We start from the raw sequence: 56163 nt of genomic DNA, 5'->3' as shown, positions 1-56163 counted from the left end.
CGAATGCCGCGAGGCCGGTTCCAGCCTGTTGTTTGTCAGTCATGACCAGAGCCTGGCGCCGCTGTTCGATCGTCACCTGTCGCTGGCCGAACTCAATCGCGCCGCCACGCCCGCAGAGGTCTAAGATGTATTTGCTCCGTCTAGCCATGGCCAGCCTGGCTAATCGCCGTTTTACCGCCCTGCTCACCGCCCTCGCCATCGCTCTGTCAGTGTGCCTGTTGCTGGCTGTGGAACGGGTACGCACCGAAGCCCGCGCCAGTTTCGCCAGCACCATCAGTGGCACCGACCTGATCGTCGGCGCGCGCTCGGGTTCGGTGAATCTGCTGCTGTACTCGGTGTTTCGTATCGGCAATGCCACCAACAACATTCGCTGGGACAGCTTCGAGCACTTTGCCAACAATCCGAAAGTGAAATGGGCGATCCCGATTTCCCTCGGCGACTCCCATCGCGGCTACCGGGTGATGGGCACCACCGACGCTTATTTCCAGCACTACCAGTACGGTCGTCAGCAACACCTGCAACTGGAAAGCGGTCGAGCCTTCGCCAGCGATCCGTTCGAGGTGGTGCTGGGTGCCGAAGTGGCTGATGCCCTGCATTACAAGCTCGGCGACAAACTGGTACTAGCCCACGGCGTGGCGGTGATCAGCCTGGTCAAGCACGACGACAAACCCTTCACTGTGGTCGGCATCCTCAAACGCACCGGGACCCCGGTCGACCGCACGTTGCATATCAGCCTCGGCGGCATGGAGGCGATCCATATCGACTGGCACAACGGTGCTCCTGCCCGGGGTGACGGCCGGGTCAGTGCCGACCAGGCGCGCAACATGGACCTCACGCCGCAAGCCATTACTGCATTCATGCTCGGTCTCAACAGCAAGATCGCGACCTTTTCGCTGCAGCGCGAGATCAACGAATTCCGTGGCGAACCGATGCTGGCGATTCTCCCGGGGGTGGCCCTGCAGGAGCTCTGGAGCCTGATGGGCACCGCCGAAAAAGCCCTGTTTGTGGTCTCACTGTTCGTGGTGCTAACCGGTCTGATCGGCATGCTCACGGCGATCCTCACCAGTCTCAACGAACGGCGGCGGGAAATGGCGATCCTGCGTTCGGTCGGTGCCAGGCCCTGGCATATCGCCACGCTGCTGGTGCTGGAAGCCTTTGCCCTGGCGTTGTCCGGAGTGATCGCCGGTCTCGCCCTGCTCTACCTGGGTATTGCCCTGGCGCAAGGTTACGTGCAGTCCAACTACGGATTATTTCTGCCGCTGTCGTGGCCCAGCGAGTATGAATGGACGCTGCTCGGTGGCATCCTGCTGGCCGCGCTGCTGATGGGCAGCGTGCCCGCCTGGCGCGCCTACCGGCAGTCGCTGGCCGATGGTCTGTCGATCCGTTTATGAGGATGTTGAAAATGCCCCGCGCCCTCCTGGCGTTGTTGATGCTGGTCGCTCTGCCACTGTGGGCGGCCGAACCCCGGGACCTGACCTGGTCGGAAATGATCCCGCCGGATGCTCCCACCGAAGTGCCGAACATGAAGCCGCTGCACGACCTGTCGCAGATGAGTGACGCGCTGGCGGCCGAGTCGGCACCGGCGGCCAAGCAGGACTTGCCCAATGCGCCGGTGGTGCAGAGCCTCGACGGCCAGGCCATCCGCCTGCCCGGCTACATCGTGCCGCTGGAGGTCAACGAAGAGGGCCGCACCACCGAGTTTTTGCTGGTGCCGTATTTCGGCGCCTGCATCCACGTGCCGCCACCACCGTCGAACCAGATCGTCCATGTGCGCAGTGAACTCGGAGTCAAGCTCGAGGAGTTGTATCAGCCGTACTGGATCGAGGGCGCACTGCAGGTCAAGGCCTCCACCAGCGAACTGGCAGATGCTGGCTACCAGATGGATGCGCAAAAGATCTACGTGTATGAGTTGCCGCAATAGCGCAATAGACGATCTTGATCGCCATCAAGGTTTTCTTTGAGCTGTGTCAATTCGTCATCGGCGGGGCTTCATAAAATGGGACATAAATTTTGAATTGTTCCCTGGAGCCCCCATGCACAAGTCTTTGCTCAGCGCTTCCCTCATTGCACTCGCGCTTGCAGTCCCGTCCGTCCAGGCCCACGAAGCCGGCGACATTATCGTTCGGGCCGGCGCCATCACCGTCAATCCGGATGCTGACAGCTCCAGCGTAAAGGTCGATCGCGGCCCGCTGGCAGGTGCCGACCTGGGTGGCAAGGCGACCATGAGCAGTGACACTCAGTTGGGTCTGAACTTTGCGTACATGATCACCAACAATCTTGCGGTCGAGTTGCTCGCAGCGACCCCGTTCGAGCACGACGTGAAACTCAAGAACACCGCCCTGGCTCCGGCCAACGGCAAGCTCGGCACCCTCAAGCACCTGCCGCCGACCCTGAGCCTGGTGTACTACCCACTGGATCACAAATCGGTGTTCCAACCCTATGTCGGTGCAGGCATCAACTACACCTACATCTACGACGAACACGTCGGCAGCCAGGCCAGCGCCGCTGGTTTCGACAACTTCAGCGCGAAGAACTCCTGGGGGATGGCTTGGCAGGTCGGCGCCGACTACATGCTGACCGACAACATCATGATCAACGGCCAGATCCGCTACATCGACATCGACACCACCGCCTATGTCGACAACAACAGCGTCGCACCCGGCACTCGGGCCAAGGTTGACGTCGACGTAGATCCGTTTGTCTACATGATCGGCCTGGGCTACAAGTTCTAAGTCGCATCCGCAAAAAACAAAGGCGCCTCGAAAGGCGCCTTTTTTCATGCTCGGGAAATGCTCAACGCCCCAGTAACCGGGCGAGACCGGCGCGCAGCGGAGTTTGCTCGGGCAGTGTGAAGCGCTGCAGCAGGCGCTGATTGTTGGCCCGTGAATGACGGATATCGCCAGAACGTGCCGGACCGTAGGTAATCGGTGGCAACTCACCGACCACTTCCTTCAAGGCCTCAAGCATTTGTTTCAGGCTGGTGGCCTGGTTCCAGCCGACGTTGACCGCGCCCACTTCCAGCGTCGGCGCTTCGATGGCTTGCACCAGCAGGTCGACCAGATCTTCGACGTAGAGAAAATCCCGGGTCTGCTCGCCATCGCCGAATACGGTGATCGGCAGGCCCTTGACCGCGCGCTCGCTGAAAATGCTGATCACCCCGGAATACGGCGATGACGGATCCTGGCGTGGGCCGAAGATGTTGAAGAAGCGGAAAATCGCCGGCTCCAGACCATGCTGGCGGCGGTAGAAATCCAGGTAATACTCGCCCGCCAGTTTGTCCGAGGCGTAGGGTGTCAGCGGCGCCTTGGCGGTCTCTTCATCAATCGACTCGCCTTCGCCATTGTTGCCATAGATCGCCGCGCTCGAGGCGAACAGCACGCGCTTGACCCCAGCCTGGCGCATCGCTTCGCAGACATTCAGGGTACCGATGAAGTTGCTCTGGTGGGTGCGCACCGGGTCTTCCACCGACGCTTGCACCGAGGCCACGGCCGCCAGGTGCGCCACCGCGCTGCAGCCTTGCATCACCCGCGCCACCAGCGCGGCATCGGCGACGTCGCCTTCGATCAGTTCGATCAGCGGGTTATCCAGAGGCAGGTTGCCCGGCTTGCCGGTCGACAGGTCGTCGAGGATGCGAACCGAATGCCCTTTGGCCAGCAGGCCATCAGCGAGGTGCGAGCCGATGAAACCAGCACCGCCGGTGATTAATACAGGGCCTTTAGCCATGACGATAAAACCTATCCAGTAAGCCCGGGAGCGCGGCACGCCAGGCGCGCGGCTTGATCCCGAAAGTGTGCAGAATTTTCTTGCAGGCCAGCACCGCATGTTGCGGCTCTTCGGCGGCATCCGGACGCGCGGCATGGGCCTGGGCGGTCGGCGCCTCAATGGCCAGCGGGTGCAGGTTGCGGGCCTCGGTGAGAATCGCCTGGCCCAGCGCCAGCGCCGTGGTCGCCTCATGCCCGGCGTAGTGGTAAGTGCCCCACAGCGGCGCGGCGCAATCGAGTTGTTTGAGCACCGAAATGATCACTCGCGCAGCGTCATCCACCGGGGTCGGGTTGCCTCGACGGTCATCGGCCAGCAGCAGCTCTCCGGGCTCTTCGGCACGCGCCAGGAAGCGTCCCAGGGAGCCCTCGGCACTGTCGTCGAGCAACCAACCAAAACGCAGCATCACGTGTTGTGGACAGGTCGCACGCACGCTTTGCTCGATGCGCCACAACGCTTGGCCGCGCAGGCCCAGAGGCACCGGTTCATCTTTTTCGCTGTACGCGGTTGCCCGCGAGCCATCGAACACGCGATAGCTGGAAGGCTGGATCAGCACAATGTTGTGGTGCTGGCATAGTTCGGCCAGGCGTTCCACCGCGCGTTCTTGCCCGGCCAGGCGTGCCTCGGGCACTTGCTCGGCCTGGAACCAGTCGAAGTAGTAGGCGAGATTGATCAACGCGTCCGGACGCGTGTCGTCGAGCAGTTGCGTGAGGCTCGCGGCGTCCCAGCCGTCTTGCGGGGGACGGGGGGCGAGGAAACCGATGTCTTCCTCCGCACCGAGGCGAATCAGCGCCTGCCCAAGGGCATTTCCGCCACCCAGTAACATAAGGCGCATTCGCATAGAGTCAGCAGGCCCAGTCTGTTGGAAACGATGAGTGTAGCGACAGCGCCCACAGGCTATGCCGCTGAGAGATGCCAGAATCGTGACATTTTGCGGGTTTAATACGCAACCGTCACCCGCAAAGTATAGAACGCGCGGGTAACGGCCCAAGTCACGGCAGTTATAAGGCCCTGCCACTTGCAACTTGGCGCGGGCGGTCGCATAACTTGACCCATGAATCTCCCCGCAGCCACGCCGCCCGTGCTCGACGGTTTTCATCCTGCCGTCAGCGCTTGGTTCACCCGCACGTTCCCTTCGGTCACCGCCGCCCAGGCGCGCGCCTGGCCGTTGATTCGCCAGCGCCGCTCGACGCTGATCGCCGCGCCCACCGGCTCCGGAAAAACCCTCACCGCGTTTCTCGCGGTGATCGACGATCTGGTCCGCCAAGGCCTGGCGCTGGGCGGCGAGCTGCCCGACGCCACGCTGGTGGTCTACGTCTCGCCCCTCAAGGCGCTGTCCAACGACATCCAGATCAACCTGCAAAATCCGCTGGCCGGCATCAGTGAACAGTTGCTCTCCCAGGGCTATCCCGAGTTGCGCATCAGCACGGCGGTGCGCACTGGCGATACGCCGCAGAAAGACCGTTCGGCGATGCGCAAAAGCGCGCCGCACATTCTGGTGACCACCCCGGAATCGTTGTACGTGCTGCTCGGCTCCGACTCCGGCCGGCGCATGCTCGCCAGTACGCGGACGGTGATCGTCGACGAAATCCACGCCATCGCCGCGAGCAAGCGCGGCAGCCATCTGGCCCTGAGCCTGGAGCGCTTGCAGGCGCTGTGCGACGAGCCGTTGATGCGCATCGGCCTGTCTGCCACGCAAAAGCCCATTGAAGCGGTATCGCGGTTTCTGGTGGGCGCCGGCCGTCCCTGCGAGATTGTCGACATAGGCCACGCTCGCCCCCGGGACCTCGCCATCGAAGTGCCTCCGGTGCCGTTGTCGGCGGTGATGGCCAATGACGTCTGGGGACTGGTCTACGATCGCATCGCCGTACTCGCCCGCGAACACCGCACCACGCTGATTTTCGTCAACACCCGACGCCTGGCCGAGCGCTTGAGCCGGCACCTCAGCGAGCGTTTGGGCAAGGATGCCGTTGCGGCGCACCATGGCAGCCTGGCCAAGGAGTTTCGCCTGGACGCCGAACAGCGGCTTAAGCGCGGCGAGTTGCAGGTGTTGATCGCCACCGCATCGCTGGAACTGGGAATCGACATTGGTGATGTCGACCTGGTCTGCCAGATTGCCTCACCGCGCTCGATTGCCGGCTTCCTGCAGCGGGTCGGGCGCTCCGGGCACCAGGTTGGCGGCACGCCCAAGGGTCGATTGTTCGCCACCACCCGTGACGACCTGATCGAGTGCGCCGCGCTGCTTGATTGCGTACGTCGCGGCGAACTCGACAACCTGCTGATTCCCGTGGCGCCGCTGGATGTCCTCGCCCAACAAATCATCGCCGAGGTCAGTTGTCAGGAATGGCAAGAGCAGGCGCTGCTCGCCGTCCTGCGGCGCGCTTCACCCTATGCCGCGCTGGATGAGGACCACTATCAGGCCCTGCTGAAGATGCTTGCCGAGGGCTACAACGGCCGCCAGGGTATTCGCAGCGCCTACCTGCATCGCGATGCCGTCAGCGGCAATCTGCGTGGCCGGCGCGGTGCCAGGCTGACGGCGGTGACCAGTGGCGGGACCATCCCCGACAATGCCGACTACGCCGTGCTGCTGGAACCTCAAGGGCTGAACATTGGCAGCGTCAACGAAGATTTCGCCGTGGAAAGCATCGCCGGCGACGTGTTTCAGTTGGGCAATACGTCTTACCGAATCCTGCGGGTCGAAACCGGCAAGGTCCGAGTCGAAGACGCCCAGGGCCAGCCGCCGACCATTCCCTTCTGGCTCGGAGAAGCGCCGGGGCGCAGCGCCGAGTTGTCGTTCGCCGTGGCACGCCTGCATGGACAGCTCGACGAACTGCTGGGCGCCAGCCCTGGTGATTGGCAACCGAGCATGGACTGGCTGACCGACACCCTCGGCCTGGACCTGGCGAGCGCTGAGCAGATCGTTGAATACCTGGCCCCGGCGCGCCTGACGTTGGGTGCCCTGCCGTCTCAGGACACGCTGCTGATGGAACGCTTTTTCGACGAGTCCGGCGGCACCCAATTGATCATCCACACGCCTTTCGGCAGTCGCATCAACCGCGCCTGGGGCCTGGCACTGCGCAAGCGTTTCTGCCGCACCTTTAACTTCGAGTTGCAGGCCGCCGCCAGCGAAGACGCGATCGTGTTGTCGTTGTCCACCAGCCACAGCTTCGAGCTCGACGAGATCTGGCGTTACCTGCACAGCAACAGCGCCGAGCAGGTGTTGATCCAGGCGTTGCTGGATGCGCCGCTGTTCGGTGTGCGCTGGCGCTGGAATGCCGGTGTAGCCTTGGCGCTGCCGCGCTACAGCGGCGGGCGCAAGGTGCCGCCGCAAATCCAGCGGATGAAAAGTGAAGACCTGATCGCCAGCGTGTTCCCCGACCAGATCGCCTGCCTGGAAAACCTCGCCGGCGAACGGGAAATTCCCGAGCACCCACTGGTCGAGCAAACCCTCGACGACTGCTTGCACGAAGCAATGGATTGCGAGGGCTGGCTCAAACTTCTAAGACGTATGGAACAGGGTGAGCTGCGCCTGATCAGTCGCGACTTGCCGGCGCCTTCGCCGCTGGCGGCGGAGATCCTCAGCGCCCGCCCCTACACCTTCCTTGACGACGCGCCGCTGGAAGAACGGCGCACCCAGGCGGTGCTTAACCGCCGCTGGAGCGACCCACAATCCACCGATGACCTCGGTGCCCTCGACCCGCAAGCCATCGAGGTGGTCCGCGAAGAAGCCTGGCCGCAACCGACCCGCGTCGATGAAATGCACGAGGCGCTGATGAGCCTCGGCGCCATCTGCGATGCCGAGGCGGCGCTGGACGAGCGCTGGTCAGGATGGCTGCAACAACTCGCCGAATCGGGCCGCGCCAGCCGCGTGCAGATCGCTGCGGACCACGGTCTGTGGCTGGCGCTGGAACGGCTTACCTGCCTGCAGGCAATCTATCCCCAGGCGCCCCTGCAACCACCTCTTATCGCTCTGCCGGGGTTTGACGAAAACTGGGACAGCGACGAGGCCTGTGTCGAGTTGATCCGCGCCCGCCTCAGCGGCTTTGGCCCGCTGGAGGTCAGTGCGATCGGCGACCCGCTTGGCCTGCCCACCACGCGGGTCGAACACACCTTGGCGCAACTGGAGCGTGAGGGCTACGTGCTGCGCGGACGCTTCAGCCCAGGCGCCACCACGGATCAATGGTGCGAGCGGCATTTGCTGGCACGCATTCACCGTTACACCGTGAAGCGCCTGCGCCGGGAAATCGAGCCGGTGGCCTTGCAGGACTTCATGCGTTTTCTCTTCGACTGGCAGCACCTGACCCCGACCACCCAAGGTCAGGGCAGCGCCATATTGCCGGTGATCGTCGCGCAATTCGAAGGCTACCCGGCGGCGGCCTCGGCCTGGGACAGCGACCTGCTGCCCGCGCGACTCAAGGGTTATTCATCCGCCTGGCTGGATGACCTGTGCCGCAGCGGCAAACTGGTCTGGACTCGCTTGAGTGCCCGCCACAAAGCCGCCAGCGTGGCCCTGCGCAGCACGCCGATCCTGCTGTTGCCGCGCGCCCAGGCGCCGCTCTGGAGCAGCCTGACTGAGCAAGCGCAAGTCAGCGAGCTGTCGCCGAAGACGCAAAAGGTTCATCAGGCCCTGAGCCAGCACGGCGCACTGTTTTTTGATGAACTGCTGCATGAGGCCCATCTGCTGCGCAGCGAGCTGGAGATCGCCTTGCAGGAGTTGGTCGGCGCCGGGTTGGTCAATGCCGACAGCTTCGCCGGCCTGCGCGCGCTGATCACCCCGGCGAGCAAACGCCAGACGCGTAGTGCCCGTCGCGGGCGCGGGGCGCTGATTGGCGGGATGGACGATGCCGGGCGTTGGGCGTTGTTGCGGCGCAACAGAACACCGGCACCTGATGCTTCGCCAACGCGTCAACCCAGCGTACCCGCCGACACCCTCGAACACATCGCCATGACCCTGTTGCGGCGCTACGGCGTGGTGTTCTGGCGCTTGCTGGAACGCGAGGCGGAATGGCTGCCGAGCTGGCGTGAATTGCTGCGCACCTTTCATCGCCTGGAGGCCCGTGGCGAGATTCGTGGCGGGCGTTTTGTCAGCGGCCTGGCCGGCGAGCAATTCGCCCTGCCGGAAGCGATTCCCTTGCTGCGTGAAGTGCGACGTCGGCCCCACGATGGCAGCCTGGTGAGTGTCTGTGGCGTCGATCCGCTGAACCTGGTCGGCACCGTGCTGCCGGGCCAGAAAGTCCCAGCCCTGGCAAGCAATCGCCTGGTGTACCGCGATGGCTTGCCGGCCGCGGCGCAGATTGCCGGAGTGCAGCATGTCTGGCTGCAACTGGAACAGCCGCAGAGCCTCGAACTGCAGCGCACATTGACCCAATACCGCGTCATCCACGCGGCCGACTAAGCCGTCGGGCAGCTTAGGTGTGCAGCGGCGATTTCGGCATCACCAGCACTGAATCGTCCTTACTGCCGTCGTCCTGCTGCGCAACGTCCTCGGGTTTGTCCGCATGCCGCTCATGCATCAGCACCTGCTGTGGATAAGTCTGCGCGAAATGCACCCACGGGCTGTTATCCACAAGCTTCTTCAGGCACAGGTTGAAGGCGCGATTGACTGCGTACTGACCACCGGACACGGTGCGGAACTGCGCCGTCAGCACCACGCCGTTGAGGTCCATTTTGTCGACCCCGAACACCTCCAGCGGACCTTGCAGGTTGTACTTGAGGAACGGGTCGTCGCTGATCGAGCGCCCCGCTTCGCGGATCAACGCGATGGCTTTGTCGACGTCGGTGTCGTAGGTGAATTGCACCGAGAAGAACGCAAAGGCGAACTGCCGGGACTGGTTGGTGACCGCCTTGATCTGGCCGAACGGCACCGAATGCACAAAACCCTTGCCGTCACGCAGGCGCAGGGTGCGGATGGTCAGCCCCTCGACCGTGCCGGCATGTCCCGAATCGAGCACCACCCAGTCGCCAATCGACAGAGTGTCTTCGATGATGATGAACAGTCCGGTGATCACGTCCTGAACCAACTGCTGCGAACCGAAGCCGATTGCCAGGCCGACCACCCCGGCACCGGCAAGGAACGGCGCGACGTTGATCCCCAGGTTGGCCATGGTGGTAATCGCACAGATCACCACCAGAATGATTTTGATCGCGTTACGCAGCAGCGGCAGGATGGTCTTGATCCGGGTGCTGGGCTGGCGCGCATTGCGCTTGCTGATCTGCGGTTTGAGGGCTTCGCGGATGGCGGTATCGAGCACCACCCAGACCATCCAGGTCACCAGGAAAATCAGGCCGATGCGGCTCAGCGAATCGCTGATGGCACGACCAATGGCGTTGCTGACCGCGAATTCGAACAGCGAAACGCCCCAGATCCGCCCGAGGCCATCGATAAACCCCACCGCCATGACGATCCGCAACAAGGCATGGGAGAGGCTCAGGAAGCGCTCCTTGTAGGCTCCGCCGCGCTGCACCGCCAGCGCCCCTGGGGACTTGAACAGGTGCTGGAGCATGGTGCTGATAAACACCGTGGCAATCAGCAGGATGGTGGTGAACAACGCACAGCGCAGGACTTTCTGATTGTCATCGCCGATACCGATCAGGTTAATCAGCGACACCAGCACCATCAACAGAATCGGCCAGTACCAGACCCCGGAAAATATCCGCAGGGTTTCGCGCAACGCCGGCTGACTGCGTCGTTGGGCCAATGGCAGGATACGGATCAACTGTCCGACCGGGCGACGCAAGCGAATCACCAGCAGACCAAAGATGATCGACGCCGACATGCCGGTGAACACCGCAATACTGTCGGTGAGGTTGTCGCCCAAGCGGTTGGCGATCTGCGGGCTGGTCAACGCATCGCTCAGGGCCACCAGGAAGCCCATCGCGAACAACGGGCGTGGACAATTCTGGCGGATGATCTGCACTGCGCGGCGCTTGTGCCCGACGTTGAACAGCACCACCAGCGACAGCAATAACGAGGCCGCGAAAATCCCGGCGCTGGTGGCGTAAGCCAGGCTCAGTGCCAGCGCCCGACCGGCGGACGGTTGCAGGAAATGGCTGCAATACAGGGTCACCGGTAAGCTGATAAACGCCGGCAAACTGTAGGGCAGCACGTAGCCCAACAGGCCCTGGGCACGCTCACGATTGCGCAACCATCGCGACTGAGCGCAACGCCGCGCAAACAGGCCACCGAGCACCCAGAGTGCGGCGAACACCGCACACCAAGCCGCACTCAGCAGGGCAAAGTCACGGGCCACGCTCCAGGTGGAACGCGGCGATGGCTGATTGACCAGTTGGTCTACCTCATCCGCCGCGCGATCCGCACGCTCGCGCCAGGCCTCGACCAGGTGCTCGTTGATGTCGAGTTTTTCCTGGACGTCATCGATGCTCGAACTGATCGCCCCGAGCAGCCCGCCCTGCACCAGAGGCTCGGCTTTTTCCGCAGCGGCGGGATCCTTGCCGGTCACGGCGGCCACCCCGGGCAAGGCGGCGAGCGATTGAGTGCTGCCGATACCCAGGAGTATCGCCAGGCCTATCGAGGCTTTGAACTGAGACAAGGCGCGTCGCTCCTGTTTCAACGATGACAATGGCTAAAGAAGATCGCAGCCTTTACCCACAAGTTCCAGCGTGAATTTCTCACACACCCCTAAGCCTGCCGCCGGTAATGCCAGCGAAACTTTCCGCCTTGCCTGACAGTCATCCACTCACAGAGGGGTAGCCCGAGACTAGCAGGCGGGGAGGATCCATGGCGGTGTTTGACAGCAACGGCGAGCAAGCCGGCGCGCCCGAAACGGCGCACGAATGCAGCGCCGCGATTCGTCGTTTTACCGTGCTGACGGTCAATACCCACAAGGGGTTTGCCGCGCTGAACCGACGTTTCATTCTTCCGGAATTGCGCGAAGCGGTGCGCAGCGTGTCCGCCGACGTGGTGTTTTTGCAAGAGGTCCACGGCACCCACGAACACCATCCCCAGCGCTATAGCAATTGGCCGAGCATCCCGCAATACGAGTTCCTCGCCGACAGCCTCTGGCCGCAGTTCGCCTATGGCCGCAACGCGGTGTATCCCGCCGGCGATCACGGCAATGCGCTGCTGTCGAAATTCCAGATCATTCGCCACGACAATCAGGATGTCAGTATTGACGGCCACGAGAGTCGTGGCTTGTTGCACTGCGTGTTGCGCCTGCCGGGCAGCGAGCAACCGCTGCATGCGATTTGCGTGCACCTGGGTCTGCGCCAGGCCCATCGCGACCAACAACTGGCATTGCTGCTGCAGCGCCTCGACGAGCTGCCGGAAGACGCCAGGGTGATTGTCGCCGGCGACTTCAATGACTGGCGCCAACGCGCCGATGGCGTGCTCAAGCCCTGGGGCTTGCGCGAGGTATTTGGCGAACATCACGGCCAGCCCGCGCGCAGTTTTCCGGCTCGCCTGCCGTTGCTGCGCCTGGACCGCATCTACGTGCGCAATCTCACCGCCCAACGCCCTAAAGTGCTGGCCTCGCGTCCGTGGTCGCACCTTTCCGACCATGTCCCGCTGTCCGTGGAGATCGAACTATGAGCAGCGCACCGCTGGAAAAAAACCGCTTCGAGCCAGCGGCCCCCAGCGCCGAGACACCGGCCATCGAGCGCGCCCTGAGCGACCTCGACTATGGCTGGCACGGCAACAATCGCGTCGAGTTGCTGGAGAACGGCGAAGCCTACTTCCCCAAGGTGTTCGAGGCCATGCGCCAGGCCAGAAGCGAAATCCTGCTGGAGACCTTCATTCTGTTCGACGACAAGGTCGGCAATGAGCTGCAGCAGATTTTGATCGAGGCGGCGCAGCGCGGGGTGCGTGTCACGGTGAGTCTCGATGGATTTGGCTGTGGTGAGCTGCCCCAGGCATTTCTCCTGGCGATGTGCGATGCCGGCGTGCACCTGCAAATGTTCGATCCGGCGCCGCGACGCCTGGGTATCCGCACCAACTGGTTCCGCCGCCTGCACCGCAAGATCGTGGTCGTAGACGGCGCCACTGCGTTTATCGGCGGTATCAACTTCAGCGCCGACCACCTGGCCGATTTCGGACCGGAAGCCAAACAGGATTATGCCGTTCAGGTCGAGGGCCCGGCGGTGGTCGACATTCATCATTTCGCCTTGCTGCAAAGTGGCCGTCACTCCCGGGCGCGATATGGCTGGCTGCGCCGCAAGCGCCGACGCACGGAACTGGCGCTCAACGATCACGATGGCCAGGTGCGGCTGGTTTATCGCGATAACAACGAGCATCCGCGCGACATCGAAGACGTTTATCTGCAGGTGCTGCGCAGCGCTCAACGCCGAGTGATCATTGCCAATGCCTATTTCTTCCCCGGCTACCGCCTGCTGCGCGAAATCCGCAATGCAGCGCGGCGTGGCGTCGACGTGCGGCTGATTCTCCAGGGCCAACCGGACATGCTGGTGGCCAAGCTCGCGGCCCGCCTGACCTACGACTACCTGCAGCAATCCGGGGTGAAGATCTACGAGTACTGCGACCGCCCGCTGCACGGCAAGGTCGCGCTGGTGGATGAGGACTGGAGCACAGTCGGCTCAAGTAATCTCGACCCGCTGAGCCTGTCGCTGAATCTTGAAGCCAACGTGTTGATCCGCGACCGGGCCTTCAATCGCGAGTTGTTCGAGCGCCTCGATGAGCTGAGCAATCACCACTGCAAAGTCATGCCCGCCCCCGAATCGCCCCGTGGTTTGCTGTGGCGCATGACCATCGGCTTCCTGGCGTTCCACTGCCTGCGCCATTTCCCTGCCTGGGCTGGCGGTTTGCCCGCGCACAAACCCCGCCTGCAACCCTTAAAGCCCATGCCGCAGGTGCCTGATGACATCCATGAATCGCTCTGAATCGCAGGCTGCAGCCCATCCACCGTCACGTTGGGCACGCCTGAAAAAACCGCTGACAGCGCTGTTCTTCCTGGTGCTGATCGTGCTCTTCACGATGCTCGCCCGGCGCATCGACTGGAACGAGGTCTTCGACACCCTCGGCGACTTCAAGGTGCGCACGCTGATCATCGCCTCGGCCATTACGCTGCTGAGTTTTCTGACTTACGCCTGCTTCGATCTGATTGGCCGCACCTACATCCGTCAGGACCTGACCTGGCGGCAGATCCTTCCAGTCGGGGTCATCAGTTATGCCTTCAACCTGAATCTCAGCGCCTGGGTTGGCGGCATCGCCATGCGCTACCGCTTGTATTCCCGGCTCGGTGTCAGCAAGGGCAACATTGCCAAGATCCTTGGCCTGAGTCTGGCCACCAATTGGTTTGGCTACATGCTAGTGGCCGGGGCAATTTTCAGCAGCGGCCTGGTGCATATGCCACCGGGCTGGAAACTCAGCAGCACCGCGCTGCAAAGCGTGGGCGTGCTGTTGCTGCTGCTCAGTGCCGGCTATCTGACGGCCTGCCGCTTTTCTAGTCGACGCGAATGGGCCATCCGTGGCGTGGAAATCAACCTGCCATCGCTGCGCATGGCTATATTGCAACTGGCCCTGGGCGCGCTGAACTGGTCATTGATGGCGGCGGTGATTTTTACCCTGCTTCCCAGCAAACTCGATTACCCATTGGTGCTCGGGGTGTTGCTGATCAGCGCCATCGCCGGCGTCATTACCCATATTCCGGCGGGTCTCGGTGTGCTCGAGGCGGTGTTCGTCGCGCTTCTACAGCACCAGGCATCACGCGGTAGCCTGATCGCGGGGTTGCTGGCGTATCGGGCGATCTACTTTCTGTTGCCGCTGTTGATCACCGTGGTCATGTATCTGGTGGTGGAAGCCAAGGCCAAGGCGCTGCGGATCGAAAAGAAACCGTCCTGACTCACAGAATCCGCAGCCGCTCGCCGACCACCATTTCGGTCACCCAGTCGACCAGGATCGAGGTGTAGGCCTGTTGCGCCACCGGATCGCTCAAGGCGTGATCGGCGTCGTCGATGATGCGGTGAGTCAGCGAGTGCGTCTGCTGGCACGCCGCGCGGTAGCTCATGATGGTGGCGTGGGGTACAAAGCTGTCGGTCTCCGACTCCACCAGCAAGACATCACCGGTGAACTGTGAACAGGCATGCAGCGCCCGATTGCTGTCGGCACGCACCAGCGTACTGCGGTAATCCAGCAGGTCCTGTTTGTCGAGGTCGCGCTTGGGGGTGTGCCATTGCTCGTCGCGATACAGGGCCGGCACGCGCATCGCCAGCCAGCGTACTGGGCGCAACGTGGTGAGGATGGCCGCCAGGTAACCGCCATAGCTGGTCCCCACTACGGCAACCGCAGACGTATCGATCGCCGGGTGCGCGAGCAAGCGGTCGTAGGCCGCCAGCAAGTCCTTGAGATTGTCTTCGCGGGTGACCCGCGCCAGCGGAATCCCGACGTCGCCGGTGTGCCCGCGCAAGTCGAAGGTCAGGCACACGCAGCCCAGCCCGGCGATACCCTTGGCGCGCTCAAGGTCCCGTTCCTGACTCCCGCCCCAACCGTGCACGAACAACACGCCCGGCACCTTGGACTTTGGGCTGAGGAAGGTCGCGCTCATCTGTTCATCGTCGATGTCGATTTGAATGCTTTCGCTTCTAGCCGTCATAAGAGTTGACCGTTACGTATTTGAGAAGAAATTCACTGTTTTCCGCCGGGCCGCGATACACCTCTATCGCACCGGCCGGCAACGGTGAATCGAGATAGGTTTCCACCGAGGACACGCGAATCACCTTCAGCCGGGGGTCGTTGACGAAACATTGCAACGCGGCCACTTCAGCGCTGCTGGCGCCACCCATGCGCCAGGACTGTTCAAGCACTCCACTGCAGCGTTGGCCCTGGGCATCCAGGCCCTGAGCGATGTCGTAATTGCGCCGCGAGGCGTAGAAACCGGGGTATGCCTCGTCCGCGGCGGCGTCAAACACTTGCGCCTGCTCGATGGCCAGGCGTACGTCTTCAGGCAGATCCAGGCCGAGCAAGTCGTCGTAGTAGCCCCGCACCACCAGCAGATCCGAACCGCCGTAGACCTGCTCGCCCTGCCCGTCTTCGGTCAGGTATTGCTGCCCGCAGTAACTGAGCACGGTGTCGCCGAAAAAGCTCTGGCCGACGCTGTGGGTGATGACCTTCTTCAGGTCCTGTTCCAGCACCACGCCGCTGGTGAACTGTTCGGCAATCTCGGGGCGCATGAGCAGTTGCCGGAAGGCATCGAGGTTACGAATCACCTCCTGGCCACGCCCGGCACAGGCGTGAATCGGTTTGAGACGAATCGGCCCCCGCTCCAGTAATTGCTCGGCAGCAGGCAGGGCATCGTCCAGAGAGAACACACTGATCCCCTCCAAAACCACTTTGCGCACCCGTTCGGCGAACAGCGGCGCCCAGCCCTGGGGGGCGATCGCATCGCGGTTCAGCAAACCATGGGTGATCGCTTTGGTGCAGATAAAGTCATGATCGACGTAGCCGCCCCATATGTCCTCCGGGCCGCTGACGCCTAGCTGCCGCGCCGCGGTGCCACCTACCAGAGTCTGAGTCGGTAGCAGATACAGATCGCTGCCGCCGTGCAGTGCCGGGTCGTAACTGCCCGCAAAGGGCAAGTCGAGGATCTGCGCCAGCCAATGGGCCAGCTTCCGGTTAGTCTCTACCTCATGGAGAGGCGCCTGGGGTCGGATCGAATGGGCAACTACGCGTTTGTTGCGGTTTTTCGGGGTCATGCGTCCCCCTTCGCCTGCGCTCGATGGATATAGCTTTGGGAATTGCAGGGATCGGGCCAACACCTCAATGCGTCTGGGGCCAGTACCAGGTAGGCACTACGGCGTTCGGTACTGGCTCAACGCCTGCCTTATTCTGCACGACTCTCCTCGACTTTCCTGCGTTTTGCACGATGGCACTAACGCGCCACTGCCGCAGGCGACACGCCGAATCGGTTGCGGTAATCGCTGGGGGCCAACCCGGTGATCTTCTTGAAGGTGGCACGGAACGCCCCCGGATCGGCATAGCCGACATTCCAGGCGATGTGATCGATGGTGCTGTTGGTGAACTCGAGCATTTCCCGGGCTTTGCCAACCCGCAGGTGCTGACAGTACTGGGTCGGTTTCAGTCCGGTGGCGGCACGAAAACGCCGCAGGAAGGTGCGCTCCTCCAAACCCGCCTGTTCGGCCATGGCCGTCAATGAAACCTCCACCGCGCCATTGGCTTGCAGCCAGTGCTGGACCCTGAGAATCGCCCCGTCGCCATGACCGAGAATGGGCGCAAAGTTGCTGCCGCACTGGCTCGCACTGTCGCTGTGCTCGACCACCAGGAAGCGCGCGGTGCCAGTCGCGACGGTAGGGCCCAGGAGCCGGTCGACCAAGCGCAAGCCCAGCTCCGACCAGGCCATCAGGCCGGCAGTGGTAATCAGGTCGCCATCATCGACGATAGGCTTCTCGGCATTTAGCCGAACCCTGGGATAACGCTGGGCGAATTGTTTGGCCGAGGTCCAGTGGGTGGTGGCACTGCGTCCGTCAAGCAGACCGCTTTCCGCCAGCAGGATCGAACCCACGCACACCCCGCCCAAGGTCGCGCCGCTGGCGTGTTGCTGGCGTAACCAGTGGATCAGCGCCGGAGATGCCTGGCCCTCGGAAAAACCAGCGATCGACGGCGGAATCAACAGCGCCATCAACCCGCCATCTGGCCCGGGAGCACTGTCGAAGACACGTTGGGGGGCGTGGGCAGCGTCCGCCTGCCAATGACTGACGCGCAGCACCGGCAATTGCGCGCTCAGGTATTCGGCGGCAATGCGATTGGCCACGCCGAACAAGTCAGTCAAGCCATGGACCGCGGCCATTTGCGCGCCGGGATAGATCAGCACGCCCATCTCGACGACTGCGCGTTCTGCGCCCATTGTCAGTTTTCCCCTTGTTATTGTCGGTGCGGCCAATTCTCGTTGCGCATGGCAGCCTCGATACTGAGCCCACACACACTGCAGAGGAAACACCCATGGCCAAGCAAGCGCTCATCGTAGTCGATATCCAGAACGACTACTTCCCCCAAGGCAAATGGCCACTGGTGGGTGCCGACGCCGCCGCTGACAACGCCGCCCGCCTGATCCAGGCGTTCCGCGAAGCAGGGGATTCAGTGGTGCATATCCGCCACGAATTCACCTCCGAGGAGGCGCCGTTTTTCACCCCGAACTCCGACGGCGCCAAGCTGCACCCGAAAGTGCTCAACCGTGACAACGAACCGGTGGTGCTCAAACATTTCGTCAACTCGTTCCGCGAAACCGAGCTGAAATCGATCCTCGACGAACAGGGCATCAAGGAACTGGTGGTCGTGGGCAGCATGAGCCACATGTGCGTCGACGGCATCACCCGCGCAGCCGCGGATTTCGGCTACAGCGTCACCGTGATCCACGACGCCTGCGCCACCCGTGACCTGGAGTTCAATGGCGTCGCGGTGCCGGCGGCGCAAGTGCATGCAGCGTTCATGGCGTCCTTGGCGTTTGCTTATGCCAGCGTGGTGTCGGCTGATGAGTTTCTCGCTGTCTGAGTCCGCAAATCCATTTTCCCAGGCATAAAAAAACCCGCACTTCATACCGAAGTGCGGGTTTTGCTTTATCAGCTTGCCGCTTGCAGCTCGAAACTTACCGCTGCTTCAGAACGGAATATCGTCATCGAAGCTGTCGAAATCCGGAGCCGGTTGCGGTGCAGCCTGTTGCGGGGCTGGACGCTGTGGCTGCTGTTGCGGAGCAGGACGCGGAGCCTGCTGGCGCGGAGCGGATTGCTGGTAGTTGTTGCCGCCTTGCTGCTGGTCACCCTGTGGACGGCCGCCCAACAGTTGCATGGTGCCTTGCATGTCGACCACGATTTCAGTGGTGTAGCGCTTGATGCCGTCTTTTTCCCACTCGCGGGTTTGCAGCTTGCCTTCGATGTACACCTGCGAACCTTTGCGCAGGTATTCGCCAGCAATTTCCGCAACCTTGCCGAACATCGATACGCGGTGCCATTCGGTCTTTTCGACTTTCTGGCCTGTCTGCTTGTCGGTCCACTGTTCGCTGGTCGCCAGACTCAGGTTGGTCACGGCGTTACCGTTAGGCAAGTAGCGAACTTCGGGATCCTGGCCGCAAGTGCCGACCAATATGACTTTGTTAACCCCACGGGCCATAACGTTCTCCTAGGCTTCGCACGCTGCCGAGGCCGGGTCGTTGACCAGGCGCTCGAGGGTGGTGCGATCCAATAGTTCGGTGTCCAATTTGATGTAAATGGCCGCTTCATCAGCAACCACGATGGCATCGGTTACCCCAACGACGGCCAGCAGGCGCTCAACCAGACCCGCTTCGCGGATCGCTTCAGGCGATAACGGCAAGCGCAGGCTCGTCACATAGGGAGGTTCACGCATGGTAACAGCAAAGGCCAACCAGAGGGCAGCCAGACCTGCGCATCCGAGGAACACAACCGACAGACCGCCATGCTGGAACATCCAGCCGCCCATGATCCCGCCCAGTGCCGAACCGAGGAACTGACTGGTGGAGTACACCCCCATCGCCGTGCCCTTGCCGCCTGCCGGTGAAACCTTGCTGATCAGCGACGGCAGTGAAGCTTCCAGCAGATTGAACGCAGTAAAGAACACCACCGTACCAATCACCATAGCTCGCAGGCTGTCGCCGAACTGCCAGAAGAATAGCTCAGTGAGCATCAGCGTCGCGACGGCACCGAGCAAAACTCGTTTCATTTTGCGTTTCTTCTCGCCGTAGATAATGAACGGGATCATGGCGAAGAACGAAATCAGCAGCGCAGTGAGGTAAACCCACCAGTGCTGCTCCTTGGGCAAGCCGGCCTTTTCGACCAGCGCCAACGGCAAGGCGACAAAACTCGACATCAACATCGCATGTAACACAAAAATGCCGAGGTCCAGGCGCAACAGGTCGGGATGTTTAAGCGTTGGCATCAGAGCCTGACGGGCGACGCCGGATTCACGATGCTGCAGCGGACCGGTGGAGCGCGGCACCATGAACATCACAATGACGATCCCCAGCAGCGCCATGCCGCCGGTCGCCAGGAACAACCCTGACAAGCCGAAGGCGCGGGTCAGCAATGGGCCGACCACCATCGCCACAGCAAACGAGAGGCCAATGGTCATTCCGATCATGGCCATGGCTTTCGTACGGTGCTGCTCGCGAGTCAGATCGGAGAGCAAGGCCATGACCGCGGCGGAAATCGCCCCGGCGCCCTGCAGGATCCGGCCGGCGATCACGCCCCAGATCGAGTCGGCATTCGCTGCCAGCACGCTGCCCAGGGCGAAGACAATCAACCCCAGGTAAATGACCGGGCGCCGACCAATGCGATCGGAAATGATCCCGAAGGGAATCTGGAACACCGCCTGGGTCAGGCCATAGGCGCCAATGGCCAGGCCAATCAGCGCCGGAGTCGCGCCAGCCAGGTCCATGCCATAGGTCGCCAATACCGGCAACACCATGAACATGCCGAGCATTCGGAAAGCGAACACCAGGGCCAGACCGCTTGCTGCGCGGGTCTCGCTACCACTCATGCGTTCGCTGTGGGGATCGTGCATGGAATTACCTCATGTGAACCGGCGGCGATTCTATCAGTCCCATCGATTGACGGGGTATAGGGCGACGCTTTGACGCGCAAGGATGACAAACTCTTCATTGAAGGCCGAATAACCCGCATTTGATAGTGTGCATCCATCCAGTATTTGGCCTTATACTCCTACGTTTACGCCCGCCGAGCGAGGCCACCTTGGACAAGATCCTGATTCGTGGGGCTCGAACCCACAACCTGAAGAATATCGACCTGACCCTGCCACGGGACAAGCTGATCGTCATCACCGGCTTGTCCGGGTCCGGCAAGTCTTCCCTGGCCTTCGATACCTTGTATGCGGAAGGTCAACGTCGCTATGTCGAGTCGCTGTCGGCCTACGCCCGGCAGTTTCTGTCGATGATGGAAAAGCCTGACGTCGACACCATCGAAGGCCTGTCACCGGCCATTTCCATCGAGCAGAAGTCGACCTCACACAACCCGCGCTCCACGGTCGGTACCATCACCGAAATCTACGACTACCTGCGCTTGCTTTACGCTCGCGTGGGTATTCCCCGTTGCCCGGATCACGACATCCCGCTGGAAGCCCAGACCGTCAGTCAGATGGTCGACCTGGTGCTGGCCCAGCCCGAGGGCAGCAAGTTGATGCTGCTGGCGCCGGTGATTCGCGAACGCAAGGGCGAACATCTGTCGGTCTTTGAAGAGCTGCGGGCCCAGGGCTTTGTCCGCGCACGGATCAACGGCAAGCTGTATGAGCTGGATGAAGCACCGAAGCTGGATAAACAGAAGAAGCATACGATTGATGTGGTGGTCGACCGCTTCAAGGTGCGTGACGACCTGCAACAACGTTTGGCCGAATCGTTCGAGACCGCGTTGAAATTGGCCGACGGCATCGCCCTGGTTGCGCCAATGGATGACGAGCCGGGCGAAGAACTGATCTTCTCCGCGCGTTTCGCCTGCCCGATCTGCGGTCACGCCATCAGCGAACTGGAACCCAAGCTGTTCTCATTCAACAACCCGGCCGGTGCCTGCCCGACCTGTGATGGGTTGGGGGTGAAACAGTTTTTCGATATCAAACGCCTGGTCAACGGCGAACTGACCCTGGCCGAGGGCGCGATTCGCGGCTGGGACCGGCGCAACGTCTATTACTTCCAGATGCTTGGCTCACTGGCCAGCCATTATGGATTCAGCCTGGAAGTACCGTTCAACCAGTTGCCGGCCGACCAGCAGAAAATAATCCTGCACGGCAGCGGCACGCAGAACGTCGACTTCAAATACCTGAACGACCGTGGCGATATCGTGAAACGCTCGCATCCGTTCGAAGGCATCGTGCCGAATCTGGACCGCCGCTACCGCGAGACCGAGTCGGCCTCGGTGCGCGAAGAGCTGGCCAAGTTCCTCAGCACCCAGCCGTGCCCTGACTGCCGTGGCACTCGCCTGCGTCGCGAGGCGCGACATGTGTGGGTCGGCGAAAAAACCCTGCCGGCAGTGACCAACCTGCCGATTGGCGATGCGTCCGATTACTTCGGCACGCTGAAGCTCACCGGCCGGCGTGGCGAAATCGCCGACAAGATCCTCAAGGAAATCCGCGAGCGCCTGCAGTTTCTGGTCAATGTCGGCCTTGACTACCTGTCGCTGGATCGCAGTGCCGATACCCTGTCCGGTGGCGAGGCACAGCGGATTCGCCTGGCGAGTCAGATCGGCGCGGGTCTGGTCGGGGTGTTGTACATCCTCGACGAGCCCTCCATTGGCTTGCACCAACGCGACAACGACCGGTTGCTGGGCACCCTCAAACACCTGCGAGACATCGGCAACACGGTGATCGTGGTCGAGCACGACGAAGACGCCATTCGCCTGGCCGATTACGTGGTGGACATCGGGCCAGGTGCCGGCGTGCATGGCGGTCACATTGTTGCCGAAGGCACGCCGGCCGAGGTCATGAGTCATCCGGAATCGCTGACCGGTAAATACCTGTCGGGCCGGGTGAAGATCGAAGTACCCGCCAAGCGCACGCCACGCAACAAGAAGCTGTCGCTGTCGCTCAAGGGCGCTCGGGGCAACAACCTGCGCAACGTCGACCTGGAGATTCCAATCGGTCTGCTGACCTGTGTGACAGGTGTCTCCGGCTCAGGCAAGTCGACGCTGATCAACAACACCCTGTTCCCCCTGAGCGCCACTGCGCTCAATGGCGCAACCACCCTGGAAGCCGCCGCCCACGACAGCATCAAGGGTCTTGAGCACCTGGACAAAGTGGTCGATATCGACCAGAGCCCGATTGGCCGTACACCGCGCTCCAACCCGGCGACCTACACCGGATTGTTCACCCCGATTCGCGAACTGTTCGCCGGCGTGCCAGAGTCCCGCTCACGGGGCTATGGTCCGGGGCGTTTCTCGTTCAACGTCAAGGGCGGGCGCTGTGAGGCCTGTCAGGGCGACGGCCTGATCAAGGTGGAAATGCACTTCCTGCCGGATATCTACGTGCCGTGCGACGTGTGCAAGAGCAAGCGCTACAACCGCGAGACTCTTGAGATCAAATACAAGGGCAAGAGCATTCATGAAACCCTGGAGATGACCATCGAGGAGGCGCGGGTGTTCTTCGACGCCGTTCCGGCGCTGGCACGCAAGCTCCAGACGTTAATGGATGTAGGCCTGTCGTACATCAAGCTGGGACAATCGGCGACCACTTTGTCGGGCGGTGAAGCACAACGGGTCAAACTGTCCCGCGAGCTGTCCAAGCGTGATACCGGCAAGACCCTGTACATCCTCGATGAGCCGACCACCGGGCTGCATTTTGCGGATATCCAGCAATTGCTCGACGTCTTGCACCGCCTGCGCGACCACGGCAACACCGTGGTGGTGATCGAGCACAATCTGGACGTGATCAAGACCGCTGACTGGCTGGTGGACCTGGGACCGGAGGGTGGCTCCAAGGGTGGCCAGATCATCGCCGTCGGTACGCCGGAAGAAGTCGCCGAGATGAAACAGTCTCATACCGGCTACTACCTCAAGCCACTGCTGGAACGTGACCGGGCCTGAGTCCGAGCCATGAAAAAGCCCCGGACACGGATGAAGTGACCGGGGCTTTTTTGTACAAGGTGTGTCAGGCGTGGGATTGCAGGTAGTTCTCGAGACCGATCAACTTGATCAGGCCCAACTGCTTTTCCAGCCAGTAAGTGTGATCTTCTTCGGTGTCGTTGAGTTGAACCCGCAGCATCTCGCGACTGACGTAATCCTTGTGCTGTTCGCACAGTTCAATGCCCTTGCACAGCGCGGCGCGCACCTTGTATTCCAGGCGCAGGTCGGCGGCGAGCATGTCAGGCACTGTGGTGCCAACATCGAGATCATCCGGACGCATGCGAGGCGTACCCTCGAGCATGAGGATGCGACGCATCAGTGCATCGGCGTGCCCCGCCTCTTCTTCCATTTCGTGATTGATGCGTTCGTAGAGCTTGGTGAAACCCCAGTCCTCATACATCCGCGAATGCACGAAATATTGATCACGCGCGGCCAGTTCGCCGGTGAGCAATGTGTTGAGGTAATCGATAACGTCTGGGTGGCCTTGCATCGCCCTACATCTCCCTGCTTGAAAGTCTGTAGTTTGAACCACAGCGACCGTTTGGTCACTCGATTCACGCGATAAAAGTGAAGATATTCTGAGAAAAACGGTTTAAATAACGCAAAAACCGCCCAGATGAGGGCGGTTCTGCTTCTCGTTTAGACTTCGTTAAGCTCTACACCCAACGCCTTTGCAATTGCTTCTCCATACGCCGGATCAGCCCTGAAAAAATGCTGCAGTTGACGGTCAACCACGTCACCCGTAACACCAGCCATGGCGCCTGCAATGTTGCTGACCAACAGTGCTTTCTGCGCATCGTTCATCAATCGGAACAGTGCGCCGGCATGGCTGTAGTAATCCGAGTCTTCGCGGTGATCGTAACGATCAGCCGCTCCAGACAAGGCCAACGCCGGCTCGGCATAGTGAGGCGCCTGCTTTGGCGAGTTTACGTAGCTGTTCGGCTCATAGTTGGGCGCAGCACCGCCGTTACTGCCGAAAGCCATGGACCCGTCACGCTGGTAGCTGTTGACCGGACTGCGCGGCGCATTCACCGGCAATTGCTGATGGTTGGTACCGACCCGATAACGATGGGCGTCCGCGTAAGCAAAAACCCGACCTTGGAGCATACGGTCTGGTGACAACCCCACACCCGGCACCATATTGCTGGGCCCAAAGGCGGCCTGTTCAACTTCGGCGAAGTAGTTTTGCGGGTTGCGGTTTAACTCCAGTTCTCCGACCTCGATCAGGGGAAACTCTTTCTGCGACCAGGTTTTGGTCACGTCGAACGGATTTTCGTAGTGAGTTGCCGCCTGCGCTTCGCTCATGATCTGGATGCAAACGCGCCATTTCGGGAACTCACCACGCTCGATCGCATTGAACAGGTCACGCTGTGCGTAATCGGGATCAGTGCCTGCCAGGCGTGCAGCCTCTGCGGGCGCCAGATTCTTGATGCCTTGCAGGGTTTTGTAATGCCACTTGACCCAGTGACGCTCACCTGTAGCGCTGATCAGGCTGTAAGTATGGCTGCCGAAACCATGCATATGGCGGTAGCCATCCGGAATGCCGCGATCGGAGAACAGAATCGTCACCTGGTGTAGCGCTTCAGGGGAATGGGACCAGAAGTCCCACATCGCTTGGGCGCTTTTCAGGTTGCTCTGCGGCAAACGTTTCTGGGTGTGGATAAAGTCCGGGAATTTCAGCGGGTCACGGATGAAAAACACGGGCGTGTTGTTCCCAACAATGTCCCAGTTGCCTTCCTCGGTGTAGAACTTCAAGGCAAAGCCGCGAGGATCACGCTCGGTATCGGCCGAGCCGCGTTCGCCGCCGACGGTGGAAAATCGCAGGAAGGTCGGCGTTTGTTTGCCAACCGACTCAAAGAGTTTCGCGCTGGTGTACTGGGTGATGTCTCGGGTCACGGTAAAGGTACCGTAAGCGCCCGAGCCCTTGGCATGGACACGACGCTCGGGAATGTTTTCACGATTGAAGTGAGCGAGCTTCTCAATCAGGTGGAAGTCGTCGAGAAGCAGCGGACCACGCGGGCCTGCAGAGCGGGAGTTCTGATTGTCAGCGACGGGAGCGCCACTGGCGGTGGTCAGCGTTATGTTTTGGCTCATGCGCATTCTTCCTCTTCAGTCCTGGAAACTGCCGGCTAATCGGCTGAGAGGGAGTATTGACCATGAACATGACACCATCAAATTCATTAATTGATCAGGATCAATAGAAAATAACTAATAGCTGAGCTGTATGGATAGCGTAACAACTCGCAAAGGGATCACGTTTTTTATGGCCACAAAAAACCGGGCGCTAGGCCCGGTTCTTTGTTTCAGACTGACGTCTTACTCGGCGGATACAGCTTCGCCAGCAGTAGCACGATCAACCAACTCGACGTACGCCATAGGCGCGTTGTCGCCAGCGCGGAAACCGCACTTGAGGATGCGCAGGTAGCCGCCCTCACGGGTAGCGTAACGCTTGCCCAGGTCGTTGAAGAGCTTACCAACGATAGCTTTCGAACGAGTACGGTCGAAAGCCAGACGGCGGTTAGCCAGGCTGTCTGTCTTGGCCAGAGTGATCAGCGGCTCGGCAACGCGGCGCAGTTCTTTGGCTTTTGGCAGAGTAGTTTTGATCAGCTCGTGCTCGAACAGCGACACCGCCATGTTTTGGAACATGGCCTTGCGGTGCGAGCTGGTGCGGCTCAGGTGACGACCACTTTTACGATGACGCATGGTTCATTCCTTACCAAACACAACGTTCGGTGATTACGACGATCAGGCAGTCGCCTTGTCGTCCTTCTTAAGACTTGCAGGCGGCCAGTTGTCGAGGCGCATGCCGAGGGACAGACCGCGGGAGGCCAGAACGTCCTTGATTTCAGTCAAGGATTTCTTGCCCAGGTTCGGAGTCTTCAACAGTTCTACTTCGGTACGCTGAATCAGGTCGCCGATGTAGTAAATGTTTTCCGCCTTAAGGCAGTTAGCCGAACGTACAGTCAGTTCCAGATCGTCAACCGGGCGAAGCAGGATCGGATCGATCTCGTCTTCCTGCTCGATTACCACTGGCTCGCTGTCACCTTTGAGGTCGACGAACGCAGCCAACTGCTGTTGCAGAATGGTTGCAGCACGACGGATAGCCTCTTCAGGATCCAGGGTACCGTTGGTTTCCAGATCAATAACCAGCTTGTCCAGGTTAGTACGCTGCTCGACACGGGCGTTTTCCACCACGTATGCGATACGGCGAACCGGGCTGAACGAAGAGTCTAGCTGCAAGCGACCAATGCTGCGGCTTTCGTCTTCATCGCTCTGACGCGAGTCGGCCGGTTCATAACCACGACCACGAGCTACAACGAGCTTCATGTTCAGGGCGCCGTTAGACGCCAGGTTAGCGATTACGTGATCGGGATTAACGATCTCGACATCATGATCCAGCTGAATATCGGCAGCGGTAACCACCCCCGAACCCTTCTTCGACAAGGTCAGCGTAACTTCGTCACGACCGTGCAGCTTGATGGCCAGACCTTTAAGGTTCAACAGGATTTCAATTACGTCTTCCTGTACACCTTCGATGGCGCTGTACTCGTGGAGCACACCGTCAATCTCGGCCTCGACTACTGCGCAGCCGGGCATTGAGGACAACAGGATGCGGCGCAGCGCGTTGCCCAGGGTGTGGCCAAAACCACGCTCGAGAGGCTCGAGAGTGATCTTGGCGCGGGTTGGACTGACAACCTGCACGTCGATGTGACGGGGTGTCAGGAACTCATTTACCGAAATCTGCATGGATGCACCTATTTTCTAGCCCTTACTTACTTGGAGTAGAGCTCGACAATCAGGCTTTCGTTGATGTCGGCGGACAGATCACTGCGAGCAGGAACGTTCTTGAAAACGCCCGACTTCTTCTCAGCATCTACCTCTACCCATTCTACGCGACCACGTTGGGTGCACAGTTCGAGAGCCTGGCCAATGCGAAGCTGATTCTTTGCTTTCTCGCGAACTGCAACCACGTCACCAGCACGAACCTGGAAGGACGGGACGTTTACGGTCTGACCGTTAACGCTGATGGACTTGTGCGATACCAGCTGACGGGATTCGGCACGAGTCGAACCAAAGCCCATACGGTATACAACGTTGTCCAGACGGCATTCCAGCAGTTGCAGCAGGTTCTCACCGGTTGCGCCTTTTTTGCTGGCAGCAGCTTTGTAGTAGCCGCTGAACTGACGCTCGAGAACGCCATAGATACGACGAACCTTCTGCTTCTCACGCAGTTGGGTGCCGTAGTCGGACTGGCGACCGCGGCGTTGGCCGTGGATACCAGGTGCAGCTTCAATGTTGCACTTCGATTCGATCGCGCGCACGCCGCTCTTCAGGAAGAGATCGGTGCCTTCGCGACGAGCGAGTTTGCATTTTGGACCAATGTAACGAGCCATTCTTTACGATCTCCTGGATTACACGCGGCGCTTCTTCGGCGGACGGCACCCGTTGTGCGGGATTGGCGTCACGTCGGTGATGCTGGCGATCTTGTAGCCACAGCCGTTCAAAGCACGAACTGCGGATTCACGACCTGGACCTGGGCCCTTGACGTTAACGTCGAGGTTTTTCAGGCCGTATTCCAGCGCAGCTTGACCAGCACGTTCAGCAGCTACTTGAGCAGCGAACGGGGTGGACTTGCGGGAACCGCGGAAACCCGAACCACCGGAGGTAGCCCAAGAAAGAGCGTTACCTTGACGGTCGGTGATGGTCACGATGGTGTTGTTAAAAGAAGCATGGATGTGGGCGATGCCATCAACCACTGTCTTTTTAACTTTTTTACGAGGACGAGCAGCAGGTTTTGCCATGATTAAATTCCTGTCGATTCGCTGGGGCGATTACTTGCGGATCGGCTTACGCGGACCTTTACGGGTACGCGCGTTGGTCTTGGTACGCTGACCGCGTACTGGCAGACCACGACGATGACGCAGACCGCGATAGCAACCGAGGTCCATCAAGCGCTTGATTTTCATGTTGATTTCGCGACGCAGGTCACCTTCAGTGGTGAACTTCGCCACTTCGCCACGCAGCTGTTCAATTTGCTCGTCGCTCAGATCCTTGATCTTTGCGGCTGGGTTTACCCCAGTCTCTGCACAGATTTTCTGTGCAGTTGTGCGACCAACACCATAGATGTAGGTCAGCGAGATAACAGTATGCTTGTTATCTGGAATGTTGACGCCTGCAATACGGGCCATTCAGTGGGACTCCAATTGACAGCTACCTACGCCCCGGAAGCCAAGAAATAGGGCGCGAGATAATATCGCTGTAATAACAAATAATCAACCCAGCAGCGCACTAGCTGCTGGGCTTGAAGCACAATCACACTCAGCCTTGGCGCTGTTTGTGACGCGGTTCCGCGCTGCAAATTACTCGAACAACACCTTCGCGGCGAATAATCTTGCAGTTACGGCACAGCTTTTTCACCGATGCACGAACTTTCATCACCAACTCCTCGAACCTTATGGGTCAGCGCAGCATGCCGCTGCCGTAACCCTTCAGGTTGGCTTTCTTCATCAGGGATTCGTACTGGTGCGAAACGAGGTGCGATTGTACTTGGGACATGAAGTCCATCACAACCACGACGACGATCAGCAACGAGGTCCCGCCAAGGTAGAACGGAACGTTTGCTGCAACCACCAGGAACTGGGGCAACAGGCAGACGGCCGTCATATAGAGAGCACCGAACATGGTCAAGCGAGTCAAAACGCCATCAATATAGCGTGCAGACTGCTCACCTGGACGGATGCCCGGAATAAAGGCACCGGACTTCTTCAGGTTTTCCGCTACGTCTTTCGGATTGAACATCAACGCCGTATAGAAGAAGCAGAAGAAAATAATCCCTGCACTAAACAGCAGAATATTCAACGGCTGACCAGGAGCGATCGACTGCGAGATGTCCTGCAACCAGCCCAAACCTTCAGACTGACCAAACCAGGCACCCAACGAAGCCGGAAACAGCAAAATGCTGCTTGCGAAAATAGCCGGAATAACACCGGCCATGTTCACCTTCAGCGGCAAGTGGCTAGTCTGCGCAGCAAAAACCTTGCGGCCCTGCTGACGCTTGGCGTAGTGAACAGCGATACGACGCTGACCACGCTCAATGAACACCACAAAACCGATAATCGCTACTGCCAGCAAACCGATGGCAACCAGGGCGAAGATGTTGATATCACCCTGACGCGCAGACTCGAAAGACTGCCCGATTGCTCTCGGAAGACCGGCGACGATACCCGAAAAAATCAACATCGAGATACCGTTGCCAACACCACGCTCAGTAATCTGCTCACCCAGCCACATCATGAACATTGCGCCAGCCACAAAAGTGGTTACCGCAACGAAATGGAAGCCAAAGTCACCAGTGAACGCAACGCCCTGCCCCGCCAGACCAATGGACATGCCAATAGCCTGAACGAGAGCGAGGACGACAGTGCCGTAGCGGGTGTACTGGCTGATCTTGCGACGGCCAGCTTCACCTTCCTTCTTCAACTGCTCCAGCTGCGGGCTGACGGCTGTCATCAGTTGCATGATGATCGATGCCGAAATGTACGGCATGATCCCCAGCGCAAAGATACTCATCCGCTCCAGCGCGCCGCCGGAAAACATGTTGAACAAGCTAAGAATGGTCCCCTCATTCTGTCGAAACAGGTCCGCGAGTCGGTCCGGGTTGATACCTGGAACCGGGATGTGTGCGCCTATTCGGTAGACGATAATCGCCAGGAACAGAAAACGCAGACGAGCCCAGAGTTCAGACATACCGCCTTTGCCGAGCGCAGAGAGAGCACCTTGCTTAGCCATTTATTCCTCGAACTTGCCGCCAGCTGCTTCGATAGCCGCACGCGCACCTTTGGTGGCGCCGATTCCCTTGCCGATAGTCACAGCGCGAGTCACTTCACCGGACAGCATGATTTTCACACGCTGAACGTTGACGTTGATCACGTTGGCATCTTTCAGGGACTGCACGGTGACGATGTCGCCTTCCACTTTAGCCAGCTCGGACAGACGCACTTCTGCGCGGTCCATGGCTTTCAGAGAAACGAAACCGAACTTCGGCAGGCGACGATGCAGCGGCTGTTGACCGCCTTCAAAGCCTGGAGCGATGGTGCCACCGGAGCGGGAGGTCTGACCTTTGTGACCACGGCCACCAGTCTTACCCAAACCGCTACCGATACCACGGCCCGGACGATGCTTTTCGCGACGGGAACCCGGCGCTGGACTCAGATCATTGAGTTTCATCGATTAACCCTCGACACGCAGCATGTAGTAGGCCTTGTTGATCATCCCGCGATTCTCGGGAGTATCCAGGACTTCTACAGTGTGACCGATGCGACGCAGACCCAGACCCTTAACGCACAGTTTGTGGTTAGGGATGCGGCCGGTCATGCTTTTGATCAGCGTTACTTTTACGGTAGCCATGATCAGAAGATCTCCTGGACGCTTTTGCCACGCTTGGCGGCAATGGATTCAGGGGATTGCATAGCTTTCAAACCTTTGAAAGTGGCGTGAACCACGTTTACCGGGTTAGTCGAGCCGTAGCACTTGGCCAGAACGTTCTGAACGCCAGCAACTTCGAGGACAGCACGCATAGCGCCGCCAGCGATGATACCGGTACCTTCAGAAGCAGGCTGCATGTACACCTTCGAAGCGCCGTGAGCGGACTTCATTGCGTACTGCAGGGTGGTGCCGTTCAGATCAACCTGGATCATGTTGCGGCGAGCAGCTTCCATTGCCTTCTGGATCGCAGCAGGCACTTCACGCGACTTGCCACGGCCGAAGCCAACACGCCCTTTACCATCACCCACCACGGTCAACGCGGTGAAAGTGAAGATACGGCCGCCTTTAACGGTTTTGGCTACGCGGTTAACTTGAACCAGCTTCTCGATGTAGCCTTCGTCGCGCTTTTGGTCGTTATTTGACATAACTTAGAACTCCAGCCCAGCTTCACGAGCAGCATCAGCCAGCGCCTTGACGCGGCCGTGGTACTTGAAGCCAGAGCGGTCGAAAGCCACCTGCGAGACGCCAGCGGCTTTAGCACGCGTAGCGACCAGCTGGCCAACCTTAGTGGCCGCGTCGATGTTGCCGGTGGCACCATCACGCAGTTCTTTATCCAAAGTCGAGGCACTTGCCAGGACTTTGTTGCCGTCGGCCGAAATGACCTGGGCGTAGATGTGCTGCGACGAGCGGAACACGCAGAGACGCACGACTTCGAGTTCGTGCATTTTCAGGCGTGCTTTGCGAGCGCGACGCAGTCGAGTAACTTTTTTGTCGGTCATTTGCTATGCCCTACTTCTTCTTGGCTTCTTTACGACGGACGACTTCGTCCGCGTAGCGCACACCTTTGCCTTTGTACGGCTCTGGTGGACGGAAGTCGCGGATCTCGGCGGCCACTTGACCTACCAGCTGCTTGTCGATGCCCTTGATCAGGATATCGGTCTGGCTAGGAGTCTCAGCGGTGATGCCTTCCGGCAGTTCATAATCCACTGGGTGCGAGAAGCCAAGAGCCAGGTTCAGCACTGTGCCTTTTGCTTGCGCTTTGTAACCAACACCGACCAGCTGGAGCTTGCGCTCGAAGCCTTGGCTTACGCCTTGGACCATGTTGTTTACCAACGCACGAGTGGTACCGGCCATTGCGCGAGTTTGTTGATCGCCATTGCGAGCAGCGAAACGCAGCTCACCAGCTTCTTCAACGATCTCAACGGACGAATGGACGTTCAGTTCGAGAGTGCCCTTGGCACCCTTCACCGAAAGCTGTTGGCCTGCGAATTTTACTTCGACACCGGCTGGCAGCTTAACGGGGTTCTTAGCGACGCGAGACATGCTTATCCCCCCTTAGAACACAGTGCAAAGAACTTCGCCGCCGACACCGGCAGCGCGCGCAGCACGATCAGTCATCACACCTTTGTTGGTGGAGACGATAGACACACCGAGACCGCCACGTACTTTTGGCAGATCATCGACGGACTTGTACTGACGCAGGCCTGGACGGCTAACGCGCTTCACTTCCTCGATGACCGGACGGCCTTCGAAGTACTTCAGCTCGATGGACAGCAGTGGCTTGATTTCGCTGCTGATCTGATAACCCGCAATGTAACCTTCGTCCTTCAGGACTTTGGCAACAGCTACCTTCAAAGTAGAAGATGGCATGCTTACGACGGACTTTTCAGCCATCTGGGCATTACGGATTCGAGTTAGCATGTCCGCTAACGGGTCCTGCATACTCATGGGCTAGACGCTCCTAATACAAAAAAATAAGCCTTGCGGCTACTACCTTCGCCGAGAACATCCGCGCAGAAAAAGCACGGGCTCAGGCGAGCCGGGTATTCTAGACACACCCCACAAATGAATCAAGCCCCAAAAGGGGCTTGATTCAAGTTCAAGGTCACCGGCGGTCAGTATCTTGCGATTCCAACCACCGAGACTTTGACAGTGCTTACCAGCTGGCTTTAACCAGACCAGGTACGTCACCACGCATGGCAGCTTCACGCAGTTTGTTACGGCCCAGGCCGAACTTGCGGTAAACGCCGTGTGGACGACCGGTCAGGCGGCAGCGGTTACGCATGCGCGAAGCGCTTGCATCACGTGGCTGCTTCTGCAGTGCTACGGTAGCTTCCCAACGCGCTTCTGGACTTGCGTTCAGATCAACGATGATAGCTTTCAGCGCTGCACGCTTTTTGGCGTACTTGGCAACCGTGAGCTGACGCTTCAGCTCGCGGTTTTTCATGCTCTTCTTGGCCATTTTCCTACTCCAATCAGTTGCGGAACGGGAATTTGAAAGCACGCAGCAGAGCGCGGCCTTCATCATCGTTCTTGGCAGTGGTGGTCAGGGTAATGTCCAGACCGCGGAGAGCATCGATCTTGTCGTAGTCGATTTCCGGGAAGATGATCTGCTCTTTCACGCCCATGCTGTAGTTACCACGACCATCGAAGGACTTGGCATTCAGGCCGCGGAAGTCGCGAACCCGAGGCAGGGAGATCGACAGCAGACGATCCAGGAACTCGTACATACGCTCACGGCGCAGGGTCACTTTGACACCGATCGGCCAACCTTCACGGACTTTAAAGCCAGCGATGGATTTGCGAGCGTAGGTCACAACGACTTTCTGGCCGGTGATCTTTTCCAGGTCAGCAACAGCGTGCTCGATGACTTTTTTGTCGCCGATCGCTTCGCCCAGACCCATGTTCAGGGTGATTTTGGTAACGCGCGGAACTTCCATCACGTTCGAAAGCTTAAGTTCTTCCTTAAGTTTCGGAGCGATTTCCTTCCGGTAAATCTCTTTTAGTCGTGCCATGGTCTTCTACCTAGCAGTGTTCAAGCATCAACCGCTTTTTGGGTCGACTTGAAGACACGAATTTTCTTACCGTCTTCTACTTTGAAACCAACGCGGTCAGCCTTGTTGGTTTCGCCGTTGAAGATGGCGACGTTGGAAGCGTGCAATGGCGCTTCTTTCTCGACGATACCGCCCTGTACGCCCGACATCGGGTTAGGCTTGGTATGACGCTTGACCAGGTTCAGACCACCAACAACCAGACGGTTGTCAGCAAGAACCTTCAGCACCTTACCGCGCTTACCTTTGTCTTTGCCGGCGATCACGATGATCTCGTCGTCACGACGAATCTTTTGCATGTCGGATCTCCTTACAGCACTTCTGGGGCGAGCGAGACGATCTTCATGAACTTCTCGGTACGAAGTTCACGGGTCACTGGCCCAAAGATACGGGTGCCGATCGGCTCTTGCTTGGTGTTCAACAGAACAGCAGCGTTGCCATCAAAGCGGATAATGGAGCCGTCAGCACGGCGAACGCCGTGGCGAGTGCGGACTACAACAGCAGTCATCACTTGGCCTTTTTTCACTTTACCGCGAGGAATTGCTTCCTTGACGGTTACTTTGATGATGTCACCGATACCAGCGTAACGACGATGGGAGCCACCCAGCACCTTGATGCACATAACGCGGCGTGCGCCGCTGTTATCGGCCACATCGAGCATGGATTGAGTCTGAATCATATAATTTCTCCGACCCCTAGTCCTTAGACTTCCACAGCGCGTTCGAGAACATCAACCAGCGCCCAAGACTTGGTCTTGGCCAGCGGACGAGTTTCACGAATAGTGACTTTGTCGCCGATGTGGCACTGATTGGTTTCGTCGTGCGCGTGCAGCTTAGTCGAACGCTTAACGTATTTACCGTAGATCGGGTGCTTAACGCGACGCTCGATCAGAACGGTGATGGTTTTGTCCATCTTGTCGCTGACAACACGGCCAGTCAGCGTACGGACAGTCTTTTCGGCTTCAGCCATGATCACTTACCTGCCTGCTGGTTGAGCACAGTTTTCACGCGAGCGATGTCACGCTTAACTTGCGAGAGCAGATGAGACTGCCCCAACTGGCCAGTTGCTTTCTGCATACGCAGATTGAACTGGTCGCGCAGCAAGCCGAGCAGTTGCTCGTTCAGCTGCTGTGCGGATTTTTCACGAAGTTCATTCGCTTTCATCACATCACCGTCCGTTTAACAAAGGAGGTGGCGAGCGGCAGCTTTGCAGCAGCCAGGGCGAAAGCCTCACGCGCCAGCTCTTCAGAAACACCCTCGATTTCATACAGGACTTTGCCTGGCTGAATCTGGGCAACCCAGTATTCCACGTTACCCTTACCTTTACCCATCCGCACTTCGAGAGGCTTCTTGGAGATCGGCTTGTCCGGGAATACACGGATCCAGATCTTGCCACCACGTTTTACGTGACGGGTCAGAGCACGACGCGCTGACTCGATCTGACGAGCGGTGAGACGACCACGAGCTACAGACTTCAGCGCGAACTCGCCGAAGCTGACTTTGCTACCGCGCAGTGCCAGACCACGGTTGTGGCCGGTCATCTGCTTGCGGAACTTCGTACGCTTAGGTTGCAACATTTGGCGTACCCCTTACTTAGCAGCTTTTTTACGAGGCGCTGGTGCTTGTGGTTTCAGTTCTTCTTGGCGACCACCAATTACTTCGCCTTTGAAGATCCAAACCTTTACACCGATCACACCGTAAGTGGTGTGAGCTTCGTAGTTGGCATAGTCGATGTCGGCACGCAGGGTGTGCAGTGGCACACGACCTTCGCGATACCATTCAGTACGTGCGATTTCAGCACCGCCGAGACGACCGCTCACTTGGATTTTGATGCCCTTGGCACCAATGCGCATGGCGTTCTGTACTGCGCGCTTCATAGCGCGACGGAACATTACGCGACGCTCCAGCTGCTGAGCTACGCTCTGCGCAACCAGCATACCGTCGAGTTCCGGCTTGCGGATCTCTTCGATATTGATGTGCACAGGCACACCCATTTGCTTGGTCAGGTCCTGACGCAGCTTCTCAACATCTTCACCTTTCTTCCCGATAACGATACCTGGACGAGCGGTGTGGATGGTGATGCGTGCAGTTTGGGCCGGACGATGGATATCGATACGGCTTACGGACGCGCTTTTTAGTTTGTCTTGGAGATACTCACGCACATTCAGATCTGCGAGCAAATAGTCCGCATAAGTCCGACCGTCTGCGTACCAGACGGAGGTGTGCTCCTTGACGATTCCCAGGCGAATGCCAATGGGATGTACTTTCTGACCCATCTCTTCGACTCCGTTACTTGTCAGCAACCTTGACAGTGATATGGCAAGACCGCTTGACGATGCGATCAGCACGGCCTTTGGCACGTGGCATGATGCGCTTCAGCGAACGCCCTTCGTTGACGAAAACAGTGCTGACCTTCAGGTCATCAACGTCTGCGCCTTCGTTATGCTCGGCGTTGGCTACGGCCGACTCCAGCACTTTCTTCATGATCTCGGCGGCTTTCTTACTGCTGAAAGCCAACAGGTTGAGCGCTTCGCCCACCTTTTTCCCGCGGATCTGGTCGGCGACCAAGCGGGCTTTTTGGGCGGAGATTCGAGCGCCCGACAACTTAGCGGCTACTTCCATTTCCTAACCCCTTAACGCTTGGCTTTCTTGTCTGCCACGTGCCCGCGATAAGTGCGGGTACCGGCGAACTCGCCCAGTTTGTGGCCGACCATGTCTTCGTTCACGAGAACTGGGACGTGCTGACGACCGTTGTGTACTGCGATGGTCAGACCGACCATTTGTGGCAGGATCATCGAACGACGCGACCAGGTTTTCACCGGTTTGCGATCGTTCTTCTCCGCCGCCACTTCGATCTTCTTCAGTAGGTGAAGATCGATAAAAGGACCTTTTTTCAGAGAACGTGGCACTGTCGTATCCCTCTATTTACTTGCGACGACGGACGATCATTTTGTCGGTACGCTTATTACCACGAGTCTTCGCGCCCTTAGTCGGGAAGCCCCATGGCGATACCGGATGACGACCACCAGAGGTACGACCTTCACCACCACCATGTGGGTGGTCAACCGGGTTCATGGCAACACCACGAACGGTTGGGCGAACGCCACGCCAGCGTTTGGCACCAGCTTTACCCAGCGAACGCAGGCTGTGCTCGGAGTTCGAGACTTCGCCCAGGGTCGCGCGGCACTCAGCCAGCACTTTACGCATCTCACCGGAACGCAGACGCAGGGTCACGTAGACACCTTCGCGAGCGATCAACTGAGCCGAAGCACCAGCGGAGCGAGCGATTTGCGCGCCTTTGCCTGGCTTCAATTCGATGCCGTGTACGGTGCTACCAACTGGAATGTTACGCAGTTGCAGGGAGTTGCCTGGCTTGATTGGAGCCAAAGCACCTGCGATCAGCTGGTCGCCAGCGCTCACGCCTTTAGGGGCGATGATGTAGCGACGCTCGCCATCTGCGTACAGCAGCAGAGCAATGTGAGCAGTACGGTTTGGATCGTATTCGATACGCTCGACAGTGGCAGCGATGCCATCTTTGTCGTTACGACGGAAGTCGACCAGACGATAATGCTGCTTATGACCACCACCAATGTGACGAGTGGTAATACGGCCATTGTTGTTACGACCACCAGACTTCGATTTTTTCTCGAGCAGCGGTGCGTGAGGAGCGCCTTTGTGCAGCTCCTGGTTGACCACCTTGACCACAAAACGGCGGCCAGGGGAAGTCGGTTTGCATTTAACGATTGCCATGATGCACCCCTTCCTTACTCAGCACTGCTGCTGAAATCGAGATCTTGGCCTGGCTGAAGGGAGATAACTGCCTTCTTCCAGTCATTACGCTTGCCCAGACCGCGAGCAGTGCGCTTGCTCTTACCCAGAACGTTCAGGGTAGTAACACGCTCTACTTTCACGCTGAACAGGCTTTCGACGGCCTTCTTGATTTCCAGCTTGGTTGCGTCAGTAGCAACCTTGAAAACGAACTGGCCTTTCTTGTCAGCCAGAACCGTAGCCTTCTCGGAAACGTGCGGGCCAAGCAGAACTTTAAATACGCGTTCCTGGTTCATCCCAGCAGCTCCTCGAATTTCTTCACGGCCGACACAGTGATCAACACTTTGTCGTATGCGATCAGACTAACTGGATCGGAACCTTGCACGTCACGTACATCTACGTGTGGCAGGTTACGAGCAGCCAGGTACAGGTTCTGATCAACAGCGTCCGACACGATCAGAACGTCGGTCAGGCTCATGTTGTTCAGTTTGCCCAGCAGATCTTTGGTTTTCGGAGTTTCAACAGCGAAATCCTGAACCACGACCAGACGATCAGTACGCACCAGCTCAGCAAGGATGGAACGCATTGCTGCGCGATACATCTTCTTGTTCAGCTTCTGGGAGTGATCTTGTGGACGAGCTGCGAAAGTGGTGCCGCCGCCGCGCCAGATTGGGCTACGGATAGTACCGGCACGAGCACGGCCAGTACCTTTCTGACGCCATGGGCGCTTACCACCACCACGAACGTCGGAACGGGTCTTTTGCTGCTTGCTACCTTGACGGCCGCCGGCCATGTAGGCCACGACTGCTTGGTGAACCAGCGTCTCGTTGAATTCGCCGCCAAATGTCAGTTCGGAAACTTCGATCGCTTGAGCGTCATTTACATTTAATTGCATGTCAGCTTCCCCTTAACCGCGAGCCTTGGCTGCTGGACGTACAACCAGGTTGCCGCCAGTAGCGCCAGGAACAGCGCCCTTGACCAACAACAGATTGCGTTCAGCGTCCACGCGCACTACTTCCAGGGACTGCACGGTCACGCGCTCAGCGCCCATATGACCGGACATTTTTTTGCCCTTGAATACACGACCAGGAGTCTGGCACTGGCCGATAGAGCCTGGGACGCGGTGGGATACGGAGTTACCGTGGGTGTTATCTTGCCCGCGGAAGTTCCAACGCTTGATCGTACCCTGGAAGCCTTTACCTTTGGACTGACCGGTTACATCAACCAGTTGACCAGCGGCGAAGATTTCAGCGTTGATCAGATCGCCAGCCTGGTACTCGCCTTCTTCAAGACGGAATTCCATGGTGGTGCGACCAGCGGCAACGTTCGCCTTGGCGAAGTGGCCAGCCTGAGCTGCTGTTACACGCGAAGCGCGACGCTCGCCGACAGTGACTTGCACTGCACGATAGCCATCGGTCTCTTCAGTTTTGAACTGGGTGACGCGATTCGGCTCGATCTCAATGACCGTGACCGGAATGGAGACACCTTCTTCGGTGAAAATACGGGTCATACCGCATTTACGACCGACTACACCAATAGTCATGTTGTAAACCTCATGAGTGTACGGGGCTTTCACCCGCTATGGCCGCCCATTTCAGAGCGTTACACGACTAAGACCGAGTCTTAGCCGAGGCTGATCTGCACTTCCACACCGGCCGCAAGATCAAGCTTCATAAGTGCATCAACGGTTTTATCCGTTGGCTGGACGATGTCCAGAACGCGCTTATGAGTACGGATCTCGTACTGGTCACGCGCGTCTTTGTTGACGTGCGGGGAGACCAGAACGGTGAACCGCTCTTTACGGGTAGGCAGTGGAATTGGACCACGCACTTGAGCACCAGTACGTTTCGCGGTTTCCACGATTTCCTGGGTGGATTGGTCGATCAGGCGATGGTCAAAAGCCTTCAACCTGATACGGATTTGCTGATTTTGCATTGGATTTCAGACTCCGGCTGCTATTCCCAGCGAGCGCAATACGCCCGTTAAAAGGAGGCGCAATTCTATAGAGGGGCCACCATAGTGTCAACCCAATAAAAAAGCCCCCGCTGAGCGGGGGCTTTTTCAAGTCATCACTTATTAAGCGATGATTTTGGCTACGACGCCAGCGCCGACGGTACGACCGCCTTCACGGATAGCGAAACGCAGACCATCTTCCATTGCGATGGTTTTGATCAGGGTAACAGTCATCTGAATGTTATCGCCTGGCATTACCATTTCAACGCCTTCCGGCAGTTCGCAGTTACCGGTCACGTCAGTGGTACGGAAGTAGAACTGTGGACGGTAGCCTTTGAAGAACGGAGTGTGACGACCGCCTTCTTCTTTGCTCAACACATACACTTCTGCAGTGAAAGTGGTGTGCGGCTTAACCGAACCCGGCTTAACCAGAACCTGACCACGCTCAACGTCGTCACGCTTGGTACCACGCAGCAGAACGCCGCAGTTCTCGCCAGCACGACCTTCGTCCAGCAGCTTGCGGAACATCTCAACACCGGTGCAGGTGGTGGTGGTGGTGTCACGCAGACCAACGATTTCCAGAGCGTCTTGAACGCGAACGATACCGCGCTCGATACGACCAGTCACAACAGTACCGCGACCGGAGATCGAGAATACGTCTTCGATTGGCATCAGGAACGGCTTGTCGGTCAGACGAACTGGTTCTGGGATGTAGGTATCCAGAGTTTCAACCAGCTTACGAACGGCAGTGGTGCCCATTTCGTTGTCGTCTTTGCCTTCCAGAGCCATACGAGCCGAACCAATGATGATCGGAGTGTCGTCGCCTGGGAAGTCGTAGGTGCTCAGCAGGTCGCGAACTTCCATCTCAACCAGTTCCAGCAGCTCAGCGTCGTCTACCAGGTCAGCCTTGTTCAGGAAAACCACGATGTACGGAACGCCTACCTGACGGGACAGCAGGATGTGTTCACGGGTTTGTGGCATCGGACCATCAGCGGCCGAGCAAACCAGGATCGCGCCGTCCATCTGGGCAGCACCGGTGATCATGTTCTTCACGTAGTCAGCGTGACCTGGGCAGTCAACGTGAGCGTAGTGACGAATAGTCGAGTTGTACTCAACGTGCGCGGTGTTGATGGTGATACCACGAGCTTTTTCTTCTGGAGCGCTGTCGATCTTGTCGAACTCAACGATTGCAGAACCGAAAACTTCGGAGCAAACGCGAGTCAGAGCAGCGGTCAGAGTGGTTTTACCGTGGTCAACGTGACCGATGGTGCCAACGTTGACGTGAGGTAGGGAACGATCAAATTTTTCTTTAGCCACGACAATTAACTCCTTGCCTAAAGGACTGAATCAGCCTTGTTTTTTGGTAACGGTTTCGACGATGTGCGACGGAGCCGTATTGTATTTTTTGAATTCCATAGAGTAGCTTGCGCGACCTTGGGACATGGAGCGAACGTCGGTTGCGTAACCGAACATCTCACCCAGCGGAACTTCGGCACGAATTACTTTGCCGGAGACCGTGTCTTCCATACCCAGGATCATGCCGCGACGACGGTTAAGGTCGCCCATCACGTCACCCATATAGTCTTCAGGCGTAACAACCTCTACCGCCATGATCGGCTCAAGCAGCTCACCACCGCCCTTCTGGGCCAGCTGTTTGGTCGCCATGGAAGCAGCCACCTTAAACGCCATCTCGTTGGAGTCGACGTCGTGGTAAGAACCATCGAACACGGTTGCCTTCAGGCCGATCAGCGGATAGCCGGCAACAACGCCGTTCTTCATCTGCTCTTCGATACCCTTCTGGATAGCCGGGATGTATTCCTTAGGAACAACACCACCTACTACTTCGTTCACGAATTGCAGACCTTCCTGACCTTCGTCAGCAGGAGCAAAACGGATCCAGCAATGACCGAACTGGCCACGACCACCGGATTGACGAACGAACTTGCCTTCGATTTCGCAGTTCTTCGTGATGCGCTCACGATAGGAAACCTGAGGCTTGCCGATGTTGGCTTCAACGTTGAACTCACGGCGCATCCGGTCAACCAGGATGTCCAGGTGCAACTCACCCATACCCGAGATGATCGTTTGACCAGTCTCTTCGTCGGTTTTTACGCGGAAAGACGGGTCTTCCTGAGCAAGTTTGCCCAGTGCGATGCCCATTTTTTCCTGGTCATCCTTGGTCTTTGGCTCAACGGCAACCGAAATAACCGGCTCCGGGAAGTCCATGCGAACCAGGATGATTGGCTTGTCAGCGTTGCACAAGGTTTCACCAGTGGTGACGTCCTTCATGCCGATCAGGGCCGCGATGTCGCCAGCGCGTACTTCCTTGATCTCTTCACGGGCGTTTGCGTGCATTTGCACCATACGACCCACGCGCTCTTTCTTGCCTTTAACCGAGTTGATCACGCCGTCGCCGGATGCCAACACGCCCGAGTAAACGCGGACGAAAGTCAAAGTACCCACGAATGGGTCGGTAGCGATCTTGAACGCCAGAGCCGAGAACGGCTCGTTGTCGTCTGCGTGACGCTCCATCTGAACTTCTTCGTCATCCGGGTCGGAACCCTTGATGGCTGGAATGTCAGTTGGTGCAGGCAGGTAGTCGATAACGGCGTCGAGAACCAGGGGAACACCCTTGTTCTTGAACGAAGAACCGCAAACAGCCAGGACGATTTCGCCAGCGATAGTACGCTGACGCAGAGCGGCCTTGATTTCCTCGATGGTGAGCTCTTCGCCCTCGAGGTACTTGTTCATCAGCTCTTCGCTGGCTTCGGCCGCAGCCTCAACCATGTTGCTGCGCCACTCTTCAGCCAACTCCTGCAGTTCAGCAGGGATAGCTTCGCGACGTGGAGTCATACCCTTGTCAGCATCGTTCCAGTAAACCGCTTCCATGGTCATCAGATCGATCTGACCCTGGAAGTTGTCTTCGGAACCGATAGCCAACTGGATAGGCACTGGAGTGTGACCCAAGCGCTGCTTGATCTGAGCAATTACGCGCAGGAAGTTTGCACCGGCACGGTCCATCTTGTTCACGTAAACGATACGTGGAACACCGTACTTGTTGGCTTGACGCCATACGGTTTCGGACTGCGGCTCAACACCGGAAGTACCACAGAACACAACGACCGCGCCGTCGAGTACACGCAGGGAACGCTCAACTTCAATAGTGAAGTCTACGTGGCCCGGGGTATCGATGACGTTGAAGCGGTATTGGTCCTTGTGCTGCTTCGCAGAACCCTGCCAGAAGGCGGTAATGGCAGCAGAAGTAATGGTAATACCACGCTCCTGCTCCTGAACCATCCAGTCCGTGGTCGCGGCGCCGTCATGCACCTCGCCCATCTTGTGGCTTTTGCCTGTGTAAAAAAGGACGCGCTCGGTGGTGGTGGTTTTACCAGCATCCACGTGAGCGACGATACCGATGTTACGGTAGCGGCTAATCGGAGTAGTACGAGCCATAAAGCCCTCGCAAAGTGAGTGAAGCTGAAATTAGAAGCGGTAGTGCGAGAAAGCTTTGTTGGCTTCGGCCATACGGTGCACGTCTTCACGCTTCTTAACTGCTGCACCTTTACCTTCAGCAGCATCCAGCAGCTCGCCAGCCAAACGCAGAGCCATGGACTTCTCGCCGCGCTTGCGGGCGAAGTCTACCAACCAGCGCATTGCCAGAGCGTTACGACGGGACGGACGAACTTCAACCGGAACCTGGTAAGTAGCACCACCAACGCGGCGCGACTTCACTTCGACCAGCGGAGCGATGGCGTCGAGTGCTTTTTCGAAGAGTTCCAGGGGATCGGTGCCGTTCTTACGAGCCGCAACGGTTTCCAGGGCACCATAAACGATACGCTCGGCAACGGCTTTCTTGCCGCTTTCCATAACGTGGTTCATGAATTTGGCGAGGATTTGGCTTCCGTATTTCGGATCGTCCAGAATCTCACGCTTTGCTGCTACGCGACGTCTTGGCATTGATAAGCCCTCAAACGGTCTTCAGGTTAGCCCGGGACAGATCCTGTGGATGCGTGCCCGACCTTACTCTTATCGACTCAATAAAATGAAAATCTGCAAAACGGCCGATTACTTCGGACGCTTGGTACCGTACTTCGAACGACCCTGGTTACGGCCTTTAACGCCGGAAGTATCCAAGGAGCCGCGAACGGTGTGGTAACGAACACCTGGCAAGTCTTTTACACGACCGCCGCGGATCAGTACCACGCTGTGCTCTTGCAGGTTGTGGCCTTCACCACCGATGTACGAGGAAACCTCGAAACCGTTGGTCAGACGCACACGGCATACTTTACGCAGTGCCGAGTTAGGTTTTTTCGGCGTAGTGGTGTACACACGGGTGCACACGCCACGACGTTGCGGGCAGTTCTGCAGCGCAGGTACGTCGGATTTCTCGACGATACGCTTACGCGGCTGACGTACCAGCTGGTTGATAGTTGCCATCTACTAGCTCCACTGTTGTCTTGCGACGCTATTGTCTTACAAGAAAAGCAAAATGGCAGGAACGAATTCCCGCCAAATTTAGGGGATCAAGAGTCTAAAGAGGATCTTGGTCCCAGTCAAGGCAAGGCCCCGACCTCCCCCTTCATCAAACCGGGACAATAATGTCTCGGTCCGACGAACGGGGCAGCCAGGGCCCGGCACTTATTTATCGCAGAACTCAGTTACCACTCGAGTTCAGCGCTTCGGTCAGCGCAGCTTCCACTTCACTGGCGCTTACGCGCAACGGCTTGTCTGCATCACGGCGACGCTTACGCTCGCTGTGATACGCCAGACCGGTACCTGCCGGGATCAAACGACCCACGACCACGTTTTCTTTCAGGCCGCGCAGGTAATCGCGCTTGCCGGTTACCGCCGCTTCGGTCAGTACGCGAGTGGTTTCCTGGAAGGAAGCCGCCGAGATGAACGATTCGGTGGACAACGACGCCTTGGTGATACCCAGCAGAACGCGAGTGAACTTGGAGACAAACTTGTCTTCGCCGCTCAGACGCTCGTTCTCTACCAGTACGTGAGTCAACTCCATCTGGTCGCCCTTGATGAAGCTGGAATCGCCGGATTCAGCGATTTCAACTTTACGCAGCATCTGACGCAGGATGGTCTCGATGTGCTTATCGTTGATCTTCACGCCTTGCAGACGGTAAACGTCCTGGATCTCGTTGACGATGTACTTGGCCAGCGCACTTACACCCAGCAGACGCAGGATGTCGTGTGGGTCGCTAGGACCGTCGGAGATAACTTCGCCGCGGTTTACCTGTTCGCCTTCGAACACGTTCAGGTGACGCCACTTCGGAATCAGCTCTTCGTACGGATCGCTACCGTCGTTCGGTGTAATAACCAGACGGCGCTTGCCCTTGGTCTCTTTACCGAACGCGATGGTGCCGCTGACTTCAGCCAGAATCGACGCTTCTTTCGGACGACGAGCTTCGAACAAGTCGGCAACACGCGGCAGACCACCGGTGATGTCGCGAGTTTTCGAGGTTTCTTGCGGGATACGAGCGATAACATCACCGATCGCGATCCGCGCACCGTCCGCAACACCGACCAGGGCGTTGGCTGGCAGGAAGTACTGAGCGATTACGTCAGTGCCTGGCAGCAACAGATCCTTGCCGTTGTCATCGACCATCTTCACAGCAGGACGGATGTCTTTGCCGGCAGCTGGACGATCTTTCGGATCGAGTACTTCAATGTTGGTCATACCGGTCAATTCGTCAGTCTGACGCTTGATCGTGATGCCTTCTTCCATGCCCACGTAGGTCACGGTACCTTTCATTTCGGTAACGATTGGGTGAGTGTGCGGATCCCACTTGGCCACGATTGCGCCAGCGTCGACCTTGTCACCTTCTTTAACCGAAATCACAGCACCGTACGGCAGCTTGTAACGCTCGCGCTCACGACCGAAGTCATCCGCGATTGCCAGCTCACCGGAACGGGACACAGCCACCAGGTGACCATCCACACGCTCAACGTGCTTCAGGTTATGCAGACGGACGGTACCGCCATTCTTGACCTGAACGCTGTCGGCCGCAGAGGTCCGGCTTGCCGCACCACCGATGTGGAACGTACGCATCGTCAGCTGGGTACCCGGCTCACCGATGGACTGGGCAGCGATAACGCCAACCGATTCACCAATGTTCACCTGGTGACCACGGGCCAGATCACGGCCGTAGCACTTGGCGCAAATACCGTAGCGGGTTTCGCAACTGATCGGCGAACGCACGATCACTTCGTCGATGCTGTTCAGCTCGATGAACTCGACCCACTTCTCGTCGACCAGAGTGCCCGCAGGAACGATGACGTCCTCGGTGCCAGGCTTGAATACGTCACGAGCAATAACACGGCCCAATACGCGCTCACCCAACGGCTCTACAACGTCACCGCCTTCAATGTGCGGAGTCATCAGCAGGCCGTGCTCGGTGCCGCAATCGATCTCGGTTACAACCAGATCTTGCGCCACGTCTACCAGACGACGAGTCAGGTAGCCGGAGTTCGCAGTTTTCAACGCGGTATCCGCCAGACCTTTACGAGCACCGTGAGTGGAGATGAAGTACTGGAGTACGCTCAAACCTTCACGGAAGTTCGCAGTAATCGGCGTCTCAATGATGGAGCCGTCCGGCTTGGCCATCAGACCACGCATACCGGCCAGCTGACGAATCTGTGCTGCGGAACCCCGCGCACCCGAGTCAGCCATCATGTACATCGAGTTGAACGATTCTTGCTCGACTTCGTTGCCATGACGGTCGATGACCTTCTCTTTCGAGAGGTTAGCCATCATCGCCTTGGATACTTCGTCGTTCGCCTTGGACCAAAGGTCGATCACTTTGTTGTACTTCTCGCCCTGGGTTACCAGGCCGGAGGCGTACTGACTTTCGATCTCTTTCACTTCATCGGTAGCGGCACCGATGATGCGGGCTTTTTCATCCGGGATAACGAAGTCGTTAACGCCGATGGATACGCCGGAAATGGTCGAATAGGCAAAACCGGTGTACATCAACTGGTCAGCGAAGATCACGGTCTCTTTCAGACCAACCACGCGGTAGCACTGGTTGATCAGCTTGGAGATCGCCTTTTTCTTCATCGGCAGGTTGACGACGTCATACGACAGACCTTTTGGCACAACCTGGAACAACAGCGCACGGCCGACAGTGGTGTCGACGATACGAGTGTTGGTCACGCTGCCGCCATCACGGTCGTTGACGGTTTCGTTGATCCGTACTTTGACCTTGGCGTGCAGTGCAGCTTCGCCGGCACGGAACACACGGTCGACTTCCTGCAGATCCGCGAACACACGACCTTCGCCCTTGGCGTTGATCGCTTCACGGGTCATGTAGTACAGACCCAATACAACGTCCTGCGACGGAACGATGATTGGCTCACCGTTGGCTGGCGACAGAATGTTGTTGGTCGACATCATCAACGCGCGCGCTTCCAGCTGGGCTTCCAGCGTCAGCGGTACGTGCACGGCCATTTGGTCGCCGTCGAAGTCGGCGTTGTACGCGGCGCAGACCAGCGGGTGCAGCTGGATAGCCTTACCTTCGATCAGAACCGGTTCAAACGCCTGGATACCCAGACGGTGAAGGGTCGGTGCACGGTTGAGGAGCACTGGGTGTTCGCGAATCACTTCGGCGAGAACGTCCCAAACCTCTGGCAGTTCACGCTCGACCATCTTCTTCGCTGCTTTGATGGTGGTAGCGAGACCACGCATTTCCAGCTTGCCGAAAATGAACGGTTTGAACAGCTCGAGCGCCATCTTCTTCGGCAGACCGCACTGGTGCAGACGAAGGGTCGGACCCACGGTAATTACCGAACGACCGGAGTAGTCAACACGCTTACCGAGCAAGTTCTGACGGAAACGACCCTGCTTACCCTTGATCATGTCAGCCAGGGATTTCAGAGGACGCTTGTTCGAACCGGTGATAGCGCGGCCACGACGACCGTTGTCGAGCAGTGCGTCGACAGCTTCCTGCAACATACGCTTTTCGTTGCGCACGATGATGTCCGGAGCGGACAGATCCAGCAGGCGCTTCAAACGGTTGTTACGGTTGATCACTCGACGATACAGATCGTTGAGGTCGGAAGTCGCGAAACGACCGCCATCCAGTGGGACCAGCGGACGCAGATCTGGCGGCAGAACCGGCAGAACGGTCAACACCATCCACTCTGGCAGGTTGCCGGAACCCTGGAAGGCTTCCATCAACTTCAGACGCTTGGACAGCTTCTTGATCTTGGTTTCCGAGTTGGTTTGCGGAATTTCTTCGCGCAGACGGCCAATCTCGTGTTCCAGGTCGATAGCGTGCAGCAGTTCACGGACAGCTTCGGCACCCATGCGGGCATCGAAATCGTCACCGAACTCTTCCAGCGCTTCGAAGTACTGCTCGTCGTTGAGCAACTGACCTTTTTCAAGGGTGGTCATGCCTGGATCGATAACGACATAGCTCTCGAAGTAGAGAACGCGCTCGATATCACGCAGGGTCATGTCCATCAGCAAGCCGATACGGGACGGCAGCGATTTCAGGAACCAGATGTGGGCAACCGGCGAAGCCAGTTCGATGTGCGCCATGCGCTCACGACGAACTTTTGCCAGTGCAACTTCAACGCCGCACTTCTCGCAGATCACACCACGATGCTTCAAGCGCTTGTACTTACCGCACAGGCACTCGTAATCCTTTACCGGGCCAAAGATCTTGGCGCAGAACAGGCCGTCACGCTCAGGCTTGAACGTACGGTAGTTGATGGTTTCCGGCTTTTTAACTTCACCGAACGACCACGAACGGATCATCTCAGGCGATGCCAATCCAATACGGATGGCGTCGAACTCTTCGACTTGACCCTGGTTTTTCAGCAAATTCAGTAGGTCTTTCAAGGCCTTTCCTCCTGGCGGAGCAGAGAGCGGGCAATCCTGCCCCGCTCTCGATTCACGTCACGTGTTATTCGGTTTCCAGATCGATATCGATGCCGAGGGAACGAATTTCCTTGATCAACACGTTGAAGGACTCGGGCATGCCCGGCTCCATACGGTGATCGCCATCCACGATGTTCTTGTACATCTTGGTACGGCCGTTCACATCGTCCGACTTCACTGTGAGCATTTCTTGCAGAGTGTAAGCGGCACCGTATGCTTCCAGTGCCCAGACCTCCATCTCCCCGAAACGCTGACCACCGAACTGCGCCTTACCACCCAGCGGCTGCTGGGTAACCAGGCTGTACGAACCGGTAGAACGCGCGTGCATCTTGTCGTCTACCAAGTGGTTCAGCTTCAGCATGTACATGTAGCCAACGGTAACCGGACGTTCGAACTTGTTGCCGGTACGGCCGTCGGTCAGCTGCATCTGGCCGCTTTCTGGCAGATCCGCCAGTTTCAGCATGGCCTTGATTTCGCTTTCCTTGGCGCCGTCGAACACTGGAGTGGCCATAGGCACACCACCACGCAGGTTCTTCGCCAGATCCAGGATTTCCTGGTCGGAGAAGTCGTCCAGGCTCTCTTGACGCCCGCCGATCTCGTTGTAGATCTCGTGCAGGAACTTACGCAGCTCAGCGACTTTGCGCTGCTCTTCGACCATCCGGTTGATCTTCTCGCCCAGCCCCTTGGCCGCAAGGCCCAGGTGAGTTTCGAGAATCTGACCAACGTTCATACGCGAAGGTACGCCCAGTGGGTTGAGGACCACGTCGACCGGGGTGCCATTGGCATCGTGCGGCATGTCTTCAACCGGCATGATCACGGAGACCACACCCTTGTTACCGTGACGACCGGCCATCTTGTCGCCCGGCTGGATGCGACGACGGATTGCCAGGTAGACCTTAACGATTTTCAGCACGCCTGGAGCCAGGTCATCGCCCTGCTGCAGTTTGCGCTTCTTGTCTTCGAACTTGTCATCCAGCAGACGGCGACGATCAACGATGTAGGCCTGGGCCTTCTCGAGCTGCTCGTTCAGAGCATCTTCAGCCATGCGCAGCTTGAACCACTGGCCGTGCTCGAGACCGTCGAGTACTTCGTCGGTGATGTCCTGGCCTTTCTTCAGACCGGCGCCGCCTTCGGCTTTGTGGCCGACCAGAGCGGAACGCAGACGTTCGAAAGTAGCACCTTCAACGATGCGGAACTCTTCGTTCAGGTCCTTGCGGATCTCGTCCAGCTGGGACTTCTCGATCGACAACGCACGAGCGTCACGCTCAACGCCGTCGCGGGTGAAGACCTGTACGTCGATGACAGTACCTTTGGTGCCGGTAGGCACGCGCAGGGAGGTGTCTTTAACGTCGCTGGCTTTTTCACCGAAGATCGCACGCAGCAGTTTTTCTTCCGGAGTCAGTTGGGTCTCGCCTTTCGGAGTGACCTTACCGACCAGGATGTCGCCTGCGCCAACTTCAGCACCTACGTAAACGATACCGGCTTCGTCCAGCTTATTCAGTGCAGCTTCACCCACGTTCGGGATGTCCGCAGTGATTTCCTCTGGGCCAAGCTTGGTGTCACGGGCCACACAGGTCAGTTCCTGAATGTGGATCGTGGTGAAACGGTCTTCCTGAACAACGCGTTCCGACAGGCAGATGGAGTCTTCGAAGTTGAAGCCGTTCCATGCCATGAAGGCGATACGCATGTTCTGACCCAGCGCCAGTTCACCCATGTCGGTGGACGGACCGTCGGCCATGATGTCGCTACGCTGAACCCGATCACCCTTGCTCACCAGCGGACGCTGGTTGATGCAGGTGTTCTGGTTGGAGCGGGTGTACTTGGTCAGGTTGTAGATGTCGACACCGGCTTCACCGGTTTCAACTTCGTCATCGGCAACACGAACCACGATACGGCTGGCGTCGACGGAGTCGATCACGCCGCCACGACGAGCCACGACGCAAACGCCGGAGTCACGGGCTACGTTCCGCTCCATGCCGGTACCTACCAGCGGCTTGTCAGCGCGCAGGGTTGGTACAGCTTGACGCTGCATGTTCGAACCCATCAACGCACGGTTGGCGTCGTCGTGCTCGAGGAACGGAATCAGCGATGCAGCGACCGAAACTACCTGCTTCGGCGATACGTCCATCAAGGTGACGTCTTCCGGCGCCTTGACGGTGAATTCGTTCAAGTGACGAACAGCTACCAGCTCGTCGATCAGGACTTTCTGCTCACTCATCGTGGCCGAAGCCTGGGCGATCACGTGATCGGCCTCTTCGATAGCGGACAAGAACACGATCTCGTCGGTAACCAGTGCGTCTTTCACCACGCGGTACGGGCTCTCGAGGAAACCGTACTGGTTGGTGCGCGCATAGGCCGCCAGGGAGTTGATCAGACCGATGTTCGGACCTTCCGGCGTTTCGATCGGGCAAACACGACCGTAGTGCGTCGGGTGTACGTCACGAACTTCAAAGCCGGCACGCTCACGGGTCAAACCACCTGGGCCGAGTGCGGATACACGACGCTTGTGAGTAATCTCGGACAGCGGGTTGTTCTGGTCCATGAACTGGGACAGCTGGCTGGAACCGAAGAACTCTTTCACCGCCGCCGCTACTGGCTTGGCGTTGATCAGGTCTTGCGGCATCAGGCCTTCGCTTTCAGCCATCGACAGACGCTCTTTGACCGCACGCTCAACACGTACCAGGCCAACGCGGAACTGGTTCTCGGCCATTTCGCCTACGCAGCGAACACGACGGTTACCCAGGTGGTCGATGTCATCGACAATGCCTTTGCCGTTACGGATGTCGACCAGGGTCTTCAGTACCGCGACGATGTCTTCCTTGCACAGCACGCCCGAACCTTCGATCTCGGTACGACCGATACGACGGTTGAACTTCATCCGGCCGACCGCAGACAGGTCGTAACGCTCAGGACTGAAGAACAAGTTGTTGAACAGGGTTTCGGCAGCGTCTTTGGTTGGCGGCTCGCCTGGACGCATCATGCGATAGATTTCGACCAGCGCTTCCAATTGGTTGCTGGTGGAGTCGATCTTAAGAGTGTCGGAGACGAACGGACCGCAGTCGATATCGTTGGTGTACAGAGTTTCGATACGAACGACCTGAGCCTTGGCGATTTTCGCCAGGATCTCGGTGTTCAGCTCGGTATTGCACTCTGCCAGGATTTCGCCGGTTGCCGGATGCACGATGACCTTGGCGGTAGTACGGCCCAGGACGTAGTCCAGAGGTACTTCCAGCTCTTTGATACCGGCTTTTTCCAGCTGGTTGATGTGACGAGCGGTGATACGACGACCCTGCTCGACAATAACCTTGCCTTTGTCATCCTGAATATCCAGGACCGCGATTTCACCACGCAGGCGCTGAGGCACCAACTCCAGGCTCAGGCTCTCGCCTTTCACGTGGAATACGTTGGTGGTGTAGAAAGCGTCCAGCACTTCTTCAGTGCTATAGCCCAGCGCGCGAAGCAATACCGATGCTGGCAGCTTGCGACGACGGTCGATACGCACGAATACGCAGTCTTTCGGGTCGAACTCGAAGTCCAGCCACGAACCGCGGTAAGGAATGATACGCGCCGAGTACAGCAGTTTGCCGGAGCTGTGCGTCTTGCCACGGTCGTGGTCGAAGAACACGCCCGGAGAACGGTGCAGCTGGGAAACGATTACACGCTCGGTACCGTTGATTACGAAGGTACCGTTCTCAGTCATCAGGGGGATTTCACCCATGTAGACTTCTTGCTCTTTGATGTCCTTGATCGCTTTGTTCGACGATTCTTTGTCGAAAATGATCAGGCGCACTTTTACCCGCAAAGGTACGGCGTAAGTTACACCGCGCAACACGCATTCTTTGACATCAAATGCCGGTTCGCCCAGGCGATAACCAACGTACTCCAACGCAGCATTGCCGGAGTAGCTGATGATCGGGAAAACGGATTTGAAGGCCGCATGCAGGCCCACGTCGCGGAACTGATCTTTAGTCGCTCCCGCTTGCAAGAATTCACGATACGAATCCAGCTGGATGGCCAGGAGGTAAGGCACATCCATGACGTCCGGCAACTTGCTAAAGTCCTTGCGGATACGTTTTTTCTCAGTATATGAGTAAGCCATCAGCGTTCCCCAGCTTGGTCACCTGCTTGTTTGGCCCCTCCCGACGGGAGCAGCCAGAAAATCGTGCAAACCCCATGGTTTGCGCCACCGCATCGGGTGGATACCGCTCGTTATCGACACCAACCCAGTCGGTCGCCAATAACGGAAAAAGGCCGGTGGCAAGAGCCACCAGCCATCAGCCTTTCGCTTAACGCTCGGGCTGGAGACGCAAAGTCGAAGCTTACTTCAGCTCGACTTTAGCGCCTGCTTCTTCCAGAGCTGCTTTGGCTTTGTCAGCTGCGTCTTTGGCAACAGCTTCCAGAACCATGGCAGGAGCGCCGTCAACTACAGCCTTGGCTTCTTTCAGGCCCAGACCGGTCAGTTCACGTACTGCCTTGATCACGTTTACTTTCTTCTCGCCAGCTTCGGTCAGCATAACGTTGAATTCGGTTTGCTCTTCAACAACAGCGGCAGCAGCAGCTGGACCAGCCGATGCAGCAGCAGCGGAAACGCCGAATTTTTCTTCGAAAGCTTTGATCAGCTCAACAACTTGCAGAACCGACATTTCAGCTACTGCGTTGAGGATATCGTCTTGGGAGATAGACATTGCTGTATTTCCTGAATTGGGGGACGGCCTACGCGGCCATCGAAATAAACAAAAATACGCGAGAGAAAATGCTCAGCCTTAGGCTGCGGCAGCTTCTTTTTGCTCGCGAACTGCAGCCAGAGTACGAGCCAGCTTGCTGGTAGCGCCTTGAATCACGCTCATCAGCTGCGAAATGGCTTCGTCGCGGGTCGGCAGTGTTGCCAGTACGTCGATTTGGTTAGCTGCGAGGAACTTGCCCTCGAACGCAGCTGCCTTGATCTCGAACTTGTCCTGACTCTTGGCGAACTCTTTGAACAAACGGGCAGCAGCGCCTGGATGTTCTTTGGAGAACGCGATCAGAGTCGGGCCGGTGAACACGTCGTTGAGGACACTGTATTCAGTGTCAGCAACAGCGCGCTTGAGCAGGGTGTTACGTACAACACGTACGTATACGCCAGCTTCACGAGCCTCTTTACGGAGTCCGGTCATTGCGCCTACTGTTACGCCACGGGCATCAGCCACGACAGCGGACAGAGCGACTTTGGCAGCCTCGTTGACTTCAGCGACGATGGCCTTCTTGTCTTCGAGATTAATTGCCACGGGTTTAACTCCTGCTTGTTACCGTTTCATCGGGTCGAAACCAGATGTCGTTTTGGTGTCTGATTCGGTAAGGAACCGGGAGCACCATCTGCGTAGGCTTGAGGTTTAAGACTTGCGCCGCCTACGGTCTTGGATAGCCCCCGCCAGGCAGGGACCCCAATTTTTCAATCGGCACGATCGCTCGCGCCAATGCGTTACTTATACGTCGAGCGAGCCTTGGTCGATGACCAGACCTGGGCCCATAGTGGTGCTCAGGGTAACGCGCTTGACGTAGATACCTTTCGAGGAAGCTGGCTTGATACGCTTCAGGTCAGCGATCAGGGCTTCAACGTTTTCCTTCAGCTTGACTGCGTCGAAACCGACCTTGCCAACGGAAGTGTGGATGATGCCGTTTTTGTCGGTGCGATAACGAACCTGACCAGCCTTGGCGTTTTTAACCGCGTTAGCTACGTCTGGGGTTACGGTACCGACTTTCGGGTTAGGCATCAGACCACGTGGACCGAGGATCTGACCCAACTGACCTACAACGCGCATTGCATCCGGGGATGCGATGACCACGTCATAGTTCAGGTCGCCGCCTTTCATTTCGGCAGCCAGGTCGTCCATACCAACGCGATCAGCGCCAGCAGCCAGGGCAGCTTCAGCTGCAGGGCCCTGGGTGAACACAGCAACGCGAACGGTCTTGCCAGTGCCGTGTGGCAGCACGGTAGCGCTGCGAACAACCTGGTCAGATTTACGCGGGTCAACGCCCAGGTTTACAGCGATGTCCATGGACTCGCTGAACTTGACAGTCGACAGCTCGGTCAGGAGAGCAGCTGCATCAACGAAGCTGTAGGCTTTGCCCGCTTCGATTTTGCCGGCGATAGCCTTTTGGCGCTTGGTCAGCTTAGCCATTACACACCCTCCACGTTAAGGCCCATGCTACGAGCAGAACCGGCGATAGTACGCACGGCTGCATCCATATCAGCTGCAGTCAGATCCGCGTTTTTGGTTTTCGCGATCTCTTCCAGCTGTGCACGAGTTACGGTGCCAACCTTAACGGTGTTCGGACGAGCGGAACCGCTAGTCAGACCAGCAGCCTTCTTCAGCAGAACCGAAGCAGGGGTCGACTTGGTTTCGAACGTGAAGCTACGGTCGCTATAGACAGTGATGATCACTGGAGTCGGCAGACCTGGCTCAAGACCCTGAGTACGGGCGTTGAAAGCCTTGCAGAATTCCATGATGTTCACGCCGTGCTGACCCAGAGCCGGACCAACAGGTGGGCTTGGGTTAGCCTGAGCGGCCTTCACTTGCAGCTTGATGTAAGCGGTAATCTTCTTGGCCATGAGGCACTCCAATTACGGGTTCAAACGCCTCGAGAGGCTCCCCGGTTACTTGCGCGTTTATCCCAGTGACGACAAAACCCCACAGCCTAAGGCTGCGGGGTTGGGATGCTTGTCCTGCTAGACCTTTTCGACCTGGCTGAACTCCAACTCTACCGGGGTAGAGCGACCGAAAATGAGCACCGCGACCTGAATCCGGCTCTTTTCGTAGTTAACTTCTTCGACCGTGCCGTTGAAATCGGCGAACGGACCGTCGGTAACGCGAACGACTTCACCTGGCTCGAACAAGGTCTTCGGCTTCGGCTTGTCGCTACCATCAGCGACACGGCGCAGAATCGCTTCTGCTTCTTTGTCAGTGATTGGTGCAGGCTTGTCGGCAGTACCACCGATGAAGCCCATCACCCGAGGCGTGTCCTTGACCAAGTGCCAAGTACCCTCATTCATATCCATCTGGACCAGCACATAACCAGGGAAGAATTTACGCTCGCTTTTGCGCTTCTGGCCGTTACGCATTTCGACCACTTCTTCAGTGGGAACCAGAATTTCGCCGAAGCCATCTTCCATGCCAGCCAGCTTTACGCGCTCTACCAACGAGCGCATGACATGCTTCTCGTAACCCGAGTAAGCATGCACAACGTACCAACGCTTAGCCACGGGACACCCTTAGCCAACAATCAAGGAAACAAGCCAACCGAGCAGGGAATCGAGCCCCCACAACAGCAACGCCATAACCAGAACAACAGCCACCACAATCAGGGTGGTCTGCGTGGTTTCTTGGCGAGTTGGCCACACGACTTTACGAATCTCGGTGCGAGCTTCCTTAACCAGTACAAAGAAAGACTTGCCCTTCGCAGTCTGCAGGCCTACAAAGGCAGCTACAGCAGCAATGACAAGCAAAGCAAGTACACGGTACAGGATCGGCGAAGCAGAGTAATACTGGTTGCCAACGACGCCTACAATCACCAAAGCAGCTACTGCAAGCCACTTGAGCAGATCGAAACGAGAGCCTTGAGCTTCAGCCTTAGGAGTCATCTATGAAGATCCTGTGAAAAGAAAGCCAGACACACTGAGTGAATCTGGCAGGTCAGGAGGGAATCGAACCCCCAACCTACGGTTTTGGAGACCGTCGCTCTGCCAATTGAGCTACTGACCTAAAACAAAATCAGGCCGACCATTATGCCGGCCTGAAAAAGACATTACAACAACTTACTCGATTACTTTGGCTACGACGCCAGCGCCGACGGTACGACCGCCTTCACGGATAGCGAAACGCAGACCATCTTCCATTGCGATGGTTTTGATCAGGGTAACAGTCATCTGAATGTTATC

At 58.1% G+C, this 56163-nt stretch carries 60 protein-coding genes, 1 tRNA gene and 1 pseudogene (1 of these 62 only partly in view); 10 read left to right on the top strand and 52 right to left on the bottom strand.

Features of this window, described 5'->3' with window-relative positions; translation table 11 throughout:
* The 4 genes from NR126_RS13860 to NR126_RS13845 form a co-directional block, all read left to right on the top strand.
* Positions 1-124: the final stretch of an ABC transporter ATP-binding protein gene (locus NR126_RS13860; RefSeq protein ID WP_027617710.1), read on the top strand. The gene continues 587 nt to the left of window position 1, outside the view; only the last 124 of its 711 coding nucleotides appear in the window; the start codon falls outside the window, past its left edge; its stop codon occupies positions 122-124.
* A 1-nt stretch (position 125) separates the two neighbouring features.
* Positions 126-1391 (top strand): ABC transporter permease, encoded by a 1266-nt coding sequence (locus tag NR126_RS13855; RefSeq protein WP_027617709.1) that lies wholly within the window; start codon positions 126-128, stop codon positions 1389-1391.
* 11 nt (positions 1392-1402) lie between these two features.
* Positions 1403-1921 carry a DUF3299 domain-containing protein gene (locus NR126_RS13850; RefSeq protein WP_027617708.1) on the top strand — a complete coding sequence of 173 codons (519 nt, stop codon included), beginning with the start codon at positions 1403-1405 and terminating at the stop codon, positions 1919-1921.
* A 112-nt stretch (positions 1922-2033) separates the two neighbouring features.
* On the top strand, positions 2034-2732 hold the full coding sequence (locus NR126_RS13845; protein WP_027617707.1) for an OmpW family protein: 699 nt from the start codon (positions 2034-2036) through the stop codon (positions 2730-2732).
* A 61-nt stretch (positions 2733-2793) separates the two neighbouring features.
* Here the strand turns inward: NR126_RS13845 and NR126_RS13840 are convergent, their stop codons facing one another.
* A complete protein-coding gene (locus NR126_RS13840) occupies positions 2794-3723 on the bottom strand; it encodes an NAD-dependent epimerase/dehydratase family protein (protein WP_105754414.1) in 930 nt (309 codons plus the stop codon).
* On the bottom strand, positions 3716-4600 hold the full coding sequence (locus NR126_RS13835; protein WP_033866061.1) for a sugar nucleotide-binding protein: 885 nt from the start codon (positions 4598-4600) through the stop codon (positions 3716-3718). Before NR126_RS13835 ends, NR126_RS13840 begins: the two co-directional genes overlap by 8 nt.
* 213 nt (positions 4601-4813) lie before the next feature.
* On the opposite strand from NR126_RS13835, the gene NR126_RS13830 reads away from it, so the two are divergent.
* Entirely contained in the window at positions 4814-9154 is a 4341-nt protein-coding gene (locus tag NR126_RS13830) for a DEAD/DEAH box helicase (protein WP_256830456.1), read from the top strand.
* 13 nt (positions 9155-9167) lie between these two features.
* On the opposite strand, the gene NR126_RS13825 is transcribed toward NR126_RS13830, so the two are convergent.
* Complete coding sequence (locus tag NR126_RS13825; RefSeq protein ID WP_256830454.1) at positions 9168-11309, bottom strand: mechanosensitive ion channel family protein; 2142 nt, start codon at positions 11307-11309, stop codon at positions 9168-9170.
* Between the two features lie 188 nt (positions 11310-11497).
* Here NR126_RS13825 and NR126_RS13820 point away from each other — a divergent pair, with 188 nt between their 5' ends.
* From NR126_RS13820 to NR126_RS13810, 3 genes are read left to right on the top strand one after another with little or no spacing between them, the layout of a single operon-like run.
* Entirely contained in the window at positions 11498-12307 is an 810-nt protein-coding gene (locus NR126_RS13820; RefSeq protein WP_027617702.1) for an endonuclease/exonuclease/phosphatase family protein, read from the top strand.
* Positions 12304-13611: a cardiolipin synthase ClsB gene (clsB, locus tag NR126_RS13815; RefSeq protein ID WP_256830452.1), complete on the top strand. Its 1308-nt coding sequence runs from the start codon at positions 12304-12306 to the stop codon at positions 13609-13611. The genes NR126_RS13820 and clsB overlap by 4 nt, the downstream gene beginning before the upstream one ends.
* Positions 13598-14572, top strand: a complete 975-nt coding sequence (locus tag NR126_RS13810) for a lysylphosphatidylglycerol synthase domain-containing protein (protein WP_027617701.1) — start codon at positions 13598-13600, stop codon at positions 14570-14572. Before clsB ends, NR126_RS13810 begins: the two co-directional genes overlap by 14 nt.
* Position 14573: 1 nt before the next feature.
* Here the strand turns inward: NR126_RS13810 and NR126_RS13805 are convergent, their stop codons facing one another.
* The 3 genes from NR126_RS13805 to NR126_RS13795 all read right to left on the bottom strand — a co-directional run bounded on the left by NR126_RS13805 (position 14574) and on the right by NR126_RS13795 (position 17591).
* A complete protein-coding gene (locus NR126_RS13805; protein ID WP_256830450.1) occupies positions 14574-15323 on the bottom strand; it encodes a S9 family peptidase in 750 nt (249 codons plus the stop codon).
* The gene (locus tag NR126_RS13800) at positions 15313-16422 is read right to left on the bottom strand and encodes a DUF3182 family protein (protein WP_256830448.1); all 1110 of its coding nucleotides are present in this window, start codon (positions 16420-16422) and stop codon (positions 15313-15315) included. Before NR126_RS13800 ends, NR126_RS13805 begins: the two co-directional genes overlap by 11 nt.
* A 176-nt stretch (positions 16423-16598) precedes the next feature.
* On the bottom strand, positions 16599-17591 hold the full coding sequence (locus NR126_RS13795; RefSeq protein ID WP_027617698.1) for a GlxA family transcriptional regulator: 993 nt from the start codon (positions 17589-17591) through the stop codon (positions 16599-16601).
* Between the two features lie 95 nt (positions 17592-17686).
* Here NR126_RS13795 and NR126_RS13790 point away from each other — a divergent pair, with 95 nt between their 5' ends.
* The gene (locus NR126_RS13790) at positions 17687-18235 is read left to right on the top strand and encodes a cysteine hydrolase family protein (protein ID WP_027617697.1); all 549 of its coding nucleotides are present in this window, start codon (positions 17687-17689) and stop codon (positions 18233-18235) included.
* A gap of 105 nt (positions 18236-18340) precedes the next feature.
* Here the strand turns inward: NR126_RS13790 and NR126_RS13785 are convergent, their stop codons facing one another.
* Together NR126_RS13785 and NR126_RS13780 are read right to left on the bottom strand one after the other, a co-directional pair.
* Entirely contained in the window at positions 18341-18850 is a 510-nt protein-coding gene (locus NR126_RS13785; protein WP_027617696.1) for a single-stranded DNA-binding protein, read from the bottom strand.
* A 9-nt stretch (positions 18851-18859) separates the two neighbouring features.
* Positions 18860-20257: an MFS transporter gene (locus tag NR126_RS13780; RefSeq protein ID WP_256830446.1), complete on the bottom strand. Its 1398-nt coding sequence runs from the start codon at positions 20255-20257 to the stop codon at positions 18860-18862.
* Between the two features lie 188 nt (positions 20258-20445).
* On the opposite strand from NR126_RS13780, the gene uvrA reads away from it, so the two are divergent.
* Positions 20446-23280 carry an excinuclease ABC subunit UvrA gene (gene uvrA, locus NR126_RS13775; protein WP_027617694.1) on the top strand — a complete coding sequence of 945 codons (2835 nt, stop codon included), beginning with the start codon at positions 20446-20448 and terminating at the stop codon, positions 23278-23280.
* A 64-nt stretch (positions 23281-23344) separates the two neighbouring features.
* On the opposite strand, the gene bfr is transcribed toward uvrA, so the two are convergent.
* The 44 genes and pseudogenes from bfr to NR126_RS13555 form a co-directional block, all read right to left on the bottom strand.
* A complete protein-coding gene (bfr, locus tag NR126_RS13770; protein WP_027617693.1) occupies positions 23345-23809 on the bottom strand; it encodes a bacterioferritin in 465 nt (154 codons plus the stop codon).
* 149 nt (positions 23810-23958) lie between these two features.
* Positions 23959-25413 (bottom strand): catalase, encoded by a 1455-nt coding sequence (locus NR126_RS13765; RefSeq protein ID WP_256830443.1) that lies wholly within the window; start codon positions 25411-25413, stop codon positions 23959-23961.
* 222 nt (positions 25414-25635) lie between these two features.
* The gene (rplQ, locus tag NR126_RS13760) at positions 25636-26022 is read right to left on the bottom strand and encodes a 50S ribosomal protein L17 (protein ID WP_003176402.1); all 387 of its coding nucleotides are present in this window, start codon (positions 26020-26022) and stop codon (positions 25636-25638) included.
* 42 nt (positions 26023-26064) lie between these two features.
* Positions 26065-27066: a DNA-directed RNA polymerase subunit alpha gene (gene rpoA / locus NR126_RS13755; RefSeq protein WP_007924176.1), complete on the bottom strand. Its 1002-nt coding sequence runs from the start codon at positions 27064-27066 to the stop codon at positions 26065-26067.
* Between the two features lie 26 nt (positions 27067-27092).
* Positions 27093-27713: a 30S ribosomal protein S4 gene (rpsD, locus tag NR126_RS13750; protein ID WP_027617691.1), complete on the bottom strand. Its 621-nt coding sequence runs from the start codon at positions 27711-27713 to the stop codon at positions 27093-27095.
* A gap of 18 nt (positions 27714-27731) precedes the next feature.
* Positions 27732-28121 carry a 30S ribosomal protein S11 gene (gene rpsK / locus NR126_RS13745; protein ID WP_002555466.1) on the bottom strand — a complete coding sequence of 130 codons (390 nt, stop codon included), beginning with the start codon at positions 28119-28121 and terminating at the stop codon, positions 27732-27734.
* 30 nt (positions 28122-28151) lie between these two features.
* Positions 28152-28508 carry a 30S ribosomal protein S13 gene (gene rpsM, locus NR126_RS13740; RefSeq protein ID WP_009045849.1) on the bottom strand — a complete coding sequence of 119 codons (357 nt, stop codon included), beginning with the start codon at positions 28506-28508 and terminating at the stop codon, positions 28152-28154.
* A 130-nt stretch (positions 28509-28638) separates the two neighbouring features.
* Entirely contained in the window at positions 28639-28755 is a 117-nt protein-coding gene (gene rpmJ / locus NR126_RS13735) for a 50S ribosomal protein L36 (RefSeq protein ID WP_002555468.1), read from the bottom strand.
* Positions 28756-28779: 24 nt separating this feature from the next.
* Positions 28780-30108, bottom strand: coding sequence for a preprotein translocase subunit SecY (gene secY / locus NR126_RS13730; RefSeq protein WP_027617690.1), 1329 nt, complete (start codon positions 30106-30108; stop codon positions 28780-28782).
* A complete protein-coding gene (rplO, locus tag NR126_RS13725; protein ID WP_003228720.1) occupies positions 30109-30546 on the bottom strand; it encodes a 50S ribosomal protein L15 in 438 nt (145 codons plus the stop codon).
* 3 nt (positions 30547-30549) lie between these two features.
* Positions 30550-30726 carry a 50S ribosomal protein L30 gene (gene rpmD, locus NR126_RS13720; RefSeq protein WP_003186033.1) on the bottom strand — a complete coding sequence of 59 codons (177 nt, stop codon included), beginning with the start codon at positions 30724-30726 and terminating at the stop codon, positions 30550-30552.
* A 2-nt stretch (positions 30727-30728) separates the two neighbouring features.
* Positions 30729-31229 carry a 30S ribosomal protein S5 gene (rpsE, locus tag NR126_RS13715; protein WP_010566852.1) on the bottom strand — a complete coding sequence of 167 codons (501 nt, stop codon included), beginning with the start codon at positions 31227-31229 and terminating at the stop codon, positions 30729-30731.
* Positions 31230-31232: 3 nt separating this feature from the next.
* Complete coding sequence (rplR, locus tag NR126_RS13710) at positions 31233-31583, bottom strand: 50S ribosomal protein L18 (RefSeq protein WP_003186037.1); 351 nt, start codon at positions 31581-31583, stop codon at positions 31233-31235.
* Between the two features lie 10 nt (positions 31584-31593).
* Positions 31594-32127 (bottom strand): 50S ribosomal protein L6, encoded by a 534-nt coding sequence (gene rplF / locus NR126_RS13705; protein ID WP_025129400.1) that lies wholly within the window; start codon positions 32125-32127, stop codon positions 31594-31596.
* 12 nt (positions 32128-32139) lie between these two features.
* Positions 32140-32532 (bottom strand): 30S ribosomal protein S8, encoded by a 393-nt coding sequence (gene rpsH / locus NR126_RS13700; protein ID WP_003186040.1) that lies wholly within the window; start codon positions 32530-32532, stop codon positions 32140-32142.
* Positions 32533-32740: 208 nt separating this feature from the next.
* Entirely contained in the window at positions 32741-33046 is a 306-nt protein-coding gene (gene rpsN, locus NR126_RS13695; protein WP_027617689.1) for a 30S ribosomal protein S14, read from the bottom strand.
* 13 nt (positions 33047-33059) lie between these two features.
* Positions 33060-33599 carry a 50S ribosomal protein L5 gene (gene rplE / locus NR126_RS13690; protein WP_003210069.1) on the bottom strand — a complete coding sequence of 180 codons (540 nt, stop codon included), beginning with the start codon at positions 33597-33599 and terminating at the stop codon, positions 33060-33062.
* Between the two features lie 20 nt (positions 33600-33619).
* Positions 33620-33934: a 50S ribosomal protein L24 gene (gene rplX, locus NR126_RS13685; protein ID WP_003186046.1), complete on the bottom strand. Its 315-nt coding sequence runs from the start codon at positions 33932-33934 to the stop codon at positions 33620-33622.
* An 11-nt stretch (positions 33935-33945) separates the two neighbouring features.
* A complete protein-coding gene (rplN, locus tag NR126_RS13680; RefSeq protein WP_008089810.1) occupies positions 33946-34314 on the bottom strand; it encodes a 50S ribosomal protein L14 in 369 nt (122 codons plus the stop codon).
* 23 nt (positions 34315-34337) lie between these two features.
* Positions 34338-34604 carry a 30S ribosomal protein S17 gene (gene rpsQ, locus NR126_RS13675; protein WP_003176419.1) on the bottom strand — a complete coding sequence of 89 codons (267 nt, stop codon included), beginning with the start codon at positions 34602-34604 and terminating at the stop codon, positions 34338-34340.
* Positions 34605-34606: 2 nt separating this feature from the next.
* Positions 34607-34798, bottom strand: a complete 192-nt coding sequence (gene rpmC, locus NR126_RS13670; RefSeq protein WP_002555481.1) for a 50S ribosomal protein L29 — start codon at positions 34796-34798, stop codon at positions 34607-34609.
* Positions 34798-35211, bottom strand: coding sequence for a 50S ribosomal protein L16 (gene rplP / locus NR126_RS13665; RefSeq protein ID WP_003228729.1), 414 nt, complete (start codon positions 35209-35211; stop codon positions 34798-34800). Before rplP ends, rpmC begins: the two co-directional genes overlap by 1 nt.
* Before the next feature lie 12 nt (positions 35212-35223).
* Entirely contained in the window at positions 35224-35910 is a 687-nt protein-coding gene (rpsC, locus tag NR126_RS13660) for a 30S ribosomal protein S3 (protein ID WP_007970424.1), read from the bottom strand.
* 13 nt (positions 35911-35923) lie between these two features.
* Positions 35924-36256, bottom strand: coding sequence for a 50S ribosomal protein L22 (gene rplV, locus NR126_RS13655; RefSeq protein WP_003103908.1), 333 nt, complete (start codon positions 36254-36256; stop codon positions 35924-35926).
* Positions 36257-36267: 11 nt separating this feature from the next.
* Complete coding sequence (gene rpsS / locus NR126_RS13650; protein ID WP_002555486.1) at positions 36268-36543, bottom strand: 30S ribosomal protein S19; 276 nt, start codon at positions 36541-36543, stop codon at positions 36268-36270.
* Between the two features lie 16 nt (positions 36544-36559).
* Positions 36560-37384, bottom strand: a complete 825-nt coding sequence (rplB, locus tag NR126_RS13645; RefSeq protein WP_027617688.1) for a 50S ribosomal protein L2 — start codon at positions 37382-37384, stop codon at positions 36560-36562.
* A gap of 14 nt (positions 37385-37398) precedes the next feature.
* Positions 37399-37698 (bottom strand): 50S ribosomal protein L23, encoded by a 300-nt coding sequence (gene rplW, locus NR126_RS13640; protein WP_002555488.1) that lies wholly within the window; start codon positions 37696-37698, stop codon positions 37399-37401.
* Positions 37695-38297, bottom strand: a complete 603-nt coding sequence (gene rplD / locus NR126_RS13635) for a 50S ribosomal protein L4 (protein WP_003228735.1) — start codon at positions 38295-38297, stop codon at positions 37695-37697. The genes rplW and rplD overlap by 4 nt, the downstream gene beginning before the upstream one ends.
* Before the next feature lie 12 nt (positions 38298-38309).
* Entirely contained in the window at positions 38310-38945 is a 636-nt protein-coding gene (gene rplC / locus NR126_RS13630) for a 50S ribosomal protein L3 (RefSeq protein WP_003228738.1), read from the bottom strand.
* Between the two features lie 80 nt (positions 38946-39025).
* Entirely contained in the window at positions 39026-39337 is a 312-nt protein-coding gene (rpsJ, locus tag NR126_RS13625) for a 30S ribosomal protein S10 (RefSeq protein ID WP_003186070.1), read from the bottom strand.
* Positions 39338-39478: 141 nt separating this feature from the next.
* Positions 39479-40672, bottom strand: coding sequence for an elongation factor Tu (gene tuf, locus NR126_RS13620; protein WP_027617687.1), 1194 nt, complete (start codon positions 40670-40672; stop codon positions 39479-39481).
* A 30-nt stretch (positions 40673-40702) separates the two neighbouring features.
* Positions 40703-42808 (bottom strand): elongation factor G, encoded by a 2106-nt coding sequence (gene fusA / locus NR126_RS13615; protein WP_027617686.1) that lies wholly within the window; start codon positions 42806-42808, stop codon positions 40703-40705.
* A 30-nt stretch (positions 42809-42838) separates the two neighbouring features.
* The gene (gene rpsG, locus NR126_RS13610) at positions 42839-43312 is read right to left on the bottom strand and encodes a 30S ribosomal protein S7 (RefSeq protein ID WP_027617685.1); all 474 of its coding nucleotides are present in this window, start codon (positions 43310-43312) and stop codon (positions 42839-42841) included.
* 108 nt (positions 43313-43420) lie between these two features.
* On the bottom strand, positions 43421-43792 hold the full coding sequence (rpsL, locus tag NR126_RS13605) for a 30S ribosomal protein S12 (RefSeq protein WP_003186084.1): 372 nt from the start codon (positions 43790-43792) through the stop codon (positions 43421-43423).
* A 217-nt stretch (positions 43793-44009) separates the two neighbouring features.
* Positions 44010-48209 (bottom strand): DNA-directed RNA polymerase subunit beta', encoded by a 4200-nt coding sequence (gene rpoC, locus NR126_RS13600; RefSeq protein ID WP_027617684.1) that lies wholly within the window; start codon positions 48207-48209, stop codon positions 44010-44012.
* Between the two features lie 64 nt (positions 48210-48273).
* A complete protein-coding gene (gene rpoB, locus NR126_RS13595; protein ID WP_027617683.1) occupies positions 48274-52347 on the bottom strand; it encodes a DNA-directed RNA polymerase subunit beta in 4074 nt (1357 codons plus the stop codon).
* 220 nt (positions 52348-52567) lie between these two features.
* On the bottom strand, positions 52568-52933 hold the full coding sequence (gene rplL, locus NR126_RS13590; RefSeq protein ID WP_027617682.1) for a 50S ribosomal protein L7/L12: 366 nt from the start codon (positions 52931-52933) through the stop codon (positions 52568-52570).
* Between the two features lie 78 nt (positions 52934-53011).
* Positions 53012-53512 (bottom strand): 50S ribosomal protein L10, encoded by a 501-nt coding sequence (gene rplJ / locus NR126_RS13585; RefSeq protein ID WP_027617681.1) that lies wholly within the window; start codon positions 53510-53512, stop codon positions 53012-53014.
* 198 nt (positions 53513-53710) lie between these two features.
* A complete protein-coding gene (gene rplA, locus NR126_RS13580) occupies positions 53711-54406 on the bottom strand; it encodes a 50S ribosomal protein L1 (protein WP_027617680.1) in 696 nt (231 codons plus the stop codon).
* On the bottom strand, positions 54406-54837 hold the full coding sequence (gene rplK / locus NR126_RS13575) for a 50S ribosomal protein L11 (protein ID WP_003176435.1): 432 nt from the start codon (positions 54835-54837) through the stop codon (positions 54406-54408). Before rplK ends, rplA begins: the two co-directional genes overlap by 1 nt.
* 117 nt (positions 54838-54954) lie before the next feature.
* Positions 54955-55488 (bottom strand): transcription termination/antitermination protein NusG, encoded by a 534-nt coding sequence (gene nusG / locus NR126_RS13570; RefSeq protein ID WP_003186097.1) that lies wholly within the window; start codon positions 55486-55488, stop codon positions 54955-54957.
* A gap of 9 nt (positions 55489-55497) precedes the next feature.
* Positions 55498-55866: a preprotein translocase subunit SecE gene (gene secE, locus NR126_RS13565; protein ID WP_027617679.1), complete on the bottom strand. Its 369-nt coding sequence runs from the start codon at positions 55864-55866 to the stop codon at positions 55498-55500.
* Between the two features lie 45 nt (positions 55867-55911).
* Positions 55912-55987 (bottom strand) — tRNA-Trp (locus NR126_RS13560).
* Positions 55988-56040: 53 nt separating this feature from the next.
* Positions 56041-56163 (bottom strand): annotated as a pseudogene (locus NR126_RS13555) (elongation factor Tu); the annotation flags it as partial.

Origin of the sequence: Pseudomonas sp. Pse1 (assembly GCF_024519635.1) — a bacterium.
In the GTDB taxonomy this organism is placed as follows: domain Bacteria; phylum Pseudomonadota; class Gammaproteobacteria; order Pseudomonadales; family Pseudomonadaceae; genus Aquipseudomonas.
The sequence above is the reverse complement of the archived record's forward strand: the minus strand, read 5'-3'. Positions and strand labels throughout refer to the sequence as shown.

Bases quoted from the DNA above. Each gene is read 5' to 3' on its own strand.
- NR126_RS13855 (WP_027617709.1), top strand. From the start codon at position 126: ATGTATTTGCTCCGTCTAGCCATGGCCAGCCTGGCTAATCGCCGTTTT.
- NR126_RS13850 (WP_027617708.1), top strand. From the start codon at position 1,403: ATGCCCCGCGCCCTCCTGGCGTTGTTGATGCTGGTCGCTCTGCCACTG.
- NR126_RS13845 (WP_027617707.1), top strand. From the start codon at position 2,034: ATGCACAAGTCTTTGCTCAGCGCTTCCCTCATTGCACTCGCGCTTGCA.
- NR126_RS13840 (WP_105754414.1), bottom strand. From the start codon at position 3,723: ATGGCTAAAGGCCCTGTATTAATCACCGGCGGTGCTGGTTTCATCGGC.
- NR126_RS13835 (WP_033866061.1), bottom strand. From the start codon at position 4,600: ATGCGAATGCGCCTTATGTTACTGGGTGGCGGAAATGCCCTTGGGCAG.
- NR126_RS13830 (WP_256830456.1), top strand. From the start codon at position 4,814: ATGAATCTCCCCGCAGCCACGCCGCCCGTGCTCGACGGTTTTCATCCT.
- NR126_RS13820 (WP_027617702.1), top strand. From the start codon at position 11,498: ATGGCGGTGTTTGACAGCAACGGCGAGCAAGCCGGCGCGCCCGAAACG.
- clsB (WP_256830452.1), top strand. From the start codon at position 12,304: ATGAGCAGCGCACCGCTGGAAAAAAACCGCTTCGAGCCAGCGGCCCCC.
- NR126_RS13810 (WP_027617701.1), top strand. From the start codon at position 13,598: ATGAATCGCTCTGAATCGCAGGCTGCAGCCCATCCACCGTCACGTTGG.
- NR126_RS13805 (WP_256830450.1), bottom strand. From the start codon at position 15,323: ATGACGGCTAGAAGCGAAAGCATTCAAATCGACATCGACGATGAACAG.
- NR126_RS13800 (WP_256830448.1), bottom strand. From the start codon at position 16,422: ATGACCCCGAAAAACCGCAACAAACGCGTAGTTGCCCATTCGATCCGA.
- NR126_RS13795 (WP_027617698.1), bottom strand. From the start codon at position 17,591: ATGGGCGCAGAACGCGCAGTCGTCGAGATGGGCGTGCTGATCTATCCC.
- NR126_RS13790 (WP_027617697.1), top strand. From the start codon at position 17,687: ATGGCCAAGCAAGCGCTCATCGTAGTCGATATCCAGAACGACTACTTC.
- NR126_RS13785 (WP_027617696.1), bottom strand. From the start codon at position 18,850: ATGGCCCGTGGGGTTAACAAAGTCATATTGGTCGGCACTTGCGGCCAG.
- NR126_RS13780 (WP_256830446.1), bottom strand. From the start codon at position 20,257: ATGCACGATCCCCACAGCGAACGCATGAGTGGTAGCGAGACCCGCGCA.
- bfr (WP_027617693.1), bottom strand. From the start codon at position 23,809: ATGCAAGGCCACCCAGACGTTATCGATTACCTCAACACATTGCTCACC.
- NR126_RS13765 (WP_256830443.1), bottom strand. From the start codon at position 25,413: ATGAGCCAAAACATAACGCTGACCACCGCCAGTGGCGCTCCCGTCGCT.
- rplQ (WP_003176402.1), bottom strand. From the start codon at position 26,022: ATGCGTCATCGTAAAAGTGGTCGTCACCTGAGCCGCACCAGCTCGCAC.
- rpoA (WP_007924176.1), bottom strand. From the start codon at position 27,066: ATGCAGATTTCGGTAAATGAGTTCCTGACACCCCGTCACATCGACGTG.
- rpsD (WP_027617691.1), bottom strand. From the start codon at position 27,713: ATGGCTCGTTACATTGGTCCAAAATGCAAACTCGCTCGTCGCGAAGGC.
- rpsK (WP_002555466.1), bottom strand. From the start codon at position 28,121: ATGGCAAAACCTGCTGCTCGTCCTCGTAAAAAAGTTAAAAAGACAGTG.
- rpsM (WP_009045849.1), bottom strand. From the start codon at position 28,508: ATGGCCCGTATTGCAGGCGTCAACATTCCAGATAACAAGCATACTGTT.
- rpmJ (WP_002555468.1), bottom strand. From the start codon at position 28,755: ATGAAAGTTCGTGCATCGGTGAAAAAGCTGTGCCGTAACTGCAAGATT.
- secY (WP_027617690.1), bottom strand. From the start codon at position 30,108: ATGGCTAAGCAAGGTGCTCTCTCTGCGCTCGGCAAAGGCGGTATGTCT.
- rplO (WP_003228720.1), bottom strand. From the start codon at position 30,546: ATGAAACTCAATGATCTGAGTCCAGCGCCGGGTTCCCGTCGCGAAAAG.
- rpmD (WP_003186033.1), bottom strand. From the start codon at position 30,726: ATGGCTACCGTAAAAGTAACGCTGATCAAAAGCATGACCGGCCGCATC.
- rpsE (WP_010566852.1), bottom strand. From the start codon at position 31,229: ATGTCAAATAACGACCAAAAGCGCGACGAAGGCTACATCGAGAAGCTG.
- rplR (WP_003186037.1), bottom strand. From the start codon at position 31,583: ATGACCGACAAAAAAGTTACTCGACTGCGTCGCGCTCGCAAAGCACGC.
- rplF (WP_025129400.1), bottom strand. From the start codon at position 32,127: ATGTCTCGCGTCGCTAAGAACCCCGTTAAGCTGCCAGCCGGTGTCGAA.
- rpsH (WP_003186040.1), bottom strand. From the start codon at position 32,532: ATGAGTATGCAGGACCCGTTAGCGGACATGCTAACTCGAATCCGTAAT.
- rpsN (WP_027617689.1), bottom strand. From the start codon at position 33,046: ATGGCCAAGAAGAGCATGAAAAACCGCGAGCTGAAGCGTCAGCTCACG.
- rplE (WP_003210069.1), bottom strand. From the start codon at position 33,599: ATGGCACGACTAAAAGAGATTTACCGGAAGGAAATCGCTCCGAAACTT.
- rplX (WP_003186046.1), bottom strand. From the start codon at position 33,934: ATGCAAAAGATTCGTCGTGACGACGAGATCATCGTGATCGCCGGCAAA.
- rplN (WP_008089810.1), bottom strand. From the start codon at position 34,314: ATGATTCAGACTCAATCCATGCTCGATGTGGCCGATAACAGCGGCGCA.
- rpsQ (WP_003176419.1), bottom strand. From the start codon at position 34,604: ATGGCTGAAGCCGAAAAGACTGTCCGTACGCTGACTGGCCGTGTTGTC.
- rpmC (WP_002555481.1), bottom strand. From the start codon at position 34,798: ATGAAAGCGAATGAACTTCGTGAAAAATCCGCACAGCAGCTGAACGAG.
- rplP (WP_003228729.1), bottom strand. From the start codon at position 35,211: ATGTTGCAACCTAAGCGTACGAAGTTCCGCAAGCAGATGACCGGCCAC.
- rpsC (WP_007970424.1), bottom strand. From the start codon at position 35,910: ATGGGTCAGAAAGTACATCCCATTGGCATTCGCCTGGGAATCGTCAAG.
- rplV (WP_003103908.1), bottom strand. From the start codon at position 36,256: ATGGAAGTAGCCGCTAAGTTGTCGGGCGCTCGAATCTCCGCCCAAAAA.
- rplB (WP_027617688.1), bottom strand. From the start codon at position 37,384: ATGGCAATCGTTAAATGCAAACCGACTTCCCCTGGCCGCCGTTTTGTG.
- rplW (WP_002555488.1), bottom strand. From the start codon at position 37,698: ATGAACCAGGAACGCGTATTTAAAGTTCTGCTTGGCCCGCACGTTTCC.
- rplD (WP_003228735.1), bottom strand. From the start codon at position 38,297: ATGCAATTAAATGTAAATGACGCTCAAGCGATCGAAGTTTCCGAACTG.
- rplC (WP_003228738.1), bottom strand. From the start codon at position 38,945: ATGACTATTGGTGTAGTCGGTCGTAAATGCGGTATGACCCGTATTTTC.
- rpsJ (WP_003186070.1), bottom strand. From the start codon at position 39,337: ATGCAAAATCAGCAAATCCGTATCAGGTTGAAGGCTTTTGACCATCGC.
- fusA (WP_027617686.1), bottom strand. From the start codon at position 42,808: ATGGCTCGTACTACTCCGATTAGCCGCTACCGTAACATCGGTATCGTC.
- rpsG (WP_027617685.1), bottom strand. From the start codon at position 43,312: ATGCCAAGACGTCGCGTAGCAGCAAAGCGTGAGATTCTGGACGATCCG.
- rpsL (WP_003186084.1), bottom strand. From the start codon at position 43,792: ATGGCAACTATCAACCAGCTGGTACGTCAGCCGCGTAAGCGTATCGTC.
- rpoB (WP_027617683.1), bottom strand. From the start codon at position 52,347: ATGGCTTACTCATATACTGAGAAAAAACGTATCCGCAAGGACTTTAGC.
- rplL (WP_027617682.1), bottom strand. From the start codon at position 52,933: ATGTCTATCTCCCAAGACGATATCCTCAACGCAGTAGCTGAAATGTCG.
- rplA (WP_027617680.1), bottom strand. From the start codon at position 54,406: ATGGCTAAGCTGACCAAGCGCCAAAAGGCTATCGCCGGCAAAATCGAA.
- rplK (WP_003176435.1), bottom strand. From the start codon at position 54,837: ATGGCCAAGAAGATTACCGCTTACATCAAGCTGCAAGTGAAGGCCGCT.
- secE (WP_027617679.1), bottom strand. From the start codon at position 55,866: ATGACTCCTAAGGCTGAAGCTCAAGGCTCTCGTTTCGATCTGCTCAAG.